Here is a 55,380-nt window from a genome sequence, read left to right on the forward strand (position 1 = left end):
GATCCAGTCCAGCCGCTCTGCCTGCTGCCCCCAGAAGGCCGCCGGATCCGCGACCGAGGCCGCATACATCGCATCGTATTTCGCCGCATCAACATGCGCCTTCGAGGCCAGCTCGGCCGAGGGCGGGTAGGTCCTGGCGGTTTCGGAATTCGGTGTCATCTCGTTCATGGCGATCCTCCCCCTTTAACGCTTCGACAGTTGCGGCGCGTTCCGCAACGTCACCACATGAAGAGGCATTAGCGCAAGTGAAAACCTCGATCTATTCTTCTGTAAACAAAGGATTTCAGTGTAAATAATTTTCAGAACACCGTGCCAATCTGTAAAGGTTTTTGCCGGATGTCGAGGGAGAGGCCTGTTTTCAAAGCCGCGGCCCGACGCTGGCAAACTTTGCAAACTCGCCCGAAAAAGAGGCGTTTTGGCAAAGCCTGAAAAACCGGGGGTGTGACAAAAGGATGCGCCCCAAAGGGTTGTACCGCTAACATCCTCACGTTGCACGGCGGGCGCCGAATCCCGGCGTCGCGGCGCTGGCGCGACAGCGGGTGGTCCCGGGGACCGGCTGTGACGGGCTTTCGCGCGGTCAGCTGCCGATCCGCAGGGCCGTGTGGGCGAAGGCCAGCTTTTCGCGGACCGCGGGCGTCAGCACGAAGGGGTAGAGGTCCGGCAGGTCCAGTGCGCGGTTCACGTGGTTCATCGCGATGCTGATGTCCACGGCCAGGGTCAGCAGCCGCTGGGTATCGGCGTCCTCATAGGCATCGTAGTCGGCGGGCGGGCCATCGGGCAGCGACAGGCCGGAGGCGGCGGTGCTGTCCAGAAGGTCCGTCAGGTGCAGCAGGTGGGCGATGGTCTCGGCCCAGTCCTCGTGCGGGTGGGCGGTGGCATAGGCCGTGATATGGGTTTCGCCGGGCGGTTCGGGGGTCTTGTAATGGGTTGTCAGGGCGTCGCCGTAATCGGCGCGCTCGTCGCCAAAGCTCTTGCGGAAGGCCCCGAGGAAGGCCGGGTCGCCGGACAGCCGGAGAAAGAGGAAATGCGCCATCTCGTGCCGGATGTGGCCGATCATGGTGCGGTAAAGCTCGCCGAACTGCGCCTGTCGCTGGGCCAGCACCATGTCCGAGGCCTCTGTCACGTTGAGGGTGATCGTGCCGCCCGCATGGCCCATGATCACGTCGGTCGTGCCGCTGGCGGTCTGCTCGGAGAGCATCCGGAAGGCCGGGCGGGCGCCGGGATCGCCGGGCGTGAACCAGCCCCAGCGCATCAGGTTGGCAAGCACCCAGCGCTTGGCGTGCTCGCTCCGCTCCCACAGCGGCATGTTCTCGGGTTTGCGCAGGTCGGGCACCGTTTCGGTCATCGCGCAGGACCGGCAGAGCGTGCCGCCCTCGGCCGTCCAGTTGCAGCCGATATCGTCGCGGTTGGCGCAGAAGGGCAGATCCTGCTGCATGGTCTGGCTGTCCGGGTCGAAGGTCAGCGGCTGGCCGCAGGTGCAGGCCGTGTTGTGGAAGAAGACGGTCGCGCCGCAGGCGGGGCAGTGGAAGACTTGCATGGATGTTCTCGGGTGGGATGCGCCTTTCAACGCGCTGCCCGGTCTGGCGGTTCCAGGGGCAAGCCGCGCCGGGGCGAAAGAAGACATGGCGGCGGCAGGAATCGCTTGGCACGGGTTAATATTTCCAATATTCGGGAAATATGGAATCTGTAGCATCATCCCAAGCGGTCGCGCAGCTGACCGCGCTGGCCCATCCCCGCCGCCTTGCGGTCTTTCGCCTGCTGATGCGCCGCTATCCCGACGCGGTGCCGGCGGGCGATCTGGCGCAGGCGCTTGAAATGCCGGCCTCCTCCCTGTCGGCCACGCTGGCGCAGCTTCGGCAGGCCGGGCTGATCCGGCAGGACCGGCAGGGCACCTCGCTTCTCTACTCTGCCGATGTGGCGGGGGCGGGCGGCCTCATGACCTACCTTGCCGCGGATTGCTGCCGCGGCCGGGCCGACATCTGTTTTGCCACCCTGGAAAAGGATCCTGCCATGCCTGCCGCATCCCCTCGCAAGCGGACCGTGCTGTTTGTCTGTACCGGCAACTCCGCCCGTTCGATCTTTGCCGAGACCCTGCTGCGCGACATCGCGGGCGACCGGTTCGAGGTTTTCTCTGCCGGAACCCGCCCGCAGAGCGCGCTTAACCCCTTTGCCCTGAAACTGCTGGCGGACAAGGGGCATGACACAACGGTGTTACGCGCCAAGCATATCTCGGAGTTTCATGGCGAGGGCGCACCGCAGTTCGACTTCGTCTTCACCGTCTGCGACCGCGCCGCGAACGAGGAATGCCCGCCCTGGCCGGGCCAGCCGGTGACCGGACACTGGGGCCAGCCCGACCCGGTCAAGGCAGAGGGCACCGAAGCCGAGCGCATGCTGGCCTTCCAGCAGGTCTATGGCGCGCTGAAGAACCGGATCGCGAGCTTTGCCGCGCTGCCGGTGGATACGCTGGACCGCGTTTCTTTGCAGGCGCGGGTCGACGACATTGGAAGGATCGAGGACGCATCCGCATGACAGTCTACGCACTCAACGGCCTTGGCCGCATGGGCAAGCTGGCCCTGAAACCGCTGCTGGAGGCAGGCGAGACCATCGCCTGGATCAACGATGCGGTCGGCGACGCGGCGATGCACGCGCATCTGCTGGAGTTCGACACGGTGCACGGGCGCTGGAATGCGGAGTTTTCGCATGACGCGGACAGCATCACCATCGACGGCACCCGCCTGCCGGTCCACCAGAGCAGGACGCTGGACGCCCTGCCGCTGGAGGGCGTCGACGTGGTGATCGACTGCACCGGCTACTACAAGACAGAGGCCCGGATCGCCCCCTATTTCGAGCGTGGGGTGAAAAAGGTCGTGGTCTCGGCCCCGGTCAAGGACGGCGACGCGGCGAATGTGGTCATGGGCGTCAACGACGACAGCTACGATCCGGCGCGCCACCGCATCGTGACGGCGGCCTCCTGCACGACCAACTGCCTTGCCCCGGTGGTGAAGGTCATCCACGAGGGGCTGGGCATCCGCCATGGCTCGATGACGACGATCCACGACGTGACCAATACGCAGACCATCGTCGACCGCCCGGCAAAGGACCTGCGCCGCGCGCGATCGGCGCTGAACTCGCTGATCCCGACCTCGACCGGATCGGCCACGGCGATCACGCTGATCTATCCCGAGCTGACGGGCCGCCTGAACGGCCATGCGGTGCGGGTGCCGCTGCTGAATGCCTCGCTGACCGACTGCGTCTTCGAGGTCGAGCGGGAGACTAGCGTCGAGGAGGTCAATGCGCTGTTCAAGGCAGCCGCCGAAGGGCCGCTGAAGGGCATCCTTGGCTATGAAGAGCGCCCGCTGGTCTCGACCGACTATGTCAACGACCCGCGCTCGTCGATCGTCGATGCGCCCTCGACCATGGTGATCAACGGCACGCAGGTGAAGATCTACGCATGGTACGACAACGAATGGGGCTATGCGCACCGGCTGGCGGAGGTGGCGCGGATGGTCGGCGCCTCGCTTTAGGCGCGGCTCCCGGGGTGCGCCCCGGGGACCACAGCGGCAAGACCGCCGGAACCGGGGGCGAACAGAAGGCGCCGTGTCGCCCCCTGACGTGAAAGACGTCGCGACAGGACTGCCCCGGGCGCGCGGCGGGCGGGGCAGGATGCCAGGCCGGGCGCGCCAGGGTGCCGCCCATCAGGATGACAGGACAGATGACCCAGACCCGCACCGCCCACCGCCCCGAAGGCCTGTCGGCCTATATCGCCGTGACCGCCGCCTATTGGGCCTTCATGCTGACCGACGGGGCGCTGCGCATGCTGGTGCTTTTGCACTTCCACACGCTGGGTTTCTCGGCGGTGCAGCTGGCCTATCTCTTCCTGCTGTATGAACTGGCGGGCATCGTGACGAACCTTTCGGCGGGCTGGATCGCGGCGCGCTTCGGCCTGACCGCGACGCTTTACGCCGGGCTGTCCCTGCAGATCGTGGCGCTGCTGGCCCTGGCGCAGCTTGATCCCGGCTGGGCGCTCGGGGCCTCTGTCGTCTATGTCATGGTGGTGCAGGGCCTGTCGGGGGTGGCCAAGGACCTGTCGAAGATGTCCGCCAAGTCGGCGGTGAAGCTGCTGGCGCCCAGGGGGCAGGGCGGGCTGTTCCGCTGGGTGGCGGCGCTGACCGGCTCGAAGAACGCGGTAAAGGGCTGCGGCTTCCTGCTGGGCGCCGCGCTGCTGGCCCTGGCGGGTTTCGTGCCCGCGATCCTCGGCATGGCCGCCGTGCTGGCTGTTGTGCTGGCGGCAGTGGCGCTGCGCATGCCCCCGGGGCTGCCGGGCGGCAGCAAGGGGGTCAAGTTCGCCTCGGTCTTTTCCACCGACCGCAACGTCAACTGGCTGTCCTTCGCGCGGGTCTTCCTGTTCGGCGCCCGGGATGTCTGGTTCGTGGTGGGCATCCCGGTCTATTTCTACGCCGTCCTCTCCGACGGGTCGGAGGCGGGCAACCGTGCCGCCTTCTTCACCATCGGCAGCTTCATGGCGGTCTGGACGATCCTCTACGGCGCCGTGCAGGCCTGGGCGCCCAGGGCGCTGGGGGCGGCAAGCCGCCCCGAGGCCGAGATCGCCGCCGCCGCGCGCGGCTGGGCGCTGTCGCTGATGGTCGTGCCGGTGCTGCTGGCCGCGCTGGTCGCACTGGCCGGAGATCCGGCGCCCTGGCTGACCGCGACGATCATCGCCGGGCTGCTGCTCTTCGGCGCGCTCTTCGCGGTGAACTCGGCGCTGCACAGCTACCTGATCCTTGCCTTTTCCAAGGGTGAGCGGGTGACGATGGACGTGGGCTTCTACTACATGGCCAATGCGGCGGGGCGCCTGCTGGGCACGCTGCTGTCGGGGCTCAGCTACCAGATCGGCGGCCTGCCGGCCTGCCTTGCCACCGCCGCCGTCCTGCTGGCGCTCAGCGCCTTCGGGGCGGGCCGTCTGCGGACCTGACCGGCGGCGATGGCGGGGGGCGGTGGCGCCACCGGCCGGGGTGGGCGGCAGGCGCGCCGGGCGGCAAGCCGACCGGCGCGCAGACGGCCCGCCCGCAGGCGCCGTGGCAGGCTCAGGTCACCGCCTTGCGCGCCCGGTACTCGGGCTGGTCCCACAGCGCACCGTCCATCACCTCTGCCAGCACCTCGGCGGCGCGGTCGATCTCGGCCTCGCCGATGTACAGCGGGGTCACGCCGAAGCGCAGGATGTCGGGCGCGCGGAAGTCGCCGACGACGCCGCGCGCGATCAGCGCCTGCATGATGGCATAGCCCTCGGGGTGGCGGAACGACACCTGCGAGCCGCGCTGGTCATGCGCCCGCGGGGTGGCCAGCGTCAGCGCGGGGCAGGCGGCCTCGACCGCCGCGATGAAGCGGTCGGCCAGCGCCAGCGACCGGGTCCGCAGCGCCGTCATGTCCACCCCCTCCCAGACATCGAGCGCGGCGTCGAGCGCGGCCATCTGCAGGACCGGCGGCGTACCGACCCGCATCCGCGCCACGCCCTCGCCGGGGCGATAGCCCTGCTCGAAGGCGAAGGGCGCATCGTGACCCAGCCACCCGGCCAGGGCCGGTTCAACGTGGTCCGCGTGACGGGCCGCGACAGAGATGAAGGCGGGCGCGCCGGGACCGGCGTTGAGGTACTTGTAGGTGCAGCCCACCGCGAAATCGGCGTTCCCGCCGGTCACGTCGACCGGGAAGGCACCGGCGGAATGCGCGAGATCCCAGATCGCAAGGGCGCCCCGGGCATGGGCGGTGGCGGTCAGCCGCGCCATGTCGTGGCGCCGCCCGGTGCGGTAGTCGACCTCGGTCACCAGAACGACCGCGGTCTCTTCGGTGATCGCATCCTCAAGCGCCTCGGGGTCCGCCAGTTGCAGGCGATAGTCCGGCCCAAGCAGCTTGATCAGCCCTTCGGCCATGTAGAGGTCGGTCGGGAAATTGCCGGTGTCCGACAGGATCACCTTTCGCCCGGGGTTCAGGGCCACGGCGGCCGCCAGCGCCTGAAACACCTTGATGGACAGGGTGTCGCCGATCACCGTATGCCCCGGCCGGGCGCCGATCAGCCGCCCGATCCGGTCCCCCAGCGCGCGCGGCTGGTCCATCCAGCCGCAGGCGTTCCAGCCGCCGATCAGATGCGGACCCCACTGCTCTGTCACCGTCCGGGCAACGCGCTCGGGCACGGCGCGGGGCAGGGGCCCCAGCGAGTTGCCGTCGAGATAGACCAGCCCCTGCGGGATGTCGAAAAGCCTGCGTGTGGTGGTGAAGTCGGTCATGGGGCCTGTATCCTGTTTGCGCCGCGCCATGGGGCGGCGGGGGTGCGGGCGACCATAGACCGACAGGTGCCGGGCGTCCAAGGGGCCGTTGGCCTTGTGGTCGGGGCGCGCAGAGGCAGAGGGGCGGCGGCCCCGGGCCGCCCCGTGCGACATCGGCAGCCGTTGCGCGCGGCGCCGCCGCAGGTCACCCTTGCGCCGCAATGCGGGGAGAATGCTGATGAAATGGCTCGACATGCCGCCGGTCTGGCTGGCGGCTTTCCTGTCGCTGGCCTGGGTCCAGAAGACCGTCCTGCCCGTCGGCTCCTTCGGCCCGGTCTGGGCGGACCTGCTGGGCGGGCTTCTGGTCGGGGGCGGGCTGCTTCTGGTGGCGCTTGCGGTGACCGAGATGCGCCGCCAGCGCACCACGGTCATCCCGCACCGAGAGGCCGACCGGCTGGTCACAACGGGCATCTTCAGCCGCACGCGGAACCCGATCTACCTTGGCGATTCGATGATCCTTGCGGGGATGGTGCTGTACTGGGACGCGGTGCTGGCGCTGCCCCTGATCCCGATCTTCGTCTGGGTGGTGGAGCGTCGATTTATCGCGCAGGAAGAGGCGCGGCTACGGCGAAAGTTTGTTGCCCAGTACACACGGTATGCGCAACAAACGCGACGATGGCTTTAACTTTCCGTCGCGGTATGGTCTAGAGCGGCGCGACGGTTGTGCACCCCCTTGGGGGATTGTACATCCTATGTGCGTGCTGCGATGCAGAAAGCGCGAGACGCAGGAATTCCTGAACGAGGGGGATGAAACACGTGAGAATCGGGACACCAACAGAGGTCGAGGCCGGTGAGAACCGGGTGGCGATGACGCCCGACTCGGCCCGGCAATTGCAGAAGCTGGGCCACGACTGTCTGATTCAGGCCGGGGCTGGCACGAAGGCCGGCTTCTCAGATGCAGATTACGCGGCAGCCGGGGTAGAGGTCGTCGCCGATGCCGACACCCTGTGGGCAAAGTCCGACATCATCGCCAAGGTGCGCATTCCCACGGATGAGGAACTGGGCCGCCTGAGCGCGGACAAGACGCTGATCACCTTCTTCAATCCCGGCGGCAACGAGGCGGGTCTGGAAAAGGCCAAGGCCTCGGGCGCGTCGGTCATCGCGATGGAAATGGTGCCGCGCATCAGCCGCGCGCAGAAGATGGACGCGCTGTCGTCCATGGCCAATATCGCGGGCTACCGCGCGGTGATCGAGGCGGGCAACAACTTCGGCCGCTTCTTCACCGGCCAGATCACGGCGGCGGGCAAGGTGCCCCCGGCCAAGGTTCTGGTGGTCGGCGCCGGTGTGGCGGGCCTTGCCGCCATCGGCACCTCGACCAGCCTCGGCGCGATCACCTACGCCTTCGACGTGCGCCCCGAAGTGGCCGAACAGGTCGAGTCGATGGGCGCCGAATTCGTCTACCTCGACTTCGAGGAAGAGCAGACCGACGGCGCCGCCACCGGTGGCTATGCCTCTGTGTCCTCGCCTGAATTCCGCGAAGCGCAGCTGGCCAAGTTCCGTGAACTCGCCCCCGAGATCGACGTGGTCATCACCACCGCGCTGATCCCCAACCGCGACGCGCCCAAGCTGTGGCTCGAGGACATGGTCAAGGCGATGAAGCCGGGATCGGTCATCGTCGACCTCGCGGCAGAACGCGGCGGCAACGTCGAGGGCACCGTCAAGGACGAGAAGGTCGTGACCGAGAACGGCGTGACCATCATCGGCTACACCGACTTCCCGAGCCGCATGGCGACGCAGTCCTCGACGCTTTACGCGACCAACATCCGTCACATGATGACCGATCTGACGCCCGACAAGGACGGCCAGGTCAACCACAACATGGACGACGACGTGATCCGCGGCGCGACCGTGACCCACAAGGGAGAGATCACCTGGCCGCCCCCGCCGCCCAAGGTGAAGGCCATCGCGGCCCAGAAGCCGAAGGAAAAGGCCAAGGAGCTGACGCCCGAGGAAAAGCGCGCCAACGAGGTTGCCGCCTTCAAGGCGCAGACCAGGCAGCAGGTGACCCTGCTGGCGGTGGGCGGTGGCCTGCTGCTGCTTGTGGGCCTTGTGGCGCCTGCCAGCTTCATGCAGCACTTCATCGTCTTCGTGCTGTCGGTCTTCGTGGGCTTCCAGGTGATCTGGAACGTCTCGCACTCGCTTCACACGCCGCTGATGGCCGTCACCAATGCCATCTCGTCGATCATCATCCTTGGCGCGCTCATGCAGATCGGTTCGGGGAGCTTCCTCGTGATCCTGCTGGCGGCCCTGTCGGTCTTCATGGCCGGGATCAACATCTTCGGCGGCTTCCTCGTGACACGGCGCATGCTCGCCATGTTCCAGAAGTCGTAAGGGAGGGGACAGACACATGGATTTCGGTTTCACGACAGCGGCCTACGTGGTCGCAGCCGTCCTCTTCATCCTGTCGCTGGGTGGCCTTTCGGGGCAGGAAAGCGCCAAGCGGGCCGTCTGGTACGGCATCGTCGGCATGGGCCTTGCGGTCTTTGCCACGCTGATCGGCCCGGGCTCTGGCTTCTGGCTGCTCTCGCTGATCCTGATCGCGGCGGGCGGGGCCATCGGCTTCGTCGTCGCCAAGCGTGTCCAGATGACCGAGATGCCGCAGCTTGTGGCGGCCATGCACTCGCTTGTCGGCCTCGCGGCGGTCTTCGTGGGCTTCAACGCGCATTTCGAACTGGGCCGCGTGCTGGCCATGGACGAAACCGCGCGCAAGTCGCTTGAAGGCTTCGCGGCGCTGATCGCCAAGAAGGACTCGGTCGAGGTCAACATCCTGCGGGTCGAGCTGTTCCTGGGCATCTTCATCGGCGCCATCACCTTCACCGGCTCGGTCATTGCCTTCGGCAAGCTGGCGGGCAAGGTGACCTCGGCGGCCACGAAACTGCCGGGCGGCCATCTGCTGAACGCGGGCGCGGCGGGTCTCTCGGTTCTGTGCCTGTTCTGGTACATGGGCAGCGGCGGCTTCTTCCCGCTGTTCCTCATGACGCTGGCGGCGCTGTTTATCGGCTACCACCTGATCATGGGCATCGGCGGCGCCGACATGCCGGTCGTGGTCTCGATGCTGAACAGCTATTCCGGCTGGGCGGCGGCGGCCATCGGCTTCAGCCTGGGCAACGACCTTCTGATCGTGGTCGGCGCGCTGGTCGGCTCTTCGGGTGCGATCCTGTCCTACATCATGTGCAAGGCGATGAACCGGTCGTTTGTCAGCGTGATCCTCGGCGGCTTCGGCGGCGCGGCGGGTCCGGCGGCGGAGATCGAGGGCGAACAGGTCGCCATCGACGTCGACGGCGTGGCGCAGGCGCTGGAAGAGGCGGACAGCGTCATCATCGTTCCGGGCTACGGCATGGCGGTGGCACAGGCACAGCAGAACGTCGCCGAACTGACGCGCAAGCTGCGCGGGCAGGGCAAAGAGGTGCGTTTTGCCATTCACCCGGTCGCGGGCCGTCTGCCGGGGCACATGAACGTGCTGCTGGCCGAGGCCAAGGTGCCCTACGACATCGTGCTGGAGATGGACGAGATCAACGAGGACTTCCCGGAGACGGACGTCGTCATCGTCATCGGCTCGAACGACATCGTGAACCCCGCCGCGCAGGACGATCCCAACAGCCCCATCGCCGGCATGCCGGTGCTGGAGGTCTGGAAGGCCAAGACCGTCTTCGTGTCCAAGCGTGGGCAGGGCACCGGCTACTCGGGCATCGAGAACCCGCTGTTCTTCAAGGACAACACGCGGATGTACTACGGCGATGCCAAGCAGTCGATCGGCGACCTGCTGACCAAGCTGGGCTGAGGCCTGCGGGGCGGGGCAAGACCGCCGCCCCCCTGAAAGACCCGAGCGGTCCGCCCCCAGTGGGCGGGCCGTTTTTCTTTGCGCCCGTCCCGCAGGGGGCGCGCGGGCAGGGCGCGGGACACCCGCCCCGGCGCCCGCCCGGGGCCGACTTTGCAAACTGTACGCTTTGCAGGATTTGCGCAATTGCCGGGCAAGCCGCTTGCGGCAATGCAGCAAGTCGGGCACAAACACTGAAACGCTTGAACAGAGGACGGGGGCTCCCATGAACCTGACAATGAACCGCAACGTGCTGGCCGAGGCCTTCGGCGCCAATGAGGGAACCGCGCTGCGCGTGAAGCAGGTTGCGCTTTTCGTGGCGGGCATCGCCTTCCTGGCCGTGATGGCCAAGATCAAGGTGCCGGTCCCCGGCTCGCCGGTCGCGATGGGCATGGGCACCTTCGCCGTGCTGACCGTCGGCGCCGCCTATGGCGCGCGTCTCGGGCTGGCGACGATCATGGGCTACATGATCCTCGGCATGCTGGGCTTTGACATCTTCCAAAGCTCGACCGCCGACCTGAACGGCATCGAGTACATGATGGGCGGCACCGGCGGCTACCTGCTGGGCTACGTCATCGCCGTGGGCCTGATGGGCGTGCTGGCGCGCCGGGGCTGGGACCGGTCGGCCCCCAAGATGGCGGGCGCGATGCTGCTGGGCAACGTGGTACTCTACATCCCGGGCCTGATCTGGCTGGGCATGCTTTACGGCTTTGACAAGCCGATCCTGGCATGGGGCCTGACGCCCTTCCTGCTGGGTGACTTCGTCAAGCTGGCGCTGGCGGCGCTGATCCTGCCCGCCGCGTGGAAGCTGATCGGCCGCGCGCGCGGCTGACGCTACCGATACCCGTTACGGACGGCGCCGGGCGAAAGCTGCGGCGCCGTTTTTCGTTCAGGTTGGCTGTTCGGGCCAGTCGTTCTGAACCAGTTGCGCGGGCCGGCTGCGCCGCTCGGCGGTTCAGGCCAGCTCTGTGGTGATATGTGCGCCCGCCTCCAGCGTCCGGTGCACGGGGCAGCGGTCGGCGATCTCCAGCAGGCGCGCGCGCTGGTCGTCCGTCAGCGGCCCCTCCAGCGTGATCCGCCGGGTGAACCGGTCGATGCGCGTGTCCTGCGCGGTGCCCGCATCCTGCGCATGCACCTTGTCGTGGCGGACATCGACGCTGACGCCCTCCAGCGGCCAGCCCTTGCGGCGGGCATACATCCGGATCGTCATCGAGGTGCAGGCCCCCAGACCCGCCGAAAGGAAGCCGTAGGGTGAAGGCCCGCGATCCGTGCCGCCGTAGGCTTCGGGCTCATCGGCGACCATGTGGTGATGCGGCCCGTTCTGCACGTCCTGCAAAAAGCCGCCCGGGTCGGCCTCTGTCACCCGGGTCACGCCCTCGGGGGCGCCCACGGGCGGGGCGGGGCGGCGTAGGTCCAGATAGCGCCCGGACCATGCGGCGATCACCCCGGCGGCATATTCGGCGTCCTCGGCAGCGCTGACGAGGTGATCGGCATCGCCAAGCGTGACGAAGCTTTTCGGGTGGCGGGCGGTGGTGAAGATCCGGGTTGCGTTCGAGATGTCCACAACGCTGTCGCGCGGCGCGTGCAGGATCAGCAGGGCGCGTTTCAGGTGAGCGATGTCCTCGGCAAGGGCCTGCCCCTGCACATCCCGGACGAAATCCCGCCCGATGGTGACCGGGCGCCCGCCCAGATCGACCTCTGCGGCGCCGTCGCGCTCGATCGTCTCCAGCGCCTCGGAAAAGTTTCGGGTGGCATGGTCGGGGTCGAAGGGCGCGCCGATGGTGACCACCGCCCTGGCCGAGGCGATGTGGCGCGCCGCCCGCAGCATGGCCGCGCCGCCCAGCGAATGCCCGATCAGCAGCCCCGGCGGCATGTCGCGGGCCGTCAGGTATTCCGCCGCCGCACCCAGATCCGCGACGTTCGAGCGGAAGGTGGTATTGGCGAATTCGCCCCCCGAATGGCCCAGCCCGGTGAAGTCGAAGCGCAGCACCGCAAAGCCCATGGCCGCCAACCGGGCCGAGATGCGCCGCGCCGCCGCGATATCCTTGCCGCAGGTGAAGCAATGGGCGAACAGCGCCGTGGCCAGATGCGGCCCCTCGGGCAGGTCGAGCCGGGCGGCAAGGCGGTCGCCGGAATGTCCGGTGAAGGTGACACGTTCGGTGGGCATGGCGGGGTCCTTCGGATGCGGGCCTTCACACTGTCTTTGCTGGCGGCATGTCACAAGCGTGCGAAGCAGGGCGTCACGCGATGGTGAGGCAGATGGACCGGCTGTTGAAGAACGTTACAGCCCTGACCGCGACTGGCCTTCTGGCCGGGGTCGGGCGCGGCATCCGGGATAGCCCGGAGCACCGGGGCGTGCCGGGTGACCTCAGGCTTGCCGATATGCGCAGGGCCGTCCCCAGTGACATCTCCCCTCTGGTCTCGGCGCGAGGCGCCCTCGTCAGTGCGCGAGCTGGTACAGAACCGTTTGCAGGCGGTCGGTGTTGTACAGCGCCACGAAGAGCATCGTCACCGCAAGCGCCCGCGAGACAAGGCGGATATCCATGCCGCGATACAGGCCGACGACGAAGCGAACGGGCACCAGCGGCGCCGAAAGCAGGCCCATCGCACCGGTCTTCAGCCAGCGCGCCGACGTGATACGGCGATCCTGTGGACCTGTCTGCTCCACCCGGATGCGGTATTGCGCCAGCCGGTCGGTTGTGGCGGGGCGGTCCTGATCCTCCGCCGGTGCCGGGTCGGGGGCCAGCATGGCGCGCAGGCTGTCGGGCAGCTCCGCGTCCTCTGCGGGGTCCGGTGCGGACGGGGCGCGGCGCGGCGAGACGTAGCTTTGCAGGCGGATGAAATCCTCGCGGTCGATCAGGACGTCGGGCGCGTACCATTCGAGGATATCCGCCTCGGAGGTCTTCAGCGCCAGCAGCACCGTATCGGAGAGGATGCGCGCCGCCATTTCGTCCTCGGGCGGGCCGCCATCCGCCGCGATGACCTCTATCAGCACGCGGGGGCCGTAGTCGCTGTCTTCCTGCGGGGTGACGACGATGCCGAAATCCCGGCCGATGACCGCACTTTTGCCAGAATCGATCCGGGGGCGGCACCCGGGCTCCTGACGGGCAAGGCTGATGGTCGCGGCCTTCAGGTAGGGGGCCGGATCAAGGTCCGAAGCGTCTGGCAGAATGAGCCCGGCATAGGGATGCTCGATTGTGATCATGCGACCTCCTCGCGGCGGAACGCGCCGCTTTGCCGAGGGTATGCCCGCCGAACTTGGTTTCTTCGGGGCAAAATCGCGCAATTTTGCGTGTAATCGTCATCCGGTTCGACCGCATTGGTTAACCAAACGTGAAACGGCGCGCCGGGGAGGGCGCGCCGCTTGGGATACCGGATGGCGATATGGGCTCAGCGGCCCATCTGCTCCGCCGCATAGGCGATGGCGCGCTGGTAGTTGCCGCTGTCGTTCCAGGCGGACAGAACCTTGAAGTTGCGCGTGCCGGGGCCGAAGGGCTGCCCGGCCTGCCAGCCGTGCTGGCGCAGCATGTTGGCGGCAGAGGCCAGCGCGTCGGTGGCATTGTAGGGATCGGCGCGGCCGTCGCCATTGGCGTCGACGCCGTAGCGCATCCAGTTTCCGGCGAGGAACTGCATGTGGCCCAGCTCCCCGGAGGGGCCGCCCTGGGTGCCGGCGTTGATCACGCCCCGATCCACCAGTTGCAGGGCAGCGACCGCATGCGGTTCGAACCGGGGATGGCGGCGGCAGTAAGAGGCCAGCGTGACCGCGCCCGACACGATATTGGTCTTGCCGGTATAGCCGCCCCAGGAGGTTTCGAGCCCCCAGATCACCGCAAGGATGCTGCCCGGGACGCCATAGCGCTGTTCGATCGAGTTGAAGAGCCCGGCGTTGCGCTCCATCCGCGAGCGGGCGGTGTTCACGAAGGACTGGGCAGAGCCGCCGGTGCGTTTGGCAAGGAACTGCGCCGGGTCGCCGTAGGACACGCCGGTCTGGCTGGAGGGCTGGGACTCGAAGCGCCAGGTGATGCCGGACAGCTGCGTGCCCGCCAGCGCCTGAAGGCCGCGCTGGCCGACGCCGCTGGCGGCGGCTTGCTGGCCGAAGGCCTGTTTGTAGCCGTTGAAGGCGCCTTGGCTGGTGATGCAACTCGCGGCCCAGGCAGGGGCGGCGGTGACCAGGGACAGGCAGACGGCGGATAGAATACGACGCATCGGTAACTCCGGATTGACTTGTTGCTCAAAGGGTAGCGGGCCAAATCGCAACGTCCAATAGCAATGTTGCGCGGCGCCGGTGGCCCCGGCGTCACCCTGCCGATGGACTGTGCCGCGGGATGGGTGGGGCGGGGCCGCCGTGTGCCTTTTAGCGGATCGGCAGGCGGCGGGGCCGCCTTGCGCCACCGAGGCCCCCGCGCCGACCTTTCGGCATCGGACCGGGGTGTCGGGACGCAAAAAGGGCGCCCGCGCGGGACGCCCTTTTCCGTTTTCTTGCCGGGCCTGTGGATCAGCAGCTGTAGTACAGGCTGTATTCCACCGGGTGCGGCGTGTGCTCGTAGGCGACGACCTCTTCCATCTTGAGATCGAGATAGCCTTCGATCTGGCTTTTGGTGAAGACGTCCCCGGCCAGCAGGAACTCGTGGTCGGCCTTGAGCGCGTCGACGGCTTCGCGCAGCGAACCGCAGACCGTCGGGATGCCGTCCAGCTCTTCCGGCGGCAGGTCGTAGAGGTTCTTGTCCATCGCCTCGCCCGGGTCGATCTTGTTCTTGATGCCGTCCAGGCCGGCCATCAGAAGCGCCGAGAAGCACAGGTAGGGGTTCGCCGCCGGATCGGGGAAGCGGGCCTCGACGCGCTTGGCCTTGGGGCTTTCCGTCCACGGAATACGCACGCAGCCCGACCGGTTGCGGGCCGAGTAGGCGCGCAGGACCGGGGCTTCGAAGCCGGGGATCAGGCGCTTGTAGCTGTTGGTGGACGGGTTGGTGAAGGCGTTCAGCGCCTTGGCGTGGGTCAGGATGCCGCCGATGAAGTACAGCGCTTCCTGGCTGAGGTCGGCGTATTTGTCGCCCGCGAAGAGCGGCTTGCCGTCCTTCCAGATCGACATATTCACGTGCATCCCCGAGCCGTTGTCGCCCTTGATCGGCTTCGGCATGAAGGTGGCCGAGCGGCCATAGGCATGCGCGACGTTGTGGATGATGTACTTGAACTTCTGCAGCTCGTCCGCCTGCTTGGTCAGCGAACCGAAGATCAGGCCCAGCTCGTGCTGCGAGGTCGCCACTTCGTGGTGGTGCTTGTCGACCTTCATGCCGATGCGCTTCATCGTCGACAGCATCTCGGAGCGGATGTCCTGACCGTCGTCACGCGGGTTCACCGGGAAGTAACCGCCCTTGAAGGTCGGACGGTGGCCGAGGTTGCCCATTTCGAAATCGGCGTCGGTGTTCCATGCCGCGTGGTCGGCATCGACCTCGAAGGAGACCTTGTTCGGCGCGACCGAATACTTGACGTCGTCGAAGATGAAGAATTCCGCTTCGGGGCCGAAGTAAGAGGCGTCACCGATGCCCGAGGCCTTCAGGTAGGCTTCTGCCTTCTCGGCAGTGCCGCGCGGGTCGCGCTCATAGGCTTCGCCGGTGTCCGGTTCGACGACCGAGCAGTGTAGGCACAGGGTCTTTTCGGCATAGAAGGGGTCGATGTAGGCCGAGTCGGTGTCGGGCATCAGTTTCATGTCCGAGGCTTCGATCGACTTCCAGCCGGCGATCGACGAGCCGTCGAACATCAGGCCTTCCTCGAGGAAATCCTCGTCGACCAGATCCGCAACCATCGTCACGTGCTGAAGCGCACCGCGCGGGTCGGTAAAGCGGATATCGACATAGGCGATGTCCTCGTCCTTGATCATGGCCAGAACAGCGTCTTTGCTCATTCCTTCGTCCTCTTTTGTCAGAAAATTGGTGTTTTCGCAGGAAACCGTGGTTTCGCGGGTGTTTTTGGGGGGTTACAGGGCGTCCGAGCCGGTCTCGCCGGTGCGGATGCGGATGGCCTGCTCGACTCCGCTCACGAAGATCTTGCCGTCGCCGATCTTGTCGGTCTTGGCAGCGGCAATGATCGCCTCGATGGCGCTATCGACCTGATCGTCGTCCAGCACGATCTCGATCTTCACCTTCGGCAGGAAATCCACCACGTATTCGGCGCCGCGATACAGCTCGGTATGGCCCTTCTGACGGCCGAAGCCTTTCACCTCGACCACCGACAGGCCCTGGATGCCGGCCTCTTGCAGCGCCTCTTTGACCTCATCCAGCTTGAACGGCTTGATGATTGCTTCGACCTTCTTCATGAATGGCCCCTCCTCGGTGTCTCTAAGTTGTCTCTGGCAGACCATTTCCCCATCGCCACCACAATCCGATAGGGTGTAACCTGCCGCCCAGCCGAGAGTGAAAAATCCGGCGCGACTAAACAATAGGCAGATCGCCCAAAATGCGGGCAAAATTGAATCGACGGGGCGAACCGATGACCGAGGTTCTGACGGCAGCCGGGATGCGGGCGGTGGAACATGCCGCGATGGAAAGCGGGCGGGTGACCGGACTGGAGCTGATGGAGCGGGCCGGGCAGGGGGTCGTCGAGGCGATTCTGGAGCACTGGCCCGACGGGCGCCGCGCGCTGGTACTGTGCGGACCGGGCAACAACGGCGGTGACGGTTTCGTGGTCGCCCGGCTGCTGGCGGGCCTTGGCTGGCAGGTCGAGGTGCTGCTTCTGGGGGACGCGGATCGGCTGCCGCCGGATGCCAAGGTCAATTGCGACCGCTGGCGCCGGATGGGCCCCGTGTCCGGCCTGACGGATGCGCGCATGGAGGGCTACGCCGGGGACAATCCGGGCGTGGATGTGGCCGTCGACGCGATCTTCGGGATCGGGCTGACCCGCCCTTTCCAAAGCCTGGGCCGGACGCAGAGGGCACTCAACCTGTGGGCTGCGGCCTCGCCGCGCGACAGCCGCTTTCCCGGTGTGGTGTCCATCGACGTGCCAAGCGGCATGGATGCCGACACCGGAGAATACCCGGGATGCGGGCAGGAGAACCCGCTCGATTCCTGCATCCTGGCCAATATGACGGTGACCTTCCATCGTCCGAAGGCCGGACACCTGGCGGGCCATGGTCCTGCCGCCTGCGGGAAACTGATCGTCAAGGATATTGGGCTCTAACGGGCGCCAGAGACACGGAGCGCGCATGGACGTCAGATCCCTTACCCGCGAAACGCTGCCGGACCTGTCGAAGCGGGCCGATCAGCACAAATACGACCATGGCCATGCGCTGGTGCTGGCGGGCCCCCCGGGTGCGGGTGGCGCGGCGCGGCTGGCGGCCCGGGCGGCGTTGCGGATCGGTGCCGGGCTGGTGACGCTGGGCTGCCCGCTGCGGGCGGTGGCGGAGAACGCCATGCAGCTGAACGCCATCATGCTGCGCGGGCTGGATGGCGCCGCCGGTCTGGCCGAGGTGCTGGAGGACAAGCGCCTGAACGCGCTCTGTCTCGGGCCGGGGCTGGGCACGGGCGGCTCGACCGGCGAACTGGTGAAGATCGCGCTTTCGGCGCGGCGGGCCACGGTGCTGGATGCCGACGCCCTGTCGCGGTTCCAGCGCAGCCCCGACGCGTTGTTCGAGATGCTGCACGCGGACTGTGTCCTGACCCCGCACGGGGGCGAGTTTGCCCGGCTTTTCCCGGATATCTCAAGGGATTTGCAGGCGGGTGGGGTCACGAAGATCGCGGCTTGCCGGGCGGCGGCGCGCCGCGCGGGCTGCGCGGTGTTGTTCAAGGGCGCCGAGACGGTGATCGCCGCGCCGGAGGGGCCTCTCTGGCTCAGCGATGCGGGATCGGACCGCGCGGCGCCCTGGCTGGCCACCGCCGGCGCGGGAGATGTGCTGGCGGGCATGATCTGCGGTCTTCTGGCGCGTGGGCTAAGCGCGACGCAGGCGGCAGGGGCCGCCGCCTGGGTGCATGTCGAAGCGGCGCGCAGCTTTGGCCCCGGGCTGATTGCCGAGGACCTGCCGGAACAGATCCCGGCGGTCTTCCGCTCCCTCAGTCTGTGACGTGCCGGGCTGACAACATCGGGCCCGGCATCCTTGTTTCACCGGCCCTGCCATGGCGCGATGGGTGTCGGGCGAAGGGCCGGGCGGCCTGTCAGGCCGGAACAGCGGCGGCAGAGGCCAGTTCCAGCCCGTCGGCATAGAGGATATGGGCCGCGTCGAAGACCAGTTCCACGGTCTCGACCTCGATCACCCCGAGAAGGCGAATGAACTCGCCGTCGACGAGCCGCTCCACCGGGATCAGCGCCTGCGAGGCCCCGAACAGCATCGGTGCCCGCCAGTCGCGGACCAGGATTTCCTGGCTGGCGGAAAGCGTGATGTCCTGATCTGGCCGGGCATTTCCCAGCGAACCGGCGCGGATGCTGACCGCCCGCATTCTGCGCAATCGGCGCCGCACCTGCCTGACCACGGCCATGCCGCTGTCGCGGGTGATCACGCGATCCCCGGGATTGATGAATTCGACCGGCAAGGCGCCCTCGAGCGTCAGCACCACGGTGCCGGCGACAAGCGCGTTCAAAGCCTGATCGGACTCGATATGGCGCGCGGGAAGAGCCCCGTCGTCACGCCGGACCGTTTTCGGTTCCATTGGCGTCGTCCTGTATCTGTCTGCCTCGATTTTTGACACAGCATATGACAACGCCGGGTAAATGTCCTGTGGTTTCTGAGCTGATTTTTCCTCTCGCACCGGGCCTGAGGCTTTGCTAGACAGCGCTTCACGTGCGGGTGTGGCGAAATTGGTAGACGCACCAGATTTAGGTTCTGGCGCCGCAAGGCGTGGGGGTTCAAGTCCCTCCACCCGCACCATTTTGATCTCAAAGGAAAATTTTCTGGGCTGGAAACGCTGCGCACCGATCGGGCGGCCGAGTTTGGCACTTTGCTAGCACTGTCCTGTTTCGTTTTCGCTCTGTTCGCGTGCCGTCTGCGCCCTTCAGGCAACTGCTTTCTGGTTCGCCTGGGCGGTATGTTTCTTAGCCATCGAGAGCGTCTTGTGGCCGGTCACGGCCTGGATGTCGCGCATATCGACGCCCGCGTCGGCCAGCTGTGTCGCGGCGGTGTACCGCCGCCCATGCGGCACGAAACGGCTTGTTCAGGACAGGACGCCGATGGCTTCCCGGATGGCCTCAACCTTCTTTTGTACCTGACGTCTGCCCATATGCAGCCTGCGGTCAGTTCTCAGTGACATCCAGCAGGGTTGTCCTTCAGCAGCGCGACATAGTGGCGGTTCAGGCGACCCTCCGCCTTGATGTCAAAGGCGCTTTCCTTGCTCTGTTCGACGGTCGAGATGCCTGCGAGGGGCAGAAAGACGCCGAAGCTGTCTTCGGATTGATCCCGAGTTCCCGGCTCAGCGCCGCGGTCGAAGCTTGCGATCGCTGTATTGCTGCTCTGACGGCGTGCGTGCCCTCTCGGCAGATTTGCCTTGCAAATCGCCTGCCGGGTGACAGTGCGTGGCGCAGCCGTGACGAACTTGTCCCAAAGTGCTTCCTTCCATCCCTGCGAGTGGATCACACCATCAAACCGTAGGATCAAACACCGAATTGGAGCAAAAAGCCCACTTGTGAGGTTGGTAGCGGGCAGGCCGAAAGCTAGCCTGCGCCGCCGTCTTTGTCAGTATACGAGGGTGTCCAGCACCTGCTTGAGCCCCAGCGACAATAGCTGGTGCTCAGCGGCGACGACACGCACGGCCGCACCGTGGTCGCGGACGAAGGCCTGTTCCTCGGGCCGCCAGGTCGGCATCCACCAGGGCTTGCCCGCGGCCTGTGCCAGCGCGGCGAGCCGGGCGATGTCGGCCCGGTCCCCATCGACGAAGCCATAAGTTGTGCGGCCCCGGGTCAGCGCCAGGTCGAAGGGGCCGACGAAGATCCCGTCGACCAGCGGGCTGGCCAGCAGCGCTTCGGCGTCGTCGAAGGCCTCGGCCGTCTCGATCATCGGCAGACAGAGAACCTCGCGGTTCTGGCGGGCGAAGTAGTCGTCGTCTGGCGCCTTGAAGCGCGCGGACCGACCGGCGGCGTAGCTGCGGGTCCCAAGGGGCGGGAACTTGCAGGCGGCCAGGGCGGCCTCCGCCTCGGCCAGACGACCTACGTGGGGCAGGATCACCGCGTCGACGCCCAGGTCTACGGCGCGCTGCACCCAGACCGGCTCTGGCGCTTCGATCTTGGCGCAGACCGCAAGGCCCAGGCCGCGCGCCGCGACCACCAGCGCCTCGCGCCGGTCGGCGTCGTAGCCATTGTGTTCGATGTCCAGAACCACCCTGCGGAAGCCGGCATCGGCGGCTATTTCCAGCAGGTCCAGGTTTGGTGTGCTCATCCAGAAAGCGAAGGAATTCATCATCATGCCATCACGTGGTGGGTGTTGGAGGGCAGGGTGGTGCGCACCCGGTCGAGATAGTCGAAGTCCAGTTCGGCAAAGGTGACGCCGGTCTGGGCCGAGGCCCGGGCGATGACGGCGCCCCAGGGGTCGATCACCATGGAGTTGCCATAGCAGGCGCGCTCGCCCGCCGGTTCCGCGTGAGCACCGACCTGGGCCGGGGCAAGCACGTAGGACTGCGTCTCGATCGCGCGAGTGCGCAGCATGCATTCCCAGTGGTCCTTGCCGGTTTCCATGTTGAAGGCTGCGGGCAGGACGATCAGGTCACAGCCGTCGCGCATGTGGGCCAGGAACAGCTCGGCGAAACGCAGATCATAGCAGATGGCACAGCCCGCGCGGCGGCCCGCCACGCTGTAGCCGGTGACGGTGTCACCCCGGTCAATCACGTCGGATTCGCGGAAGACATGGCCCGAGGGCGTTTCGACGTCGAAGAGGTGGATCTTGCGATAGCGCGCGATCTCGGTGCCGTCGGGGCCGAAGGTGACGCTGGTGTTGTAGTAGCGCCCGCCTGCGGCCTCCAGCAAGGAGCCGGCGTGGAAGGTGGTGCGGTAGCTGCGCGCCAGCGACTGCATGGCGCGGTAGGCCTCGCCGTCGGGCAGGATCTCGGCTGCGGCCCACTGGGCCTCCCTGCTGCCGCCGAGGAAGGTGGCGTATTCGGGCGCCACCACCAGGTCGACCTCGCCCGGGGTGATATGGGTGCGGAACAGCGCCTCGATGGTGTCGAGATTGCGCAGCTTGTCGTCCCGCGAGTTCATCTGAAGCATCGCGATCTTCATGGGAATCCTTGTCTCTGAGTGGGGCCTTCGCCCCTGTTTCCTGCTATGCCCCGGGGTCACCGCGACCGGGGGACCGGCGGCCCCCTTTGGCCAAGGCCCTGAAAAGCGGTGAAAACTTTTCGTTTGACCCGAGGTCGATTCCCATATTGTATTATGTGGCAATAAAAAACAATGCAGAGACATCCTGACAGGGAGTGACAGAATGAGACTTGGAAACCGCATCGGCGCTTCGGCCCTTGGCCTCATGGCAGCTCTGGCCGCAGGCGGGGCCGCAGCGCAGACCCTGAACGTCCAGCTCTCCTCGGACATCCGCAGTTCCCGTCCCGGCGTGAACCGAGACGCGCTGTCAGACATGGTGGCGCTGAACGTGGCCGAGGGGCTGTTCGCCATCGGTGAGCGGGGCGACATCGTGCCGATGTTGGCCGAGAGCTGGACCGTGTCCGACGATGGCACGGTCTACAGCTTCGCCCTGCGCGAGGGCCGCATCTTCCACAACGGCGCGCCGGTCACCGCCGATCTGGTGAAGCAGAGCTGGGAAGCCATGCTCGCGGCCCCCGACTTCAACTGCACGGGCTTCTTCGACGGCAGCCGGGGCGCGGCCGTCACCTCGATCGAGGCACCGGACGCGAAGACGGTGGTGATCACCCTGGCAGAGCCGGACGCGATGTTCCTGAAGTATGCGGCACAGTCGCAATGCGGCGGCATGGCGGTGACTCACCCCGACAGTTTCACCGCCGAGGGCGACTGGGATCATCCGATAGGCACCGGGCCCTTCGTCTTCGCCGACTGGCGGCGCGGCCAGAATGTCACGCTGGAGAAATTCGCGGACTACCAGCCTCTTGATGGGGAGGCCGACGGCCTCGCCGGGCACAAGGAAGCCATGGTCGAGACCGTCAACCTGGTGGTGACACCGGACCGTGCCACCGCCGTCGCCGCCCTGCGCGGCGGCGACCTGGACGTGGTGCCCTACCTGTCGACCGCCGAGGCGGCCGAACTGCAGGAAGAAGACGGTTTCGTGGTGAAATCCGCCCCCCACGGCGGCATGATCACCCTGCTGATGCAGACCGAGGACCCGGTGCTGTCTTCGACCGAGTTGCGCCAGGCGGTGGCCAGGGCGCTGGACATCCCGCAGCTGGTGGATGTGGCGACCAACGGACTGGGCACGCCCAATGCCTCGCTGGTGCCGATCAGCTCTCTCTACCACAGCGCGGTGCACGACCGGGGCGTGGACTATGCCCCGGGCGAGGTGCCCGCGCTGCTGGAGGCCGCGGGCTATGACGGGCAGGAGCTGGTGATCCAGACCAACCGCCGCAACCCGATCAACGAAAATGTTGCGGTGCTGGCCCAGGCGATGCTGCAGATGGCCGGCATCAACGCCCGGATCGAGGTTCTGGAATGGGCCACCCAGCTGGATCGCTTCCGCTCCGGCAGCTTCCAGATGTCGGCCTTCAACTACTCCAACCGCGCCGACCCGGTTCTGGCCTACAGCGCCGTCGTCGACAGCAAGGAGGACCGCGGCAGTGCCATCTGGGACGACCCCCGCGCCATCGAGCTGGTGGACGAGACGCTCCAGACCCCCGACGGTGAGGCGCGCCAGGCGCTCTTCGACGAGCTGCATGAGCTTTACCTCGAACAGATGCCCTTCGTGATGCTGGCCAACAACCTGACCGTTTCGGTGAACGCCGGCTACGTGCAGGGCTACAGCACCTGGAACGGCTTTGCGCGCCTCTGGGGCGTCAGCGTCGAGAAGTAACTGACTGATCCGACAGGACCTCCGGGGACCAAAATGACCAGATTTGTACTGTCGCGGCTCGTCTCCGCGATACCCACCCTTTTCCTCGTATCGCTGGCGGTGTTCACGCTGATCCGGCTGATCCCCGGGGATCCCGTAAGCCTGATGCTCGGCGACAATGTCGACGATGCGGCTTACGCGGCCATGAGCCAAGAACTGGGGCTGGACCGCCCGATCGCGGTCCAGTTCCTGATGTGGCTGCAAGGGGCGTTCCAGGGCGACCTGGGCCGCTCCATCACCACCGGCGAGGCGGTGTTGCCGCTGGTGCTGCAACGCTTTGCCATCACCGCGCAGCTGGTGCTGGTGGCAGTCGGGCTGGCCACCGTGCTGGCCGTGCCGCTCGGCATGCTGGCGGCCTGGCGGCAGAACTCGGCCTTCGACCTGGGTGTGGTCGTGGGCGCCACGGCGCTGATGTCGATCCCGACCTTCTGGATGGGGCTGATGTTGCTGCTGCTCTTCGGCCTGAACCTCGGCTGGTTGCCGGTGCTGGGCTATGTCTCGCCCTTCGAGGACTTCGGGGCAGGGGTGCTTTACCTCGTGATGCCGGTCGCCGTCCTGGTGCTGCATGAATGCGGGATCCTGGTGCGGATGTCGCGGGCCTCGACGCTTGACGTGCTGCGGCTGGACTATGTGACCCACGCCCGCGCCAAGGGTCTGACCGAGGGGCAGGTGCTGCGCCGGCACGTCTTCCGCAATGCCTTCGGGCCGACCTGGACCCTGCTGGGGCTGATCCTGGGCAATCTGCTGGGCGGCGTGGCCGTCGTCGAGACGGTCTTCACCATCCCGGGCCTGGGCCGGCTGATCGTGGAGTCGATCTATGGCCGGGACTACCCGGTGCTGCAGGGTTGCCTGCTGTTTGTTGCCGTCACCTACGTCGTCGTGAACCTGATCGTCGACCTTTGCTATCCGCTCTTCGATCCGAGGGTGAAGACCACATGAACCTTGGCCGTACCAACAAGTATTTCGGCGGTCTGCTGATCGCCTTCTTCCTTCTTTCCGCCCTGCTTGGCTGGCTCTGGACGCCTTATGATCCGCTGGCGCTGGACCTGCGCGCGCGCCTTCAGGCGCCCAGTGCGGGGCATTGGCTGGGCACCGACGAATACGGGCGTGACGTGCTGTCCCGCCTAATGGCGGCGGCGCGGACCTCGGTCACCATTTCGGCGCTGACCGTCAGTTTCGCGGTGACCTTCGGCATCGTGCTGGGCGCGCTTTCGGGCTATGCGCGCGGCTGGATCGACCGCGCCGTCATGCTGCTGACCGACACGCTGCTGGCCTTTCCCTCGATCCTGCTGGCGCTGGCGCTGCTGTCGATCCTCGGCGCCAACATCTGGGGCGTGATCCTGGCCCTGGGGCTGGCCTACATGCCCACCGTGACCCGCGTGGTGCGCGGCGCGGTCATGTCCCTGCGGGAGCAGGAGTTCATCGAGGCCTCGCGCCTGATGGGCCATCCTGTCGGCTATACCCTGCGGGCCCACGTGATCCCCAACTGCCTGGCGCCGGTGATCGTCATCGCGACGTCGATGTTCGGCTCGGTCCTGCTGACGGAAAGCGCGCTGTCCTTCCTTGGCCTGGGCGTGCCGCCGCCGGCGCCCACCTGGGGGAACATGCTGGCCGGCGCACGCCCCTACATGTCCCAGGCGTCCTGGCTGGGGATTTTCCCGGGGCTCTGCATCGCGCTGACCCTGCTCGGCATCAACCTCTTCGGGGACTACGTCCGCGACCGTTTCGACCCGCGCATGAAAGGCCTGTGATGACCGATCAAGACACATTTCTGAGCGTCGAGGCGCTTGAACTGGGGATCGCCAGCCTGCCCGAGAACCGCATCGTGCGTGGCGTCAGCTTCGACATCCGCCCGGGTGAGATGGTGGGACTTGTCGGGGAATCCGGCTCGGGCAAGACCATGCTGGGCCGCGCCATCATCGGCTTGCAGCCCGGCGGCATCGTCGGGCGCGGCGGCACCATCCGCCTGCGCGGTCGGGACATCGCGCAGATGTCCCCGCGGGAGCGACGCAAGATGCGGGGGGAGGACGTGGCCATCGTCTTTCAGGAACCGATGACCTCGCTCAACCCGTCGATGACCATCGGGCGGCAGCTGGACGAACCGCTGCGGAGCCACACGAAGCTTGGCACGGCGGGGCGGCGCGCCCGCATTCTGCAAATGATGGAGCGCGTGGGCATCCCGTCGCCCGCCGACCGGTTGAACGACTACCCGCACGAGTTCTCGGGCGGGATGCGGCAACGGATCATGCTGGCCTCGGCCATGCTGCTGAAACCCGCGCTTCTGATTGCGGATGAACCGACGACGGCGCTGGATGCGCTGGTACAGCGCGAGGTGCTGGAACTGATGGTGGAGATGACGCGCGAAAACGGCACGGCGCTGATCCTGATCAGTCACGACCTTCCCATGGTCGCCCGCTACTGCGAACGGGTCATGGTGATGCGGCAGGGCGAACTGGTGGAGCAGGGCGAGACGCGCCGGATCCTGGCGCAGCCGGCCCATGACTACACCCGCAAGCTACTGGCGGCGATGCCCGAACGCGGGCCCCTGCGCAGCTTCGGGGAAGACGAGACGCCGCTGGTGGAACTGCGCGACCTGAAGGTCGAGTATGTCTCTCGCGGGGCGCTGCTGTCGCGGGCCAACCGCAAGCTGGCCCTGAAAGGCGCCAGCCTGACGGTGCGGCGGGGCGAGGTGGTCGCGGTGGTCGGCGCCTCGGGTTCCGGCAAGACGACACTGGGTCGCGCGCTGGCGCACCTGATCCCCTACAGTGGCGGCGAGATCCTGTTTCGTGGCAAGCCGGTCGCCCGGGGCAGCGAGGGGTGGATGGATTTCCGCCTGAACTGCCAGATGATCTTCCAGGACCCCTTCGGCTCTCTCGATCCGCGCTTCACCATCCGGCGTGCGCTGGCCGAGGCCCTCTATCACATGGACATCGGCGCGCAGGAAAAGGACGAGCGGATCCGCCGTATCGTGGCGGAGGTGGGGCTGGAGGAGGAGCACCTGGACCGCCTGCCGCACGAGATGTCGGGCGGCCAGCGGCAACGCGTGGCCATCGCCCGCGCCATCATATCCGAGCCCGATTTCGTTATCGCGGACGAGGCGGTATCCGCGCTCGACGTGACGGTACGGGCGCAGGTGCTGGACCTGCTGGCGGACCTGCAGCAACGCCACGGCTTCTCCTGCCTCTTCATCAGCCACGACCTGGGCGTGGTCGAACAGCTGGCAGACCGTGTGGTCGTCATGCGGGACGGCGAGATCGTGGAGGAGGGGCCGCGCAACCGGATCTTCGACGCGCCCGAGAGCGACTATACCCGCGCGCTGCTCTCGGCGATCCCGACCCTGAAACGCCGTGGCGAGGGCGTGGAACTCAGCTGGCGGTTCGCCGCGCAGGAGGCGGGCACATGAGTGGACAGCATAGACTGCTGAAATGCGCGCCCGAGGCCCATGGCACCGATCCGGAGGTGCTGCTGCGCTTGCTGGATCGGATCGCCGCCGAGGGGTTGGAGGTGCATAGCCTGCTGGTGTGGCATGACGGCGCCCTGATCCAGGAGGCCTATTGGGACCCTTACGGCCCCGACCGGCTGCACATGATGCACTCGGTCACCAAGAGCTTTACCGCCATGGCCGTCGGGCTGGCCTGGGACGACGGTCTGCTGAACCTGGACGCCCCGGTGATCGACTTCTTCCCTGAGCATCGCGCGGTGGCGCCCGAGGGGATCGAGGCGATGACCCTGCGCCACCTGCTGACCATGACCAGTGGCCACGAGCACGGCATCTCGGGCGGGGCCTGGCGCAAGCTGGAAACGAGCTGGGTCGCGGATTTCCTGCGTCGGCCGCTGGTGCATGCGCCCGGTGAGGTCTTCGTCTATGACAGCGCCTGCAGCTACGTCCTGTCGGCCATCGTGCAGAAGGTGACCGGGCAGACCTGCCACGATCTGCTGCGGCGGCGGGTCTTCGATCCTCTGGGCCTGACAGCCGGTATCCGCTGGGACCTCAGCCCGGAAGGGATCAACAGCGGTGGCAACGGGCTGTGGTGTACCAGTCGCGACCTGCTGTCGCTGGGCATCCTGCACCTGCAGGACGGATGCTGGCAGGGACGGCAGATCCTGTCGCGCGACTGGGTTCGGGCGGCCACGGGCATGCAGCTGCGCGACGTGTCGCTGGGCGTGCTGACCGGCGAGGCCTACCTGGGCCCCGGTGAAAGCCACGACGGGGCAGAGGCCGAACGCCGCGAGGGCTACGGGTTCCAGTGGTGGCGCGGACCGAATGACAGCTACTCGGCCAACGGGCTGTTCGGACAAAACTGTTTTGTCTTTCCCAACGAACGCGCCGTGATCGCGGTGACCGCCGGGATGGAGGACGAGGACAGTCGGCTGAAGCGCATGATCCAGGAGGATCTGCGCCCCGCCCTCGGCCAGTGGCGCGGGGCGGAACTTACGCCGCGGATTGCCGGGCTGGACCTGATGCCGGCGCCGCCGGGCAACCCGGGCGCCGCACCCGAGGGCTGGCAGGGGCTCTATCTGGTGCAGGAGAATGACCAGCGGGTCACCGGCATCCGGCTGGCGCAGGACGGCCTGACATTGCGCCTCGGGATCGAGGATGCGCGCGGTCGGCACGACCTGTGCGCCGGGCTGGGCCATCGGCAGGAGGGGATGACGACCCTCAGCGGCGCCGCCCTGCATCACGCCTACGAGTTCGACGCGCCCGGCGCCCGGGTCGCCGCCTGGGCCGCCTGGTCGGTGCCCGATGCCGAGGGCTGGAGCTGCCTGACCCTCGACTGTGCCTTCGTGGAGACGGCCTTTCGCGATACGCTGCGCCTCTGGCTTCGCAGCGGCGAGATGCGGCTGGAGCGGGAGGTGAACGTCAATTCCTCGATCCGCCGACTGCCTCTGCTGCGTGCTACCCGCGTGACCCGGGACTGTTCCCAACCGGAGGAAACCCCGACATGAGCGGCCCCTTGCACCTGGCCCGCATGACCCAGGCCGAGGCCGCGCGGCGGCTGGCCGACAACCCCGTGATCCTGTTGCCCCTCGGCTCGCAGGAAGGGCAGGGGCCGCATGTGCCCATGGGCGACTATCGCCTGTCCGAAGCGCTGGCCGAACGGATCGCCTGCCGCAGCGGGGCGCTGGTGGCCCCGGCGCTGCCCTTCGGCTACGCGGATTTCTTCCGCGACTACCCGGGCGGAATGCAGATCCGGGCGGATACCTTCACCGCGCTGTTGACCGACATGCTGACCAGCTTTCTCGATCACGGGCTGACCCGGCTGCTGATCCTCAACGGCCATACCACCAACGCGCCCCTGATTGCGCAGGTCACGCGGACCCTGCGACGAGAGCGGGGGGCGGTGGTGGCCTCGGTCGATCTCTGGCCCTCGGTTCCCGCCGCGCTGCTGAAGGATCACTTCGGCGAGGCCCCGGTGAAGGGCCATGGCGGCGAGCCGATCACCTCGGTTGCCCTGCACCTGCTGCCGGGCGAGGCGCGGGCGCTGGACATGCCCCCGCAGGACCGGCGCGGGCAGCTTCTTGACCTGCCGCTGCGCGGTGTCTCGGGCGCGGATTTCGAGGGGCTGCGGGTGAACCTGCCGGTCACCGCGGCAGAGATCGCGCCCGACGGCCTGCTGGGCGGTGATGCCAGCCGGGCCACGGCAGAGGCGGGCGCCGCGATCACCGAGGACCTTGTGACCCGCCTCGCGGCCCTGGTCGAACATCTCCAGGCCGCTCCGGCTGCGGGAAAGGACCCCGCATGAGCCGCTACCGTATCGACCCGATGCCCGCCCCGGCGGATCCGTCCCTGCTGACGGCGCTGGAGAAGATCGAAACCGCCACACTGGGCCATGTGCGCCTGACGGGCATGGTGGATAGGGGCATCCGTGCCCTCGACCCGCGTCAGCCCGCCCGCGCCGGTGTCGCGGTGACGCTGGCGCTGCCGGCCATGTGTTCGACCCTGATGCACCATGCCGTCAGCCTGCTGCGCCCCGGCGACATGCTGATCGTCGACCGGCTGGGCGATGACCGTTTTGCCTGCCTGGGCGGCGCGGTGGCGCGGGCGGCGAAGATGGCCGGCGCGGCGGGGGTGGTCATCGACGGCCCCGTGACCGACCTGGCCGAGATCCTGGCAGAGGGCCTGCCGGTCTGGTCGCGCGGCCCCGCGCAGCTGACCACCCGGCGGCTGGAGCTGGGCGGCACGCTGAACCGACCCGTCAGCTGTGGTGGCGTGCCCGTGCTGGCGGGCGACATCGTGCTGGGCGATGCCTCCGGCGTGGTGGTGATGCCCGCCGACGAGGCCGCCGCCGAAGCAGAGGCCGGGCTGGCGCGCGAGGGCCGGGTGGCCCGCACCATGGACCGTCTCGCGGCGGGCGAACGACTTGGCGATATTACCGGGGTCAACGCCCGGATCGCCGACCTGACAGACCCGAAGGACCCGAAGAAATGACCCAGGACCTGCCGGTGGCGCCGTTGGTGCCAATGCCCGCCTCCGTGACGGATGTGCTGACCGTGACCGCGCCCCGTGCGCCTTTGATCCCGCTGGTGCTGGACAGCCCGCACAGCGGCACCGATCTGCCCGCCGATTTCCAGCCGGCGGTCGACCCGGACATGGTGCGGATTTCGGCCGACACCCATGTCGACGACATCTTCTCCGCCGCCCCCGACCACGGCGCGCCACTGCTGGCGGCGCTGTTCCCGCGCAGTTTCCTCGACCCCAACCGGTCGCTGTCGGACATGGACGAGCGGATGGTCGCCGGCCCCTGGCCGCATCCCACGCGTGACAGCAACACCGCCCGGCGCGGCATGGGTCTGATCTGGCGCAAGGCCTGGGGCGAGACGCCGATGTACGACGCGCCGCTGACGGTGGCCGAGGCCGAGGCGCGCATCCGCCGTTACTGGCTGCCCTACCACGACGCGCTGCGCCAATTGCTCGACGGGGCCTTTGCCCAGTACCGCCGGGTCTGGCACATCAACTGCCACTCGATGACCGACGCGGGCCATGCCATGTCCTCGGACGGGCCGGGCACGAGCCGCGCCGACATCTGCATCGGTGACATGCTGGGCACCTCGGCGGGGCCCGAGTTCACCGCGCTCCTGCGCGAGATCCTGGAAGGCGAGGGGTTCAGAGTGGCCATGAATAGGCCCTTCAAGGGCGCCGAGCTGACCGAGGCCTATGCCAACCCCGCAATCGGTCGCCATTCCGTTCAGTTCGAGATCAACCGCCGCCTGTACATGGATGAGGAGACCCGCGACCGCAGTGCCGACTACCCGGCCTTCAAGGCCGCGATGACCCGCATGGTGGGCTGCGTGGCCGACTACGTGAAAGCGGAGGTGTCCTGATGGCCCGGATGAATTTCTACCGCCTGCCGGCCAGCGCCATGTTCGCCGCCCGCTGCGATCCGCGGTTCCATTACTGTACCTACGTCCCCGAAAGCTACGACCCTGAGGCGAGCCGGACCTACCCGCTGGCGGTGCTGATCCACCACAGCAAGCGCGATGCCCAGGCGCTGCGGGATCGTTTCACCGCCTTCGCCGAGGCGCACCAGTGCGCGCTTCTGGCGCCGCTTTTTCCCTGCGGGATAAACGGCGAGGACGACTTCAACAATTACAAGCTGATGCGCCATGCCGGTATCGCCTATGACGAGGTCCTGCTGGGCATGATCGAGGAAGTGGGCCAGGTCTTCCGCCTGCAGACCGAGCAGGTTCTGATGTATGGGTTCTCGGGCGGCGGGCAGTTCGCACATCGCTTCCTGCTGCGGCACCCGGACCGTCTGCGCGGCATCTCCATCGCGGCGCCGGGTACGGTGACCCTGCCGGGGGACCCGCGCGGTTGGTGGGTCGGCACCGGCGACATGGAGGCGTCAACGGGCGCGCCTTTCGACCCCGGGGCGGTCGCGCGGGTCCCGGTACAGCTGCTGGTCGGGGCAGAGGACACCGCCGGGGGCATGACGATCCGCCGGGGCTCGGACTTCTGGTGCGAGGATGGCGCAAACGATGCCGGCGCGACGCGGGTCGCGCGGTTGACGGCCCTGGAAACGGCGCTGCGCGGGATCGGCGCCGCACCGGAACGGCAGGATCTGCCGGGCGTCGGCCATGAGGCCGAGGCGATGGAGCCGCCGGTCCGCGCGTTCTTCGGCCGTCTGCTGGCCGACTAGTCCAGCCTTGCCGGTTCGCCCGGCACACGGCTAAGGTGGCGGTCGAGGATCTGCGCGGCGGCCTCTGTGTCGCCGGCCTCGATCGCATCGAGGATCGCCAGGTGATCGCGGGCCGCCTTGCGGATGCGGTCGGCGCTCAGCTCGGTGAACTCCACCACTTCTGTCATCCGGCGCAGGCTGTTCTGCCGAACGATCGCCTCGGACAGGAAGCGGTTGTGCGCCCAGCCCACCACCGTGGCGTGGAAGTTGGCGTTGGCTTCGAACCATTCCGCGCCGGTGATCCGGTTCACGGGCGTGTCATGAAGACGCTGCTGCTGCGCGCGCAGCTCGGCCAGTTGCCCCAGGTCGGGCCGGAACCCGGGATCCCGGACCGCGCCGCATTCGACGATGACCCGAAATCCGTAGCTGGCATTGATCGCCTCGGGGTTGTCCAGCGTTTCGGCAAAGCGCCACCCGTGGCCGGTACGCCGCTCGGCGAGCCCGGCGTTGGCGAACCGCATTAGGACCAGGCGGATCATCCCGCGCGTCACGCCGAAATGGTCGGCCAGTTCTGCCTCCGACACCTCCGGGGTGATCTCGCCAGAGGCGCGCGCTGTCATCACCCGCTCGTAGAGGGTTTCGGTTTCCGACTTGGGCAGCAGATCGGAAAGGTTGTCGTTCTTCGCCGGCAGACCCTGGAAGCGGAAACCGATGTTCGGGATCTTGGTGAAGAGGCCCCGTTCCTCCAGATGGATGAGGACACGGCGAACCGGAGTCCTCGAGGTTCCCAGCAATTTCGCCAGCGGCGTCTCCGAGACGTGCTCTCCTTCTTTCCAGTGCCCGTCTTGCGCAAGGGTAAGGATCTTGTGGGCGATCTCGGCCTGGAGATTGCTCAGGCCTTCAGCTGATTTGATCGAAGTGGCGCTCATGTCTGCGTCTCGGAGTCATATGATTTCACGTCACCTTGGATGGTGAGCGGAGAGGTGGCCGAAGGGCTGCCCAGTCATACGACATGTTTCGCGGTAGGAGAACCTGAGCTCGATCATCTGACTTCAAACGACGGGACCGACTTTCGCTGGTAGGATACGAGCCGGGATGTGCCACGATAACGGCCGCGTGAGGAGCGCAATCATGTAACCCAGAGACCCGGTTCCGCCATTTCGGCGGGGAAGGCGCCCGGGAGCGTGCGAGGGCCGGATGAGCCCGTATCGTTGGTTGCGATAGCATGGCCATCCTTGGCAAAGGCCGGGAACAGACGCTCAGGTGTCGCACCCCAATCCGTCTTCGAAGATCGACGGTGACCGCCAGCGTCGCCCAAGGCTCCACCCCCGGCTTCCTACACCACGCGCTGGGGGCTATCAGATGGCGCCGCAACCCGTCGCTGGTCGAGACCGCAAGGATCAACGGCGTCGAGCCCTTCGCCCATCTCAACGCCATCGCCGCCGGACATCCGCAAGGTCAACTCGACGATCGGGCTCCTTGGAACGTCACGCCGCCAACCTGAGACCGCAGGCCGCTCGGCCACCGCTCGACGTTGAAAAGATGAGGTGAAATGAGTTCTCCAGGCCCCTTGCGCAGAGGAGCGATATGTAGTTTTTTTATCTAACTTATCCAGAAGGGAAGATATAATGAACTTGGATCTCAAGAAAATTCTGACATTGAAGGGCGGTAAAACCGCTGCAGCTCCGAAAGTCGGCGAGCTGGCTCCTCCGGGAACCGGTTTCTGAGCCTGACCGGAACGAGAATTCCGATCGTGAAAAGAAAAGCGGCCCGCAACTTGGCGGGCCGTTGGTTTGTGGTGCAGATATACCCCGAATGACGCAAGAGTACGAAACCCGATGACGGCCCAAGGCGCGGACATTAGCCATGTGCTGCGTTCAGTCGCGCGTTTGACCACGAGCTGGCCGGGCAGGGCCGTCGGACCGCATGGCGCTGCAAGACTGCTGAATTCGGGCGGATCGCTACCGCCGATCCTGTGGTTTTACAATGCAGAGCTGGAACCGGTCAATTTCCATGCTGCCCTCAGCCCGGAGCAGCCGCTTGTCGCGCTCCGCTCTCTCAACATCATAATGAAGGCGTCCCCCGAGCGCGATGTCATCGGGGCCGAAATGGCGCGGCAGGTGGCGGAGGCTCTGACGGACCTTCTTCCCGAGGAGATCGCTCTTGTCGGCGGCAATTGTCAGGGGGCGCCGTATTCATTCCACTGCGCGAACCGCCTGTTGGAGCTGGGCCACAGGATAAGGTCCGTGGCTGCTATTGATACCATCCCCGACTGCGCAGTACCCGTGCCTGCCTTGCTCAATTTCGGCGCCGAGTCACCGGAGTGGAACCCGTTTCACGACGATTTCTCCCTCACCCATGAACGGGTGGCGAGGCTTTTTCCCGTCTATAGGCAATCCAGTCTGCCTTGCGCGCACGGGCAATACTTCAGGCCGGAGAATATCCCCTATCTGATCGCCAACATCGAGAGCGTTATAGGGGCCCGTATTCTCGCCGAAGAGCTTCAGTGACCTCTGCCGGGGTTGCATGTGAAAACAGAAGGGACGGATGAACTTCGGCGTGGATAAGCTGCCCGATTAGGCTGCATAGCTCGACGGCTTTCAGGGAATCGCCGCCGAGGTCGAAGAAATCACTGTCCTGCGACACCTCGGCATCGGGAAAGAATGTCTTGAACGCGCGTTCGACGCATATGCTCAGATCAGAGGACATGGCACAGGTCCTGAGTGGTTTCGACCATTCGGCCCAATTGCGCCTTTGCGGGCTTGAGGCCGGATGTCTTCGGGATGGCCGGCAGGAGGGCGATCTTGTCCGGCCTTGTCAGCGGTGACAATTGTGCCCTCAATCGGGTCTTGAAGTTGGGCAGGCGGCTTGGGTCGGCTTCGATCACGGCAATAATCTCGTCTTCGCCATCGACTGCGCCTGGGGCTGCGAGCACGCAACAAAGTGCGGCGCCCGTGATCTTCTGAATCCGCTCTTCCAGGTCGGGCGCGTTGAAGGAAACACCGTTCCGGCACAGGTATTCCTGAACTCTTCCAACGACATACAGATAGCCTTCGTCATCGAGATAGCCGCGATCGCCGGGTTGCGCGCTATTCTCACCAACCCGCGTAACGATATGGCCGACCGCGTTGATCGGCAGCGGACGATTGTCGTCGTCGACAATGCTGACCTGATGATGGGGAAGCGGTTTTCCGACCGAGTGTGGATGGCTGTCAATCGCGTCCCCCTCAAGGCGGGAAATGATGCCCGTTTGGGTCGAGGAATAGGTGACGCAGAGCCTGGCGGACAAGAGGGCCTTGGCCTCGGTCAGCGCCGGGCCAAGCAAGGGGCCGCCGATGCACTGCATTTTCACCAGCCGATGATAGCGAGGGCCGGTGCCGGCCAATCCCTGCGACTTTATGTGCTGGGTCAGCCCGCGGACCAGGACCGGCGGAAGCGTCACTTCTTCCGCATCCTCATGCAGCAGCGCAGCATCGAGCTCGGCATAGCTGAAGAACACCGGGACGGGGATGATCTTTCGCCCGTAGATCGCGTTGCGATACCAGACAAAACGCGTTCCCGGAAAACTCAGATTGAGGCAGGACACCGCGTTTCCCCAGTCGCCGCGTTCTCCGCCCCGGGCCATCCGTTCAACGGCGGTGAAGACGTCGTCCTGCGAGGAGGGGTACAGTTTTGGCACCCCGGTTGTGCCGGAGCTCATGATGAAATCCGCGGGACCGTATTGCTCGGGCACTCCGGGTCGCGCTTGCGGAGTCTCTGGCGCCCCGGTGTCGCGCGGGAAACTCTGTATCCCGTCGTGTCGCGCCAGCGTCCTGAAGTCCGAGAATACATGGCTGGCCCCCGCGCGCGCGGCCCGTTCCTGGATTTCCGACAGGGGGCTTCTGAAATCGAGCACCAGTGGCGATGCCCCCAAGGCCCAAAGCGCGAAGATCGCGGCGAAGGTGTCGATCTGGTCGGTATTCGCCAGAGCCACCACCTGATTTGCGGCGACGCCCAGGTCTGCGAAGGCCGCCCTCAGCGTGTGCAGACGCGCGCTGAATGCCGAATAGGTGACGGTCCTGGCCCCGGTTTCGAAAAGGATGGCGTCGGGGGCCGCGTCGGCCCGCTTCAGAAAGGCCGCGCCGATGGTGTCAGCTGCGTACATCGGACATCGCCCTTTGCGCATCGTCGAACAGCTGCTGTCCCAGCGGCGTCAAACGCGCATGGCGCTGAATTTCCGTGGCGCAATCGTGATAGACGGTCGCGGCTTGGCTGCTCTGGCGGTGCAGCTCGTCGGCCTCTGCCCCGCAATAGCCGCTGTCGATAATGCACCGAGCGGCTTGGACCATGCGCGCCGAGACCCACGCCGCATGGAAAATCCCCTCCATGGGACGTGGAGTGGACCGGAGCGGAGAGCTGTACAGCTCGCTATCGTCATTCAAGATGACGGGGTCATCGAGGTGATGGAGAAACAGCTTCGCATGCGAGCTTTCGTGAACCAGCGTCATCAAGGTTGCGGGCAGATCGTCGATCTTGTCCGCGTTCATCAGGATGGAACCGAAAGCGGCAAAGACCGTGGCGCCGCCAAAGCCGCTTTTTTTCGGGTCCCGGTTCGTGGCCAGGTAGATCTGCGACACGAGGAGATCGAATTCCCTTGCCCAGTCGGGGGCGAATTCCTGCATGATCTCTCTTGCCCGATTGATCATGGCTTTCGCTTGGTCTGTCTGCCCGGAACCGGGCGCAACCAGATCGTCCGTAAGCCCGGTGTCATCGCGATAGGCGCGGCGAAGGACCTCAGAGGCGGGGGGCGACAGGGCGTCATCCGACAGGCCAAGCACCCGCAGCCCGGCTTGCGGCGCCTGATCCGGAAGTTGAAGGAACAGCAAACAGGCGCGTTCAAAGCCCGGTTCATCCTGTGACAAAGCGGCGTTCAGGATGGCGTCATGCGCGGCGAAAACACAGCTGTCAGGAAGCCCGCGATTGGCGAAGATATCCGCCAGCTTTTTCTCGGCCCGCGCCTTGTTGTCTTTGTTGTCCCAAACCTCAAGCAGCAGGTGGCGCAATGAGGTTTCCAATCGAGGGATTAACCGGTTAATTGTTTCCCGAAGCTCTTCGGCATTCGGCAATAAGGTCGCTGCAACGTCGCGTTCCATGAAACTCCCAGGCAAGTGATTTGGTACTGAAACGAACCGGAGTTTTGCAGCGCTATGCCGCTCGGCCAATCCGCATCCGTTGTCGGTTCTCCGTTTCCGTACCAATCCGTTCCGGTTGGATGTATGCGTGGTCGGCTGTTCTGTTTCAAGCGTTGTTTGGCGTTTCGCTTGGGTTTTGAAGGCGATACCGCGTGCCGAAGATCGCCCGCGCATTCCCGTCCATGGCTTCGATGGCAAGGCCTGATGTTGTTCCGTCTGAGGTCAGCGCCATTGAGACGGATTTGGGGCTGTCATAGCGAAGATGCGGTCATCGGGCCGAGCCGCCATCACTATTGCGGTGATTTGCAGCGCGGAAGAGATGGCCATGCCCTATCTTGTCGGGCGTGATGTCTGGATGGAGAGTAGAGCCATCTGCCGGATTGAGGATGCCGGCAATGTGGGCCGGTGTTTCAAGGCCCGTGAATGAACGGCACGCAGGTTGGTCCGGTACGGAAGCGCGGGGCTACAGCGCATCGGGCCCGCGAGCCACGCGCTCCGGGGGGCCTTGATTGGGGTTCGACTGACGTTCTGTGACATCGCTGTGCCGAAGGCTGGTGGCGCGCTTGGCCCGGCCGCCGATCCCGATGATGCGCGGCCCGAATTGCATCCTGCGAGCGTCCCTTGCCGCCGCCCGAAGACGGGTATCCCTGCCCGGGCCGACCCGAACTTGCCGTTGCGTCGCTTTCGCGTCCCCCGCCCGCGCCGGACGCGCGGACGGGGGGCGGGCGTCAGCGGCCCCGGATGCGTGGGTCGAGCGCGTCGCGCAACCCGTCGCCGAGGTAGTTTACCGAGAGCACCGTCAGCGAGATGGCGATGCCCGGCAGCATGACCCGTTCCGGGAAGCGTTCCATCCGCTGCACCGCGTCCGCCAGCATCTTGCCCCATGTCGGGAAGTCCGAGGGGAAGCCCACGCCCAGGAAGCTCAGGGCGCTTTCGGTGATGATCGCCGTGGCCAGTCCCAGCGCCGCCGAGACCATGATCGGCGAAAGCACGTTGGGCAGCAGGTGCCGCCGGATGATCTTGCCGTTCGACGACCCGATGGAGCGTGCGGCAAGCACGAACTCGCGCTCCTTGATGGCCAGCACGTCGCCGCGCACGATCCGCGCCGTGGGCATCCACGAGGTGATCGCGATGATCGTCACGATCAGGATGAACATGCCGCCCTCGGGGCCGAAGTTGGCCCGCAGCGGTTGCCGGAACAGTGTCACCGCAAGCAGCAGCAGCGGCAGGATCGGCAGCGCGAGGAACAGGTCGGTGGTGCGCATCAGCAGCCCGTCGAGGCGCTTGAAGTAGCCCGCCATGACGCCGATGGCGGTGCCGATGATCAGGCTCAGCAGCATCGCCGCCCAGCCCACCGCCATCGAGGCGCGTCCCCCCGCCAGCATCTGCGCGAGGTTGTCGCGGCCCAGCTGGTCCGACCCCAGGGGCTTGGCCCAGGAGACCTTGGCCGAGCCGTCCCACAGCGTGGTGTAGATCGGCCGCAGGTCCTTGTTGCGGATGTCCAGCTTTTGCGGATCGACCGTCCAGATATAGGGGCCGACCAGCACCGCCAGCGTGATGAAGGTCAGGAAGCCCAGCCCGAACATCGCGCCCTTGTGCTTGCGGAACTGGTCCCAGACGTCCTTCCCGCGCGAGCGGGGCGGCTGTGTCGGGCCCTTGTCCTGCAGCGCCGCGATGGGGGTGGCGGCCTCTGCGCCTTCGGCGAGGATCACATCGTCCTGCGGAGAGTCAGTCATAGCGGATCCTCGGGTCGAGAATGCCGTAAAGGATATCGGCGATCAGGTTGAACATCACGATAAGCACCGCGAAGATGAAGGTCAGCGTCATGACCATGGGCAGGTCGTTGGCGAAAAGCGCGGTCAGCAGAAGCTGCCCGATGCCGTTCACCTTGAAGACGCTTTCGGTGATGATGGCGCCACCGAAGATCGACGGGATCCCCAGCGCGATGACGGTCACCACCGGGATCATCGAGTTGCGAAGGACGTGGACCATGACGGTGACGGCCTCTGACAGGCCCTTGGCCCGGGCGGTGCGCACGTAGTCCTGATTGAGGTTGTCCAGCATCGAGGCGCGCATGTAGCGCGACAGCTGCGCGGTGATCTGAAGCGCCAGCACCATGACCGGCATGATCATCTGTTGCAGCTGGACCTTGAAGGTGGCCCAGTCGACGACCCGGTGCGTGGTATCGTAGATCGAGGGGAACCAGCCAAGCTGCACGGAAAAGATCACGATCAGCAGGGGGCCGGTGAAGAAGGGCGGGATCGAGAAGCCGATCATCGTCACGAAGGTGCCCGCCTGATCGAAGACCGAATACTGGCGATAGGCCGAGTAGATGCCGACCGGGATCGCGATCAGGATGGCGACGATATAGGCCACACCCACCACCCAGAGGGTCTGCGGGATGCGCTGCAGGATGATGTCCATGACCGGGCTGCGGGTCTGCCACGAGATCACCCGCAGCTTGCCTTCTGAGAAGGTGGTGCCCAGCCAGTGGTCGATCAGCACCTGCGGCTCGATCCAGAAGACCTGGACCAGCCATTTCCAGTATTGCACCAGCGGCGGTTCTCCGAGGCCGAGGGCCTGCCGCATCTTCTCCTTGACCTCGGGCGGCACGGTCAGGGGGACCTGCGCCATGGGGTCGCCGGGGGCGAGCTGCAGCAGCATGAAGATGACGAAGCTGATGAAGATCAGCGTCGGGATCGAGAGCAAGAGTCGTCGGATCGCGTATGTGAGCAAGGGTTACTCCCCTGTCTGGCTTTGTCGGTGGCGGTGGATGCACGTCCCCTGCGGCCCCAGGGACCGAAGCGGGGGGCATGGCGCGGGAAAGGCGGGGGGTGCGACAGGGGCGAGGCGGGCCACCTGCGCCGCAGCAAGGGCGGCGCGACCACGGGTCGCCGGATCTGTCAACGCGCGGAAACGCGGGCGATGCTGCCGGGGTGCCGGGGCAACCGGTGGCCGCATGGCGCCATTCAGGAACCCGCAGCCGTCGTGCCGGAAGGGTCTTTCTGGCTGCCGGAGGTCCGTCGTCATCGCGGGGCGGGCCTTTCTGCCGGGGCGGCGGCGATGTCGGGGCAGGCCGGGGCGGCGCCCGGCCTGCACGAGGGCGCGCGACAGGCGCGCGCCCGGTTCCGGGGCTTACTCGGTGCGATACCAGTCAGCCACGTTCCACAGCTCCGAATCCCAGACGTTCAGATCGACGCCGCCAAGGGTGTTCGAATGCGCCGACAGGCGGCCACGGTGCACCAGCGGGATCATGCCGCCGCGCTCGAAGGCCATCTTCGACAGCTCGCGGCCGATGCGCTGACGCTCTGCCGGGTCGGCGGTCTTGGTCAGCTCGGTGTGCAGCGCGTCGTATTCCTCGTCGCAGAAGCGGCTGATGTTCTCGCCCTGCCACTGGGTTTCGGGGCGCGGAGCCTTGTCGCACAGGCCGTTGCCAAGGTAGGCCTGCGGGTCGGTGCCGTTGAAGGTGTTGGCGTACATCTCGACGTCGGCATAGAACTTCTGGAAGGTGTCGGGCGAACCCGGGTCACCGCCGAAGAAGACCGACGAGTCGACATTGCGCAGCTCGACCTCGAAGCCGATCTGCTCCCACCAGTCCTTGATCAGCGCCTGGAAGTCCTGGCGCACGGCATTGGTGGAGGTCTGGTAGAGCATCCGCAGCTCGACGCCGTCCTTCTCGCGGATGCCGTCGCCGTTGCTGTCGACCCAGCCGGCCTCTTCCAGCATCGCCTTGGCGCCCTCGATATCCTGGACATCGCAGCCCTCGGCATCGGTCCAGGCAAAGGCCTCGGGCGCGGGCACCCAAGAGCAGGTCACGCGACCGGCCTGACCATAGCCCACCTCGACCAGCAGGTTGCGGTCGATGGCCATGGACATGGCCTTGTAGACCGCCGGGTCCGACAGATAGGGGTGCGGGCGCACGACCGAGCGCTCATCCGGCCCGAGGTTCGGGTCGGGGTTGGTGTTGTTCAGCATGATGCGTTCCATCAGCGGACCAAAGCCCGCCACGGCGACGCCTTTCCCGCCGGCTTCCATCTCGGCAATGACGTCGGGCGCCAGCTGAAGGTTCCATGCGTAGTCGAACTCGCCGGTTTCCATCACGGCGGTGCCCGCCGCGGCCGCGTCGCCGCCGCCCTTGAAGTTGACGGTCGCGAAGGCCGGCTTGTTCGGGTCGCGGTAATTGGGGTTCGCCGACAGCGAGATCACGTCGTTGGGCTTGAACTCGTCCACGACGAAGGGGCCGGTGCCGATGGGGCCAAAGTTCTCATCGGTGCAGGTCGAGGCGGCGGCGCCGACGCAGTTCTCGAACTGGGCCTTTTGCAGGATCGGGCTTTCGTTGCCCACGAAGGCGGAATAGGGCACCGGCTGCGGTTCGTCGAAGGTGACCACGACGGTCAGCTCATCCGGGGTTTCGACGCTGGCGATCCCCTCGAACTTGGTCAGCTGCGCGCAGCCGCCTTCGGGATGGGTGCAGTATTCGTAGGTGAATTTCACGTCCTCGGACGTAAAGGGCGTGCCGTCGGACCACACGAGGCCCTCGGTCAGCTTCCAGGTGATCTGGGTCAGGTCTTCGGTGACGCCGCCGTTGTTGACGGTGGGGATCTCGTCCACCAGCCAGGGCACCAGCTCGCCGGAGGCGTTGTAGCGGGCCAGCGGCTCGACGATGATCGACGATGCTTCGGTATCCTTGGTGCCGCCCGACAGGAAGGGGTTCAGGATCGACGGCGCCTGCCAGTAGATGATCCGCACTTCGCCGTCAGAGCCGCGCTCGGCCATGGCGGCTGGTGCGAAGGCCACGGCAGCGGCAGCCCCCAGCATCAGGGTCTTGAGTTTCATGTCACTCTCCTAGTTGGCGGGACGGGCCTTCGTGGGCCGTCCACGTTCTCGCATTGGTGGGGAACAGTGATGCATCCCGAATTCCGGCACGCAATGGCCGGGGGTTTGAAATGACATCCAACGCTCTCTCACTGGGTCCATCGAAACAGATGATGCGCAAAATGCAAGCATTGCCTAAAGGAAGTGCACCGCCACCCTTTACAGGCGGCTTTGGCAGGCCGTAGCCTTCTGTGTCAGACAGACAGAGGACCGCCATGCTGGACGCCGCCCCACACCCGATTGCCCGCATCGAAAACCTGCGGGTGGAGTTCCAGACCAAGTCCGGTCCGGTGGTGGGGGTCGAGGATGTCTCATTCGAGATCGGCCCCGGAGAGACCGTCTGCGTGGTCGGCGAATCGGGATCGGGCAAGTCGGTCTCGTCGCTGTCGCTGATGCGGCTGATCGAATACGGCGGCGGCGAGATCGCCGGGGGCCGCCTGCTGTTCGACCGCAAGGAGGGGGGCGAGATCGACCTCGCCGCCACCGACCAGTCGCTGATGCGCACGATCCGCGGCAACGAGATCGGCATGATCTTCCAGGAACCGATGACCGCGCTGAACCCGGTCTTCACCGTGGAACGCCAGCTGACCGAGGGCCTGCGCGTGCATCGCGGCCTGTCCCGGAAAGAGGCCGCCGCCGTGGCGCTGGACCTGATGAAGCAGGTCCGCATCCCCGAGGCCGAGCGGCGGCTGAAGCAGTACCCGCACGAGCTGTCGGGCGGCATGCGCCAGCGCGTGGTGATCGCCATGGCGCTGGCCTGCAAGCCGCGCCTGCTGATCGCCGACGAACCCACCACCGCGCTGGACGTGACGATCCAGGCGGAGATCCTCGCCCTGATGGACCGGCTCAAGCGCGAGACCGGGACGGCGGTGATGTTCATCACCCACGACATGGCGGTGGTCGCCCAGATGGCCGACCGCGTCGTGGTCATGTTCCGCGGCAACAAGGTCGAGGAGGGCACCGTCGAAGAGATCTTCGAGCGCCCGCAGCATCCCTATACCAAGGCGTTGCTGGCCGCCGTGCCCAAGCTGGGCGAGATGTCGGGCACCGATCTGCCCGCGCCGATGCGGCTGGTCGGGCAGGCGGGTCCGCCGCCGCAACCGATCCCCGGCACGCAGGAGCCGCTGCTGAAGGTCGAGAACCTGACCACGCGCTTTGCCGTCCGGGGCGGGCTCTTCCGGCGCACCGTCGCCAATGTGCACGCGGTCGAGGATGTGTCCTTCACGCTGAACAAGGGGCAGACCCTCAGCCTTGTGGGCGAAAGCGGCTGCGGCAAGTCCACGGCGGGGCGCTCGATCCTGCGTCTGGTCGAGCCGATGGCGGGCACCATCGATCTGGACGGCACCGATGTCATGGCGCTGTCGCCCTCGGGCCTGCGCGACATGCGGCGCGAGATGCAGATGATCTTTCAGGACCCCTTCGCCTCGCTGAACCCGCAACTGCCGCTTGCCGATCAGGTGGCCGAACCGATCCACAACTACGGCGTGGCCCGGGGCTCTGCGGTGATGGACAGGGTCGCCAGCCTATTCGACCGGGTCGAACTGCCGCGCAGCTTCATGCGCCGCTTCCCGCACGAGCTGTCGGGCGGCCAGCGCCAGCGCATCGCCATTGCCCGCGCGCTGGCGCTGAACCCCAAGCTGATCGTCGCGGACGAGGCGGTTTCGGCGCTGGACGTCTCGGTTCAGGCGCAGGTCATCAACCTGATGATGGAACTGCAGGCAGAGCTGGGCCTTGGCTATGTCTTCATCAGCCACGACATGGCGGTGGTCGAGCGGGTCAGCCACCACGTGGGCGTGATGTACCTTGGCCGCATCGTCGAGCTGGGGCCGCGCCGCGCCGTCTTCGAGAACCCGCAGCATCCCTATACCCGCGCCCTGATGAAGGCGGTGCCCATTGCCGATCCGCGCCGCCGCAAGTCCGAGAAGGACCTGAACTTCAAGCCGATTCCCTCGCCGATCCACCGGGTTGGGCATGAGCCCGGGCCGTCGGTCTACCGCGAGGTCTCTCCGGGACACAGGGTGCTGACCTCCGACAGCGGGTACTGATCGGCGCCGCAGGAGGGTCGGCATCCGCACGGCCTCGGCTGGCGGCGGTGCGTCTTGGTGTGTCTCGACCGACGGCGCGCTCCCCGACCGGACGCGCCCTGTGCGTGGCGACAGGGACGGGGACATGGCCTCTCTCTGCCCAGAGGGCGGGCACTGCCCCGGTTCTGACCGGGCGGCGGGCCCTGCCGAACCCGGCCACGCGGTGCCAGCCCGCCTCTGGCCCGCCCGCTGCCTCGGGGGACCACTGCCGAGCCATGGCTGCCGGGCGCGCCGAGGACAGGCCGGACCGCCACCCGGTTGCCCGCCCGCGGGACACGCACGGCCCCTGCCGCGCTGCCGCATGTGCCGGGGCTTTCCTTCCGCTCCGCGCCGGGGCAGGGTCTGTGCATGACACAGACCCTTTCCCCCCGCGAGATCCTCGACCGTCTCGTCGCCTTCCCCACGGTCAGCCGCGACACCAACCTGCCGCTGATCGACTGGGTGCAGGGCTACCTTGCCGCCCATGGCATCGAGGCCGGGCGCCACGTCAAACCCGACGAGCCCGGCAAGGCCGCGCTTTACGCCCATGTCGGACCGCCAGAGCCGGGGGGCGTCCTGCTCTCGGGCCATACCGACGTGGTGCCGGTGGACGGGCAGAGCTGGACCGCCGACCCCTTCACGGTGACAGAGCGCGACGGCCGCCTCTACGGGCGCGGAACGGCGGATATGAAGGGCTTCGACGCGCTGGCCATCTGGGCGGCGGTCGAGGCGCAGAAGCGCGGCATCACGCGGCCGCTGCAGCTGGCGCTGTCCTACGACGAGGAAATCGGCTGCGCCGGGGCGCCGCCGCTGATCGAGGCCATGCAGCACCTGCCAAGGGCCTCGGATGCGATCATCGGCGAACCGACGATGCTGAAGCCGGTCGCGGGTCACAAGGGGGGCGTGACCTGGTGGGTGCATGTGCATGGTTTCGAGGTCCATTCCTCGATGCTGCACACCGGCGTCAACGCGATCATGTACGCCGCCAAACTGATCGACTGGGCCAACGGTCTGAACGCCTCGCTCATGGCGGCAGAGCCGCAGGGCCTCGCCGCGCTCTTCGACCCGCCCTATACCAATGCCCATGTCGGACAGGTCCGGGGCGGCACGGCGCATAATATCACCGCGAAGGACTGCGAATTCGGCTTCGGCTTTCGCGTGGTGCCCGGCGAGGACCTCGACACCTGGCGGCGGCTCTTCGCCGGGCGCGTGGCAGAGGTGCAGGCCGAAATGCAGGCCGTCCGCCCGGAGACATGGATCGAGGTCGAGGAACGCTTTGCCCTGCCGCCTCTGGCCCCGCGCAGGGACAACCCCGCCGAGGAACTGGTCCGCCGCCTGACCGGCGAGAACGGCCAGAGCTTTGTCAGCTACGGAACCGAGGCCAGCCATTTCCAGGCGGCGGGCTACAACGCCGTGGTCTGCGGCCCGGGCTCCATCGGGGTGGCGCATCAGGGCGACGAATACATCTCGACCGCGCAATTCGCCGAAGGCCGCACCTTCATGGAACGCCTGCTGCAATCCCTGGCCTGAGCACCGGCCCGCAAGTCCGCGGCATCCCGGACATCCACCCGGCCCGGGCTTCTTTGGTCCGACAAATACCTCGGGGGGCGCCCGCAGGGCGCGGGGGCAGAGCCCCCTCCCACCGGTCCCATCGTCTCGACGGCCCGTCCGGCGTCCCCGCACCCGGCGCTCTGCCGCGCCGCTCCGTCGACCGGCCGGTCGACGGAGGTCCGGGCGTAGACCGCGGTGCGGAAGACCCGTCGCCGGTGCGCCCATCCGTCGGGCCGCCTCACCCGGAAAACCCATGTCCCGCGCATCCACAGGCTTGCAGAGGCCGCCGCCATTCCTATGCTCTGCAACAGGACCGGCCCCGCAGGGCCGCCACAACAGGAAGGCCGCGCCCGGCGCCTGCCGCCGCCCGGGGCCGAAGGAGAGAGCATGCCCGTCAAGAACCGCTTCGCTGAACTGCACGCCGAGATCACCGGCTGGCGCCGCGACCTGCACGAGAACCCCGAGATCCTGTTCGAGACCCATCGCACCTCTGCCCTGGTGGCCGAGAAGCTGAAGGAATTCGGCTGCGACGAGATCGTCACCGGGCTGGGCCGCACCGGCGTTGTCGGGGTCATCAAGGGCCGCCAGACCGGGTCCGGCAGGGTGGTGGGCCTGCGCGCCGACATGGACGCCCTGCCGATCCACGAGGCGACGGGGCTGGACTATGCCTCGAAGACACCCGGGGCCATGCATGCCTGCGGCCACGACGGCCACACCGCCATGCTGCTGGGCGCCGCCAAGTACCTGGCCGAGACGCGCAACTTCGACGGCACCGTGGTGGTGATCTTTCAGCCCGCCGAAGAGGGTGGCGGCGGTGGCCGCGAGATGTGCGAGGACGGCATGATGGAGCGGTTCGGCATCCAGGAGGTCTATGGCATGCACAACTGGCCGGGCCAGCCGGTCGGCAGCTTCGCGATCCGTCCCGGCGCCTTCTTCGCCGCCACCGACCAGTTCGTGATCGATGTGACGGGCAGGGGCGGCCATGGAGCCAAGCCGCACCAGACCGTGGACCCGGTGGTGATCTCGGCCCAGATCGTGACGGCGCTGCAAAGCATCTCGTCGCGCAATGCCGATCCCGCCGACCCCATCGTGGTCTCGGTCACCGCGATCGAAAGCTCGTCCAAGGCCTTCAACGTGATCCCGGCGCGGGTGCAGCTGAAGGGCACGGTGCGCACCATGTCGAAGGAGAACCGCAAGTTGGGCGAAGAGCGCCTGAAGGCGCTGGCCACCGCGACCGCCGAGGGTTTCGGCGGCACCGCAGAGGTCACATGGCTGCCGGGCTATCCGTCGATGGTGAACTCCGAGGCGCAGACCGCCTTCGCCGCCGATGTCGCCGAGGCGGTCTCTGGCGCCTGCGACCGCGCGGCGGATATCACCATGGGCGGCGAGGATTTCGCCTATATGCTGGAGGAACGGCCCGGCGCCTATATCCTCGTGGGCAACGGCCCCTCGGCGGATGTGCACAACCCGGAATACAACTTCAACGACGAGGCGATCCCGGCGGGCTGTTCGTGGTGGGCCGAAATCGCCGAACGCCGCATGCCGCTGGCCTGACGGGGCCGCATGGGGCCGGATGGGGCGCCCGACCCAGCCAGGGGGCTCGGGTCGGGCGCTCCGGCCTGCGGGCGCGGGAAAGGGGGCTCTGCCCCCGCCTTCGGCTCCCCCGAGGTATTGGGGAGACCAGAGAAGCAGGGGGCGGTCCGGGAACTGCCCCCGATGTGTTTTCAGGGGGCGCTTTCGACGGTCTGGCGGAGCCGCGACCGGGGAGGGGGCGCTGCCCCCGCCGCTGCGCGGCCCCCCGGGATATTTTCCGACAGAAGAAGACGGGGGCTGCGCGGCGCCGATCCCGCGTCCTTGTGTCAGCGGCCTTGGTTGCGTTTTTGCCGCCCGCGCGCCTGCCCGCCCTTGACCATCTTGCCGAAGGCCTTCTGGCGCGAGCGGGTCTGCGAGAGGCTTTCCGAGTTGTAGCGGTCTTCGAGCATCAGCTTTTGCCAGCGCTTCAGGCGGTCCGGGTCGATGTGGCCCGCATCGAGCGCCGCGCGGATGGCGCAGCCCGGTTCGGTGTCATGGGCGCAGTCGTTGAAGCGGCACTGCGCGGCGATCTCGGTGATGTCGTCGAAGACCTCGCCGATGCCGTCCTGGGCGTCGGCCAGTTGCAGCTCGCGCATGCCGGGGGTGTCGATCAGCCAGCCGCCGGCGCGGGTGCGCACGAGGCTACGGAAGGTTGTCGTATGGCGCCCCTTGGCATCGTCCTCGCGGATGCCCGCCGTGGCCGCTGCCTGTTCGGTCAGGGCATTGCGCAGGGTTGTCTTGCCCACGCCGGAGGAGCCGACCAGCGCCAGCGTCCGGCCCGGCCCGCACCATGCGGTCAGGCGGCCCGCGTCCTCCATGTCCTTGGCGTTCAGCGCCAGCGCCGTCACCAGCGGCGAGAGCTTTTCGGCCTGGCGGCGGTAGTCGTCGGCGTCTTCCACCAGGTCGGCCTTGGTCAGCACCACCAGGGGCAGGCATCCGGCGCTGGCGATCAGGGCGAGGTAGCGTTCGAGCCGCGCGAGGTTGAAATCGGCGTTGCAGCTGGTCACCACCGCGATGGTGTCGATATTGGCGGCGATGCGCTGGCGCTCGACCGTATGCCCGGCGGCCTTGCGCGTCAGGTCGGTGGCCGGGTCCAGCCGGCGCAGGGCGCTGGTGCCGTCGCTCAGCACCCAGTCGCCCACCGCATAGGCGCCGGCGCGCTCCGAGGGGATCAGCATGGCGTCGCCCGTGGACCCGAGGGCGCGCAGGCGGTCGCGGTGGACTTCGGCCACGCGCATCGGTTTCAGGGTCTCTTCACCGGCGGTCAGCTGGCGTGCGAAGGCTTCCGACCATCCGAGGTCGGCAAGTGTCGTGTCAGTCAATGGAAACGGTCCCGTACAGGCATCACATCAGGCGCCGCGCAGGGGCGACGCCGGTGTCTTGCTCGGGCAACGCGGCCTCAGGCGCGCGCGGCCCGGAAGGGGGATGCAATCTCCATCATGCCTCCGGCCATCGGGGTTTTACTGGGGTGCCAGACTACGCCCGCCGCGCCGCGTGCGCAAGGGTGCCGCTGGTCTTTCCGCGGGCCACTTGCTAATCGGCACCCGGGGCCAGCCGGGAAGGAGCCGCGATGACCGTCAACATCATGTGCATCAAATGGGGCACGCTCTTCGGGCCGGAATACGTGAACCGCCTCTATTCCGGCGTGCGCCGCCACCTGTCGCGCCCGGTGCGCTTTCTCTGCATGACCGAGGACGCGGCGGGCCTGCACCCGGATGTCGAGGTGCTGCCGCTGCCGGTCGAGCCCTTCGCCGGGCCGATGGGCGAGGCGCTGAAGGTGGCGAACCGGCAGGGCGCCATGCGCAAGACCTCGCTTTTCCGGCCCGGCCTGGTGCCGGATCTGGAGGGGCCGGTGCTGGGTTTCGACCTTGATGTCGTGATCACCGGCGGGCTGGACGAGATCCACGACCTTGCCCCCGGCACCGTCGCCATGCGTCACGACTGGACCGAAAAGCGCAAGGGGCGGCCCACGGGGCACGGTTCGGTCTTTCGCTTCGATCCGGCGCGGCACGGGTTTCTTTACGACGACCTTGCGGCCAACCCCTATGCCGAGGTCGAAGAGGCGCGCGGGTCCGAGCAGCGCTATACCTCGCACAAGGCGATGGATCGCGGGGTTTTCACCTATATCCCAGAGCCCTGGGTGGTGTCCTTCAAGTATGACTGCAACCCGTTTCCGCTGAATTACCTGCGCCCGCCGCAGTTGCCTGAAGACGCCCGCGTGGTCTGCTTTCACGGCCACCCGAAGATGGACGAGGCGATCGAGGGCTATTCCGGCTCGGTCATTCGCCGCTCGAAACCCTGCGGCTGGCTGCGCGACCACTGGATCGACCGCGCCCGCGCCGATCTGGGCGCAGACTGGGCCTGACGGTCGCGCAGCGCGCGGCAGGCGCCGGGGCCATCCCCGGGCGCCTGTGGTTCTATGGCTTGGCGGCGCGCACGATCAGCAGGTCGTTCGGGGGATCGCGCACCATGTCGGCGGCGAAGGAGCCGAGCCCGCTGAAGGACAGCGGCCGCGTGGTTGCCCCGATGGCCAGCAGGTCCGGGCCGAAGGACAGGATCTCCTGCTGCACCGCCGCGCCGAGCGGGCCGTGGATCAGCGGGACCTCGGGATGTGGCGCGTCAAAGCTCTGGACCCAGTCCGCGGCCTGGTCGCGGGTTTCGGCTTCGACCGCGCGGGCATAGTCCGACCCCTTGCCGCCGGTCAGGCCCTCGAAAGGAGCGGACCAGACGTGGAAGATGCGGCAGGTCGCATCCGCGGCGATGGTCTTGGCCGTTTCCACCGCGCGGGCGCAGGTGGCGGAGAAGGCCACCGGGGCAAGCACCCGGCGGTAGTCGCTCAGCACCGGGTCGACGACCATCAGCACCGGTGTCAGCGAGCGCGAGACGACGCTTTCCACGGTGGTGGCGCGCAGCCCGTCGAGGACGCCGCGCTGCCGGTGCCGCCCCATGACCACCAGGTCGAGATCCGGTGAATTGACCTCTTGGATCAGCAGCGCAAGCGGATCGCCGGTTTCGACCCTTATGTCATAGGTGACGCCGGTGCCGAGTTTCCCGGCAATCGCTTCAAGCCGATGACGCGCCTTGGCGCCGATCTCTTGCGCGAAATCCGAGGCATAGGACTCGTCGACGACGGTGAGCAGGGTCAGCGGCGTGTCAAGCCTGCGCGCAAGGTCGAAGGCTCTTTCAACGGCCCGGTCAGAGCGGTCAGACAGATCGGTGGCGACAAGCAGGGGCATGGAAAACCTTTTATTGGTGACAACGGGCGGGTTTATCCCGGTTGAAGGTAGGCAGTCCCCCTGAGAGGGTCAAACCCTTTGGGGTGGAATTGCCCCGGCGCAGGGTCGGCGCGTTCCGGGTGGCCCCCGGACCGCGACGGGGCAGAGGCGCCCGTGCCGGGGCCGCCCGCCCGGGCCCGATGCAAACGGTCGCGACCAGCGGTCCTGCCAGCGGCAGGCGCGGGCCGACAGAGGCGGCGGCGCCACGCCAAGGCCGCGCGCGCACTCTTGCCCCCGGACCGCCTCGCACGGTAAGAGCGGGACAACAGAGAGACGAACGAAAGGGCAGATCCATGGCACGTCGCGTTGTGGTCACAGGGCTTGGACTGGTCACCCCGCTGGCCTGCGGGGTCGAGGAAACATGGTCGCGCCTGCTGGACGGGCAGTCCGGGGCGGGCACCATCACCAAGTTCGACGCCAGCCATCTGGCCACGACCTATGCCTGCGAGGTGCCCTATGGCGACGGCACCGACGGCACCTTCAACCCCGATCTCTACATGGACAAGAAGGAACAGCGGAAGATCGACGAGTTCATCCGCTTCGGCATGGCCGCCGCCGCGCAGGCGGTCGAGGATGCGGGCTGGGCGCCCGAGGACGAAGAGGCGCAGTTGCGCACCGGCGTCATGGTGGGCTCGGGCATCGGCGGTCTGTCGTCGATCGCCGACACCGCGCTCTTGATCCGCGACAAGGGCCCGCGCCGCGTCTCGCCCTTCTTCATCCCCGGCGCGCTGATCAACCTGATCTCGGGCAATATCTCGATCAAATACGGCTTCAAGGGCCCGAACCACGCGGTGGTCACCGCCTGTTCGACCGGCGCCCATGCCATCGGCGACGCGGCCCGGCTGATCAAATACGGCGACGCCGACGTGATGGTCGCGGGCGGCGCCGAGGCGGCGATCTGCGAAATCGGCATCGCGGGCTTCAATGCCTGCAAGGCGCTCTCGACCAAGCGCGCCGACGATCCCAAGGCCGCAAGCCGCCCCTATGACGCCGACCGCGATGGTTTCGTCATGGGCGAGGGCGCGGGCGTTGTCGTGCTGGAGGAATACGAGCACGCCAAGGCGCGCGGCGCCAAGATCTACGCCGAAGTCTGCGGCTACGGGCTGACCGGCGACGCCTACCACATCACCGCCCCCTCCGAGAGCGGCGAGGGCGGCGAACGCTCGATGAAGGCGGCGCTGCGCGATGCGGGCCTGCAGCCGGGCGATCTGGACTACATCAACGCGCATGGCACCTCGACCATGGCCGACACCATCGAATTGGGCGCGGTCGAGCGGCTCTTGGGCGATGCCGCCTCGAAGGTCACCATGTCCTCGACCAAATCCGCCACCGGGCACCTTCTGGGGGCTGCCGGCGCGATCGAGGCGATCTTCTCGATCCTCGCGATCCGCGATCAGGTCGCGCCGCCGACGATCAACCTGGACAATCCGGCGGTCGAGACGCCCATCGACCTGGCGCCCAACGCCAAGCGTGCCCGCGAGGTGCGCTATGCCCTGTCGAATTCCTTCGGCTTCGGCGGCACCAATGCCAGCGTGATCTTCGGCAAGGCCGACTGAGCAGGAGACTGACCCGATGTGGCGCAATGTTGCCTCGAACGCGCTGACCTTTCTGGTCGTCGCGGTCTTCCTCTTTGGCGGGCTGCTGCTCTGGGCGCAAAACGAATACTCCGCCGAAGGTCCGCTTCAGGCGCCGATCTGCCTTGAGGTGCCGCGCGGCACCAATATGAGCCGCGTGTCGGAGAACCTGTCCGGGCAGGGCGCGGTCAGCAGCGCCATGCTGTTCCGGCTGGGCGCCGATTACACCGACCGCACGCAGCAGCTGAAGGCCGGGTCCTTCCTGGTGCCCGAGGGCGCCTCGATGGCCGAGATCGTCGATATCGTCACCCGCGGCGGCGCCTCGACCTGCGGGACAGAGGTGGTCTACCGCATCGGCATCACCCGCGCGGTGGTCGAGGTCCGCGAGATCGACCCGCAGACCGGCCGCTACGAGCAGCGCGCCGAGTTCACGCCGGGCGAGGGTGAGGCCCCCGAGGTCTATGCCTCCGTGCGCGAGGCGGGCGACACCCGCTACCGCGTGGCGCTGGCCGAGGGCGTGACCAGCTGGCAGGTCATCGAGGAACTCAAGCAGGTCGATATCCTCGAAGGCGAGGTCGCGGTGCCCGAAGAGGGCGCGCTGGCGCCGGACAGCTACGAGATCACCCCCGGCGACACCCGCGCCAGCGTGATCGAGCGGATGCGCCAGGCCCAGGAGCTGATCCTTGCCGAGGCCTGGGCGGATCGTGCCGACGGCCTGCCGCTGGAAAGCCCCGAAGAGGCGCTGATCCTCGCCTCGATCATCGAGAAGGAAACCGGCAATGCGCAGGAACGCTTTGACGTGGCCGCCGTCTTCGTGAACCGGCTGGAGCAGGGCATGCGCCTTCAGACCGACCCGACGGTGATCTACGGCATCACCAAGGGCCAGGGTCCGCTGGGCCGGGGCCTGCGTCAATCGGAACTGCGCGGCGCGACGCCGTGGAACACCTATGTGATCGACGGGCTGCCGCCGACCCCCATCGCCAACCCGGGCCGCGCCAGCATCGAGGCGGCGCTGAACCCCTCGGGCGCCGACTACCGCTACTTCGTGGCAAAGACGCTCGATCCCGTGGACGGCCACAATTTCGCGGTGACGCTCGACGAGCACAACCGCAACGTCGCCGCCTACCGGGCGCTGGAGCGGGAGCGCGACAACTGATACGGGCGGGGCGATTTCTTCCAAAGAAATCGCCCCGAATTCTTTAGAAGAATTCGGCCCGCGCGCGCTCAGTCCTCTGCGATGGCCCGCTGCGCCTTCTTCGTCAGCCCGCCGAAGACCAGCGCGTAAGAGCTCTCGATCCGCTCGCGCAATTCGTCCTCGGGCACCGCGTCCCAGTCGACCTGCACCCAGGAGCGGTGGAAATAGGGCGCCTTGACCGCCCGTTCCATGCCGATCAGCGCCTCGGCATCCGCAATGGAGGGCGTCTTGACCGACACCCCGCCGCCCTGCGCGCCGATGCAGGCGAACATCTTGCCGCCGACCTTCCACGCATCGTGCCCGCCGCCCCAGGGGTCGGACCATTCGGCGCCCTTCAGCGCCCGGCAGATCGTGTTGACGGTCTCGCGGCTCATGGAGCCAAGGGTGCGCCGGGGCCGCCGGCAATGCAAGGGCCAGGTGGCGCTTGGCGGGCGCCGCGAAACCTGCTAAGGCCTAGGGCCATGAAGATCACCGCAACTCTCATTTGCATCATCTGCTGACCACGGTCGGGGCCCCCGACCATGGCGGGCCGGTCTTCTATTCCCTCTGACGGATGAAGTTGCTAAGCCCGCCGCGACCAACGCGAAGGACCGGGCCTATGGACATCACGCTCACCAATACCCGCACCCGGCGGAAGGAGACCTTCACGCCCATCGACCCCGGGAATGTGCGTCTCTATCTCTGCGGTCCCACGGTCTACGACCGCGCCCACCTTGGCAACGCGCGGCCCGTGCTGGTCTTCGACGTGCTTTACCGGCTGTTGCGGTATGTCTACGGCGCCGACCATGTGACCTACGTCCGCAACTTCACCGACGTGGACGACAAGATCAATGCCACCGCGCTGGCGCGCAAGGAGGCCGGGGCCGAGGGCACTCTGGAAGCGCTGGTGCAGGAACGGTCGGACGAGACCATCGGCTGGTATCACGCGGACATGGACGCGCTTGGCGCGCTCAGGCCCGATCACGAGCCGCGCGCGACCGGCTATATCGCCGAGATGGTCGCCATGATCGAGGACCTGATCGCGCGCGGCCATGCCTACGAGGCCGAGGGGCATGTGCTCTTCGCGGTCGAGAGCTACGCGGCCTATGGCAAGCTCTCGGGCCGGTCGGTCGACGACATGATCGCCGGCGCGCGGGTCGAGGTGGCGCCCTACAAGAAGAACCCGATGGACTTCGTGCTGTGGAAGCCCTCCTCGGACGAGCTGCCGGGCTGGGCGTCGCCCTGGGGCCGGGGTCGCCCGGGCTGGCACATCGAGTGCTCGGCCATGAGCCACGCGCTTCTGGGCGAAAGCTTCGACATCCACGGCGGCGGCAACGACCTGATGTTCCCGCACCACGAGAACGAGATCGCGCAAAGCTGCTGCGCCCACCCCGAGGGCGACTTCGCCCGGTTCTGGCTGCACAACGAGATGCTGCAGGTCGAGGGCAAGAAGATGTCCAAGTCGCTGGGCAATTTCTTCACCGTCCGCGACCTCTTGGATCAGGGCGTGCCGGGCGAGGTCATCCGCTTCGTCATGCTGTCGACGCATTACCGCAAGCCGATGGACTGGACGGCGGAGAAGGCGCGCGAGGCAGAGGCCGTGCTGCGCAAATGGCGTGGCCTTGTCGCGGGCGTCGAGGCGGGCGCGGTGCCAGCGGCGGTCCTTCATGCACTGTCGGAAGATCTGAACACGGCCGGAGCGATTGCCGAGTTGCACCGTCTGGCCGCCTCCGGCGACGCCGCCGCGCTGAAGGCAGGTGCGGCGATGCTCGGCCTGCTGGAGGAGGCCTTGGGCGGCTGGGCGGAGGTTTCGGTGGACCTTTCCGCCATGGCTTCCCGACTTGCCGAGGCCCGCGCGGAGGCCATGCAGAGCAAGGACTTCTCCGAGGTGGATCGGCTGAAGCAGGGCTTCATCGCCGCCGGGCTTGAGGTGCGCATGTCCAAGGAAGGCGTGGAACTGGTCCCGGGCGCGGGCTTCAACCCCTCGAAACTGGAGGGCTTGGTGTGACGCTTCTTGTCGAGCAGCCTGCCCGGCCGCAGGCCGGGCAGCCCCCGTCCGCCCCGTCCCGCCAAAGGCGGGCCGACGTTAAACGGCGCACCTCCGGTGCGACGGGCGGGGGCTTTACCCCCACCCGCGGACGGGAACTGCCCTTTGCGCTTGTTGGCACCCATAGTGATATGCATGGCAGCCTCCTTGCCGACAAACTGCCCATCGCGCCTGTCGGCCTCCTCGCCAACGAAACCGCACCTTGCCGAGGCCGGGCGCGCCGCCTGCGCGCCCGCCGCGCCGCCCGCCAGCAGGGAACCGCCGCATGACCCGCGAACGTCTTTACCTTTACGACACGACGCTGCGCGACGGGCAGCAGACGCAGGGCGTGCAGTTCTCCACCGCCGAAAAGCTGCGGATCGCCGAGGCGCTCGACCGGCTGGGCGTCGACCATATCGAGGGCGGCTGGCCCGGGGCGAACCCCACCGACAGCGCCTTCTTCGAGGAGGTCGGCCAGACCCGCGCCACGCTGACCGCCTTCGGCATGACCAAGCGGGCAGGGCGTTCCGCCGAGAACGACGATGTGCTTGCGGCGGTGATGAACGCGGGCACCGCCTCGGTCTGCCTTGTCGGCAAGACGCATGATTTCCACGTCACCACCGCGCTCGGCATCACGCTGGAGGAGAACGTCGAGAACATCCGCGCCTCTGTCGCGCATCTGGTGGCGCAGGGGCGCGAGGCGCTGCTGGACGCCGAGCATTTCTTCGACGGCTACAAGGCGAACCCCGCCTACGCGCTGGACTGTCTGAAGGCCGCGCAGGCCGCTGGCGCCCGCTGGATCGTGCTCTGCGACACCAATGGCGGGACATTGCCGCATGAGATCGGGCAGATCGTGGGGGCGGTGA

51 protein-coding genes and 1 tRNA gene (1 of these 52 only partly in view) are annotated in these 55,380 nt (G+C 67.0%); 29 read left to right on the forward strand and 23 right to left on the reverse strand.

Going from position 1 to position 55,380, the window contains the following annotated elements; genetic code table 11:
• Positions 1–168: acetyl-coenzyme A synthetase N-terminal domain-containing protein (locus tag ACN5KJ_RS09535; protein ID WP_418593925.1), on the reverse strand; the 168-nt coding region annotated here is incomplete at its 3' end.
• 409 nt (positions 169–577) lie between these two features.
• The gene (locus tag ACN5KJ_RS09540) at positions 578–1,537 is read right to left on the reverse strand and encodes a zinc-binding metallopeptidase family protein (RefSeq protein ID WP_418593587.1); all 960 of its coding nucleotides are present in this window, start codon (positions 1,535–1,537) and stop codon (positions 578–580) included.
• A 140-nt stretch (positions 1,538–1,677) separates the two neighbouring features.
• Here ACN5KJ_RS09540 and ACN5KJ_RS09545 point away from each other — a divergent pair, with 140 nt between their 5' ends.
• From ACN5KJ_RS09545 to arsJ, 3 genes are all read left to right on the forward strand, one after another.
• A complete protein-coding gene (locus ACN5KJ_RS09545) occupies positions 1,678–2,529 on the forward strand; it encodes a metalloregulator ArsR/SmtB family transcription factor (RefSeq protein WP_418593589.1) in 852 nt (283 codons plus the stop codon).
• Positions 2,526–3,524 (forward strand): ArsJ-associated glyceraldehyde-3-phosphate dehydrogenase, encoded by a 999-nt coding sequence (locus ACN5KJ_RS09550; RefSeq protein WP_418593591.1) that lies wholly within the window; start codon positions 2,526–2,528, stop codon positions 3,522–3,524. Before ACN5KJ_RS09545 ends, ACN5KJ_RS09550 begins: the two co-directional genes overlap by 4 nt.
• Before the next feature lie 188 nt (positions 3,525–3,712).
• Positions 3,713–4,972 carry an organoarsenical effux MFS transporter ArsJ gene (gene arsJ / locus ACN5KJ_RS09555; RefSeq protein WP_418593593.1) on the forward strand — a complete coding sequence of 420 codons (1,260 nt, stop codon included), beginning with the start codon at positions 3,713–3,715 and terminating at the stop codon, positions 4,970–4,972.
• A gap of 112 nt (positions 4,973–5,084) precedes the next feature.
• Here arsJ and kynU read toward each other — a convergent pair whose 3' ends face one another.
• Positions 5,085–6,278, reverse strand: a complete 1,194-nt coding sequence (gene kynU / locus ACN5KJ_RS09560) for a kynureninase (RefSeq protein ID WP_418593595.1) — start codon at positions 6,276–6,278, stop codon at positions 5,085–5,087.
• Between the two features lie 217 nt (positions 6,279–6,495).
• On the opposite strand from kynU, the gene ACN5KJ_RS09565 reads away from it, so the two are divergent.
• The 4 genes from ACN5KJ_RS09565 to ACN5KJ_RS09580 all read left to right on the forward strand — a co-directional run bounded on the left by ACN5KJ_RS09565 (position 6,496) and on the right by ACN5KJ_RS09580 (position 10,966).
• Positions 6,496–6,942 (forward strand): methyltransferase family protein, encoded by a 447-nt coding sequence (locus ACN5KJ_RS09565; RefSeq protein WP_418593597.1) that lies wholly within the window; start codon positions 6,496–6,498, stop codon positions 6,940–6,942.
• A 131-nt stretch (positions 6,943–7,073) separates the two neighbouring features.
• Complete coding sequence (locus ACN5KJ_RS09570; protein WP_418593927.1) at positions 7,074–8,648, forward strand: Re/Si-specific NAD(P)(+) transhydrogenase subunit alpha; 1,575 nt, start codon at positions 7,074–7,076, stop codon at positions 8,646–8,648.
• Between the two features lie 16 nt (positions 8,649–8,664).
• Positions 8,665–10,098: an NAD(P)(+) transhydrogenase (Re/Si-specific) subunit beta gene (locus ACN5KJ_RS09575; RefSeq protein ID WP_347165270.1), complete on the forward strand. Its 1,434-nt coding sequence runs from the start codon at positions 8,665–8,667 to the stop codon at positions 10,096–10,098.
• A gap of 262 nt (positions 10,099–10,360) precedes the next feature.
• Positions 10,361–10,966 carry a biotin transporter BioY gene (locus tag ACN5KJ_RS09580; RefSeq protein WP_347165269.1) on the forward strand — a complete coding sequence of 202 codons (606 nt, stop codon included), beginning with the start codon at positions 10,361–10,363 and terminating at the stop codon, positions 10,964–10,966.
• Between the two features lie 123 nt (positions 10,967–11,089).
• Here the strand turns inward: ACN5KJ_RS09580 and ACN5KJ_RS09585 are convergent, their stop codons facing one another.
• The 5 genes from ACN5KJ_RS09585 to ACN5KJ_RS09605 all read right to left on the reverse strand — a co-directional run bounded on the left by ACN5KJ_RS09585 (position 11,090) and on the right by ACN5KJ_RS09605 (position 16,447).
• Entirely contained in the window at positions 11,090–12,301 is a 1,212-nt protein-coding gene (locus ACN5KJ_RS09585; protein WP_418593600.1) for an alpha/beta fold hydrolase, read from the reverse strand.
• Positions 12,302–12,574: 273 nt separating this feature from the next.
• Positions 12,575–13,339 carry a hypothetical protein gene (locus ACN5KJ_RS09590; RefSeq protein WP_418593601.1) on the reverse strand — a complete coding sequence of 255 codons (765 nt, stop codon included), beginning with the start codon at positions 13,337–13,339 and terminating at the stop codon, positions 12,575–12,577.
• 185 nt (positions 13,340–13,524) lie between these two features.
• On the reverse strand, positions 13,525–14,340 hold the full coding sequence (locus tag ACN5KJ_RS09595; RefSeq protein WP_418593603.1) for a lytic murein transglycosylase: 816 nt from the start codon (positions 14,338–14,340) through the stop codon (positions 13,525–13,527).
• 289 nt (positions 14,341–14,629) lie between these two features.
• Positions 14,630–16,036, reverse strand: a complete 1,407-nt coding sequence (glnA, locus tag ACN5KJ_RS09600) for a type I glutamate--ammonia ligase (protein ID WP_418593605.1) — start codon at positions 16,034–16,036, stop codon at positions 14,630–14,632.
• Between the two features lie 72 nt (positions 16,037–16,108).
• Positions 16,109–16,447, reverse strand: a complete 339-nt coding sequence (locus tag ACN5KJ_RS09605; protein WP_206566789.1) for a P-II family nitrogen regulator — start codon at positions 16,445–16,447, stop codon at positions 16,109–16,111.
• Between the two features lie 173 nt (positions 16,448–16,620).
• Here ACN5KJ_RS09605 and ACN5KJ_RS09610 point away from each other — a divergent pair, with 173 nt between their 5' ends.
• Together ACN5KJ_RS09610 and ACN5KJ_RS09615 are read left to right on the forward strand one after the other, a co-directional pair.
• Positions 16,621–17,307, forward strand: a complete 687-nt coding sequence (locus ACN5KJ_RS09610; RefSeq protein ID WP_418593607.1) for an NAD(P)H-hydrate epimerase — start codon at positions 16,621–16,623, stop codon at positions 17,305–17,307.
• 25 nt (positions 17,308–17,332) lie between these two features.
• A complete protein-coding gene (locus ACN5KJ_RS09615; RefSeq protein WP_418593609.1) occupies positions 17,333–18,187 on the forward strand; it encodes an NAD(P)H-hydrate dehydratase in 855 nt (284 codons plus the stop codon).
• Between the two features lie 91 nt (positions 18,188–18,278).
• On the opposite strand, the gene ACN5KJ_RS09620 is transcribed toward ACN5KJ_RS09615, so the two are convergent.
• Positions 18,279–18,770, reverse strand: a complete 492-nt coding sequence (locus tag ACN5KJ_RS09620; RefSeq protein ID WP_418593610.1) for a Hint domain-containing protein — start codon at positions 18,768–18,770, stop codon at positions 18,279–18,281.
• Between the two features lie 133 nt (positions 18,771–18,903).
• Here ACN5KJ_RS09620 and ACN5KJ_RS09625 point away from each other — a divergent pair.
• A tRNA-Leu gene (locus ACN5KJ_RS09625) sits at positions 18,904–18,988 on the forward strand.
• 124 nt (positions 18,989–19,112) lie between these two features.
• Here the strand turns inward: ACN5KJ_RS09625 and ACN5KJ_RS09630 are convergent.
• The 4 genes from ACN5KJ_RS09630 to ACN5KJ_RS09645 all read right to left on the reverse strand — a co-directional run bounded on the left by ACN5KJ_RS09630 (position 19,113) and on the right by ACN5KJ_RS09645 (position 21,324).
• Positions 19,113–19,259: a tyrosine-type recombinase/integrase gene (locus ACN5KJ_RS09630; RefSeq protein ID WP_418593612.1), complete on the reverse strand. Its 147-nt coding sequence runs from the start codon at positions 19,257–19,259 to the stop codon at positions 19,113–19,115.
• Between the two features lie 98 nt (positions 19,260–19,357).
• Complete coding sequence (locus ACN5KJ_RS09635) at positions 19,358–19,690, reverse strand: hypothetical protein (protein ID WP_418593934.1); 333 nt, start codon at positions 19,688–19,690, stop codon at positions 19,358–19,360.
• A 99-nt stretch (positions 19,691–19,789) separates the two neighbouring features.
• Positions 19,790–20,488 (reverse strand): aldolase/citrate lyase family protein, encoded by a 699-nt coding sequence (locus ACN5KJ_RS09640; protein WP_418593613.1) that lies wholly within the window; start codon positions 20,486–20,488, stop codon positions 19,790–19,792.
• Between the two features lie 23 nt (positions 20,489–20,511).
• Positions 20,512–21,324: a carbon-nitrogen hydrolase family protein gene (locus ACN5KJ_RS09645; protein ID WP_347165257.1), complete on the reverse strand. Its 813-nt coding sequence runs from the start codon at positions 21,322–21,324 to the stop codon at positions 20,512–20,514.
• A 202-nt stretch (positions 21,325–21,526) separates the two neighbouring features.
• On the opposite strand from ACN5KJ_RS09645, the gene ACN5KJ_RS09650 reads away from it, so the two are divergent.
• Genes ACN5KJ_RS09650 through ACN5KJ_RS09690 form a run of 9 tightly spaced genes read left to right on the forward strand, consistent with a single transcriptional unit; the run spans position 21,527 to position 31,254 of the window.
• Positions 21,527–23,077, forward strand: a complete 1,551-nt coding sequence (locus tag ACN5KJ_RS09650) for an ABC transporter substrate-binding protein (protein WP_418593616.1) — start codon at positions 21,527–21,529, stop codon at positions 23,075–23,077.
• A 33-nt stretch (positions 23,078–23,110) separates the two neighbouring features.
• Positions 23,111–24,055, forward strand: coding sequence for an ABC transporter permease (locus tag ACN5KJ_RS09655; RefSeq protein WP_418593618.1), 945 nt, complete (start codon positions 23,111–23,113; stop codon positions 24,053–24,055).
• A complete protein-coding gene (locus ACN5KJ_RS09660) occupies positions 24,052–24,867 on the forward strand; it encodes an ABC transporter permease (RefSeq protein ID WP_418593620.1) in 816 nt (271 codons plus the stop codon). The genes ACN5KJ_RS09655 and ACN5KJ_RS09660 overlap by 4 nt, the downstream gene beginning before the upstream one ends.
• Positions 24,867–26,519 carry a dipeptide ABC transporter ATP-binding protein gene (locus ACN5KJ_RS09665; RefSeq protein WP_418593622.1) on the forward strand — a complete coding sequence of 551 codons (1,653 nt, stop codon included), beginning with the start codon at positions 24,867–24,869 and terminating at the stop codon, positions 26,517–26,519. Before ACN5KJ_RS09660 ends, ACN5KJ_RS09665 begins: the two co-directional genes overlap by 1 nt.
• Complete coding sequence (locus ACN5KJ_RS09670) at positions 26,516–28,063, forward strand: serine hydrolase domain-containing protein (RefSeq protein ID WP_418593623.1); 1,548 nt, start codon at positions 26,516–26,518, stop codon at positions 28,061–28,063. Before ACN5KJ_RS09665 ends, ACN5KJ_RS09670 begins: the two co-directional genes overlap by 4 nt.
• A complete protein-coding gene (locus tag ACN5KJ_RS09675) occupies positions 28,060–28,860 on the forward strand; it encodes a creatininase family protein (protein WP_418593625.1) in 801 nt (266 codons plus the stop codon). The genes ACN5KJ_RS09670 and ACN5KJ_RS09675 overlap by 4 nt, the downstream gene beginning before the upstream one ends.
• The gene (locus tag ACN5KJ_RS09680; protein WP_418593627.1) at positions 28,857–29,546 is read left to right on the forward strand and encodes an RraA family protein; all 690 of its coding nucleotides are present in this window, start codon (positions 28,857–28,859) and stop codon (positions 29,544–29,546) included. The genes ACN5KJ_RS09675 and ACN5KJ_RS09680 overlap by 4 nt, the downstream gene beginning before the upstream one ends.
• Complete coding sequence (locus ACN5KJ_RS09685; RefSeq protein ID WP_418593629.1) at positions 29,543–30,439, forward strand: N-formylglutamate amidohydrolase; 897 nt, start codon at positions 29,543–29,545, stop codon at positions 30,437–30,439. The genes ACN5KJ_RS09680 and ACN5KJ_RS09685 overlap by 4 nt, the downstream gene beginning before the upstream one ends.
• Complete coding sequence (locus tag ACN5KJ_RS09690; RefSeq protein ID WP_418593631.1) at positions 30,439–31,254, forward strand: alpha/beta hydrolase; 816 nt, start codon at positions 30,439–30,441, stop codon at positions 31,252–31,254. The genes ACN5KJ_RS09685 and ACN5KJ_RS09690 overlap by 1 nt, the downstream gene beginning before the upstream one ends.
• Here the strand turns inward: ACN5KJ_RS09690 and ACN5KJ_RS09695 are convergent.
• A complete protein-coding gene (locus ACN5KJ_RS09695; protein ID WP_418593632.1) occupies positions 31,251–32,162 on the reverse strand; it encodes an FCD domain-containing protein in 912 nt (303 codons plus the stop codon). The two genes, ACN5KJ_RS09690 and ACN5KJ_RS09695, sit on opposite strands and share 4 nt — an antisense overlap.
• A 368-nt stretch (positions 32,163–32,530) precedes the next feature.
• On the opposite strand from ACN5KJ_RS09695, the gene ACN5KJ_RS09700 reads away from it, so the two are divergent.
• Positions 32,531–32,737, forward strand: a complete 207-nt coding sequence (locus ACN5KJ_RS09700; RefSeq protein ID WP_418593633.1) for a transposase domain-containing protein — start codon at positions 32,531–32,533, stop codon at positions 32,735–32,737.
• Between the two features lie 334 nt (positions 32,738–33,071).
• Positions 33,072–33,743 carry a hypothetical protein gene (locus ACN5KJ_RS09705; protein WP_347165243.1) on the forward strand — a complete coding sequence of 224 codons (672 nt, stop codon included), beginning with the start codon at positions 33,072–33,074 and terminating at the stop codon, positions 33,741–33,743.
• On the opposite strand, the gene ACN5KJ_RS09710 is transcribed toward ACN5KJ_RS09705, so the two are convergent.
• The 6 genes from ACN5KJ_RS09710 to ACN5KJ_RS09735 form a co-directional block, all read right to left on the reverse strand.
• The gene (locus ACN5KJ_RS09710; protein ID WP_418593635.1) at positions 33,706–33,942 is read right to left on the reverse strand and encodes an acyl carrier protein; all 237 of its coding nucleotides are present in this window, start codon (positions 33,940–33,942) and stop codon (positions 33,706–33,708) included. The genes ACN5KJ_RS09705 and ACN5KJ_RS09710 overlap by 38 nt on opposite strands.
• A complete protein-coding gene (locus ACN5KJ_RS09715) occupies positions 33,932–35,377 on the reverse strand; it encodes a class I adenylate-forming enzyme family protein (protein ID WP_418593636.1) in 1,446 nt (481 codons plus the stop codon). Before ACN5KJ_RS09715 ends, ACN5KJ_RS09710 begins: the two co-directional genes overlap by 11 nt.
• Complete coding sequence (locus ACN5KJ_RS09720) at positions 35,364–36,365, reverse strand: aKG-HExxH-type peptide beta-hydroxylase (protein ID WP_418593638.1); 1,002 nt, start codon at positions 36,363–36,365, stop codon at positions 35,364–35,366. Before ACN5KJ_RS09720 ends, ACN5KJ_RS09715 begins: the two co-directional genes overlap by 14 nt.
• Before the next feature lie 767 nt (positions 36,366–37,132).
• Positions 37,133–38,140 (reverse strand): ABC transporter permease, encoded by a 1,008-nt coding sequence (locus tag ACN5KJ_RS09725; protein WP_418593639.1) that lies wholly within the window; start codon positions 38,138–38,140, stop codon positions 37,133–37,135.
• Positions 38,133–39,140 carry an ABC transporter permease subunit gene (locus tag ACN5KJ_RS09730; RefSeq protein WP_206563401.1) on the reverse strand — a complete coding sequence of 336 codons (1,008 nt, stop codon included), beginning with the start codon at positions 39,138–39,140 and terminating at the stop codon, positions 38,133–38,135. Before ACN5KJ_RS09730 ends, ACN5KJ_RS09725 begins: the two co-directional genes overlap by 8 nt.
• 399 nt (positions 39,141–39,539) lie before the next feature.
• Positions 39,540–41,240 (reverse strand): peptide ABC transporter substrate-binding protein, encoded by a 1,701-nt coding sequence (locus ACN5KJ_RS09735; protein WP_418593641.1) that lies wholly within the window; start codon positions 41,238–41,240, stop codon positions 39,540–39,542.
• 254 nt (positions 41,241–41,494) lie between these two features.
• On the opposite strand from ACN5KJ_RS09735, the gene ACN5KJ_RS09740 reads away from it, so the two are divergent.
• The 3 genes from ACN5KJ_RS09740 to ACN5KJ_RS09750 all read left to right on the forward strand — a co-directional run bounded on the left by ACN5KJ_RS09740 (position 41,495) and on the right by ACN5KJ_RS09750 (position 46,447).
• Positions 41,495–43,324: an ABC transporter ATP-binding protein gene (locus ACN5KJ_RS09740; protein ID WP_418593643.1), complete on the forward strand. Its 1,830-nt coding sequence runs from the start codon at positions 41,495–41,497 to the stop codon at positions 43,322–43,324.
• A gap of 387 nt (positions 43,325–43,711) precedes the next feature.
• Positions 43,712–44,872, forward strand: a complete 1,161-nt coding sequence (gene argE / locus ACN5KJ_RS09745; protein ID WP_418593645.1) for an acetylornithine deacetylase — start codon at positions 43,712–43,714, stop codon at positions 44,870–44,872.
• Positions 44,873–45,280: 408 nt separating this feature from the next.
• A complete protein-coding gene (locus ACN5KJ_RS09750; protein WP_418593646.1) occupies positions 45,281–46,447 on the forward strand; it encodes a M20 aminoacylase family protein in 1,167 nt (388 codons plus the stop codon).
• A gap of 305 nt (positions 46,448–46,752) precedes the next feature.
• On the opposite strand, the gene rsgA is transcribed toward ACN5KJ_RS09750, so the two are convergent.
• Positions 46,753–47,787 carry a ribosome small subunit-dependent GTPase A gene (rsgA, locus tag ACN5KJ_RS09755; protein WP_418593647.1) on the reverse strand — a complete coding sequence of 345 codons (1,035 nt, stop codon included), beginning with the start codon at positions 47,785–47,787 and terminating at the stop codon, positions 46,753–46,755.
• A 248-nt stretch (positions 47,788–48,035) separates the two neighbouring features.
• Between rsgA and ACN5KJ_RS09760 the strand changes: the two genes are divergently transcribed.
• Positions 48,036–48,830, forward strand: a complete 795-nt coding sequence (locus tag ACN5KJ_RS09760) for a glycosyl transferase (protein WP_418593649.1) — start codon at positions 48,036–48,038, stop codon at positions 48,828–48,830.
• A 52-nt stretch (positions 48,831–48,882) separates the two neighbouring features.
• On the opposite strand, the gene ACN5KJ_RS09765 is transcribed toward ACN5KJ_RS09760, so the two are convergent.
• A complete protein-coding gene (locus ACN5KJ_RS09765) occupies positions 48,883–49,701 on the reverse strand; it encodes a universal stress protein (protein WP_418593650.1) in 819 nt (272 codons plus the stop codon).
• 332 nt (positions 49,702–50,033) lie between these two features.
• On the opposite strand from ACN5KJ_RS09765, the gene fabF reads away from it, so the two are divergent.
• Together fabF and mltG are read left to right on the forward strand one after the other, a co-directional pair.
• A complete protein-coding gene (gene fabF / locus ACN5KJ_RS09770) occupies positions 50,034–51,296 on the forward strand; it encodes a beta-ketoacyl-ACP synthase II (protein WP_418593652.1) in 1,263 nt (420 codons plus the stop codon).
• Between the two features lie 16 nt (positions 51,297–51,312).
• Complete coding sequence (mltG, locus tag ACN5KJ_RS09775; protein ID WP_418593653.1) at positions 51,313–52,470, forward strand: endolytic transglycosylase MltG; 1,158 nt, start codon at positions 51,313–51,315, stop codon at positions 52,468–52,470.
• 68 nt (positions 52,471–52,538) lie between these two features.
• On the opposite strand, the gene ACN5KJ_RS09780 is transcribed toward mltG, so the two are convergent.
• Positions 52,539–52,883, reverse strand: a complete 345-nt coding sequence (locus ACN5KJ_RS09780) for an MmcQ/YjbR family DNA-binding protein (RefSeq protein WP_418593654.1) — start codon at positions 52,881–52,883, stop codon at positions 52,539–52,541.
• Positions 52,884–53,107: 224 nt separating this feature from the next.
• Here ACN5KJ_RS09780 and cysS point away from each other — a divergent pair, with 224 nt between their 5' ends.
• Both cysS and cimA read left to right on the forward strand, forming a co-directional pair.
• Positions 53,108–54,496 (forward strand): cysteine--tRNA ligase, encoded by a 1,389-nt coding sequence (gene cysS / locus ACN5KJ_RS09785; protein ID WP_418593655.1) that lies wholly within the window; start codon positions 53,108–53,110, stop codon positions 54,494–54,496.
• Between the two features lie 304 nt (positions 54,497–54,800).
• Positions 54,801–55,380, forward strand: partial view of a citramalate synthase gene (gene cimA / locus ACN5KJ_RS09790; protein ID WP_418593657.1) — the 5' portion only. The gene runs 1,034 nt beyond the window's last position; 580 of the gene's 1,614 nt are visible here — the first part of the coding sequence; its start codon is at positions 54,801–54,803; its stop codon lies off the right edge, out of view.

This window comes from Ponticoccus sp. (in: a-proteobacteria) (assembly GCF_048381735.1).

What these genes read in the sequence shown, in the direction of transcription:
- ACN5KJ_RS09540 (WP_418593587.1), bottom strand. Translation starts at nt 1,537, where the DNA reads ATGCAAGTCTTCCACTGCCCCGCCTGCGGCGCGACCGTCTTCTTCCAC.
- ACN5KJ_RS09545 (WP_418593589.1), top strand. Translation starts at nt 1,678, where the DNA reads ATGGAATCTGTAGCATCATCCCAAGCGGTCGCGCAGCTGACCGCGCTG.
- ACN5KJ_RS09550 (WP_418593591.1), top strand. Translation starts at nt 2,526, where the DNA reads ATGACAGTCTACGCACTCAACGGCCTTGGCCGCATGGGCAAGCTGGCC.
- arsJ (WP_418593593.1), top strand. Translation starts at nt 3,713, where the DNA reads ATGACCCAGACCCGCACCGCCCACCGCCCCGAAGGCCTGTCGGCCTAT.
- kynU (WP_418593595.1), bottom strand. Translation starts at nt 6,278, where the DNA reads ATGACCGACTTCACCACCACACGCAGGCTTTTCGACATCCCGCAGGGG.
- ACN5KJ_RS09565 (WP_418593597.1), top strand. Translation starts at nt 6,496, where the DNA reads ATGAAATGGCTCGACATGCCGCCGGTCTGGCTGGCGGCTTTCCTGTCG.
- ACN5KJ_RS09575 (WP_347165270.1), top strand. Translation starts at nt 8,665, where the DNA reads ATGGATTTCGGTTTCACGACAGCGGCCTACGTGGTCGCAGCCGTCCTC.
- ACN5KJ_RS09580 (WP_347165269.1), top strand. Translation starts at nt 10,361, where the DNA reads ATGAACCTGACAATGAACCGCAACGTGCTGGCCGAGGCCTTCGGCGCC.
- ACN5KJ_RS09585 (WP_418593600.1), bottom strand. Translation starts at nt 12,301, where the DNA reads ATGCCCACCGAACGTGTCACCTTCACCGGACATTCCGGCGACCGCCTT.
- ACN5KJ_RS09590 (WP_418593601.1), bottom strand. Translation starts at nt 13,339, where the DNA reads ATGATCACAATCGAGCATCCCTATGCCGGGCTCATTCTGCCAGACGCT.
- ACN5KJ_RS09595 (WP_418593603.1), bottom strand. Translation starts at nt 14,340, where the DNA reads ATGCGTCGTATTCTATCCGCCGTCTGCCTGTCCCTGGTCACCGCCGCC.
- glnA (WP_418593605.1), bottom strand. Translation starts at nt 16,036, where the DNA reads ATGAGCAAAGACGCTGTTCTGGCCATGATCAAGGACGAGGACATCGCC.
- ACN5KJ_RS09605 (WP_206566789.1), bottom strand. Translation starts at nt 16,447, where the DNA reads ATGAAGAAGGTCGAAGCAATCATCAAGCCGTTCAAGCTGGATGAGGTC.
- ACN5KJ_RS09610 (WP_418593607.1), top strand. Translation starts at nt 16,621, where the DNA reads ATGACCGAGGTTCTGACGGCAGCCGGGATGCGGGCGGTGGAACATGCC.
- ACN5KJ_RS09615 (WP_418593609.1), top strand. Translation starts at nt 17,333, where the DNA reads ATGGACGTCAGATCCCTTACCCGCGAAACGCTGCCGGACCTGTCGAAG.
- ACN5KJ_RS09620 (WP_418593610.1), bottom strand. Translation starts at nt 18,770, where the DNA reads ATGGAACCGAAAACGGTCCGGCGTGACGACGGGGCTCTTCCCGCGCGC.
- ACN5KJ_RS09640 (WP_418593613.1), bottom strand. Translation starts at nt 20,488, where the DNA reads ATGAGCACACCAAACCTGGACCTGCTGGAAATAGCCGCCGATGCCGGC.
- ACN5KJ_RS09645 (WP_347165257.1), bottom strand. Translation starts at nt 21,324, where the DNA reads ATGAAGATCGCGATGCTTCAGATGAACTCGCGGGACGACAAGCTGCGC.
- ACN5KJ_RS09650 (WP_418593616.1), top strand. Translation starts at nt 21,527, where the DNA reads ATGAGACTTGGAAACCGCATCGGCGCTTCGGCCCTTGGCCTCATGGCA.
- ACN5KJ_RS09655 (WP_418593618.1), top strand. Translation starts at nt 23,111, where the DNA reads ATGACCAGATTTGTACTGTCGCGGCTCGTCTCCGCGATACCCACCCTT.
- ACN5KJ_RS09660 (WP_418593620.1), top strand. Translation starts at nt 24,052, where the DNA reads ATGAACCTTGGCCGTACCAACAAGTATTTCGGCGGTCTGCTGATCGCC.
- ACN5KJ_RS09665 (WP_418593622.1), top strand. Translation starts at nt 24,867, where the DNA reads ATGACCGATCAAGACACATTTCTGAGCGTCGAGGCGCTTGAACTGGGG.
- ACN5KJ_RS09670 (WP_418593623.1), top strand. Translation starts at nt 26,516, where the DNA reads ATGAGTGGACAGCATAGACTGCTGAAATGCGCGCCCGAGGCCCATGGC.
- ACN5KJ_RS09675 (WP_418593625.1), top strand. Translation starts at nt 28,060, where the DNA reads ATGAGCGGCCCCTTGCACCTGGCCCGCATGACCCAGGCCGAGGCCGCG.
- ACN5KJ_RS09680 (WP_418593627.1), top strand. Translation starts at nt 28,857, where the DNA reads ATGAGCCGCTACCGTATCGACCCGATGCCCGCCCCGGCGGATCCGTCC.
- ACN5KJ_RS09685 (WP_418593629.1), top strand. Translation starts at nt 29,543, where the DNA reads ATGACCCAGGACCTGCCGGTGGCGCCGTTGGTGCCAATGCCCGCCTCC.
- ACN5KJ_RS09690 (WP_418593631.1), top strand. Translation starts at nt 30,439, where the DNA reads ATGGCCCGGATGAATTTCTACCGCCTGCCGGCCAGCGCCATGTTCGCC.
- ACN5KJ_RS09695 (WP_418593632.1), bottom strand. Translation starts at nt 32,162, where the DNA reads ATGAGCGCCACTTCGATCAAATCAGCTGAAGGCCTGAGCAATCTCCAG.
- ACN5KJ_RS09705 (WP_347165243.1), top strand. Translation starts at nt 33,072, where the DNA reads ATGACGGCCCAAGGCGCGGACATTAGCCATGTGCTGCGTTCAGTCGCG.
- ACN5KJ_RS09710 (WP_418593635.1), bottom strand. Translation starts at nt 33,942, where the DNA reads ATGTCCTCTGATCTGAGCATATGCGTCGAACGCGCGTTCAAGACATTC.
- ACN5KJ_RS09715 (WP_418593636.1), bottom strand. Translation starts at nt 35,377, where the DNA reads ATGTACGCAGCTGACACCATCGGCGCGGCCTTTCTGAAGCGGGCCGAC.
- ACN5KJ_RS09720 (WP_418593638.1), bottom strand. Translation starts at nt 36,365, where the DNA reads ATGGAACGCGACGTTGCAGCGACCTTATTGCCGAATGCCGAAGAGCTT.
- ACN5KJ_RS09725 (WP_418593639.1), bottom strand. Translation starts at nt 38,140, where the DNA reads ATGACTGACTCTCCGCAGGACGATGTGATCCTCGCCGAAGGCGCAGAG.
- ACN5KJ_RS09735 (WP_418593641.1), bottom strand. Translation starts at nt 41,240, where the DNA reads ATGAAACTCAAGACCCTGATGCTGGGGGCTGCCGCTGCCGTGGCCTTC.
- ACN5KJ_RS09740 (WP_418593643.1), top strand. Translation starts at nt 41,495, where the DNA reads ATGCTGGACGCCGCCCCACACCCGATTGCCCGCATCGAAAACCTGCGG.
- argE (WP_418593645.1), top strand. Translation starts at nt 43,712, where the DNA reads ATGACACAGACCCTTTCCCCCCGCGAGATCCTCGACCGTCTCGTCGCC.
- ACN5KJ_RS09750 (WP_418593646.1), top strand. Translation starts at nt 45,281, where the DNA reads ATGCCCGTCAAGAACCGCTTCGCTGAACTGCACGCCGAGATCACCGGC.
- ACN5KJ_RS09760 (WP_418593649.1), top strand. Translation starts at nt 48,036, where the DNA reads ATGACCGTCAACATCATGTGCATCAAATGGGGCACGCTCTTCGGGCCG.
- ACN5KJ_RS09765 (WP_418593650.1), bottom strand. Translation starts at nt 49,701, where the DNA reads ATGCCCCTGCTTGTCGCCACCGATCTGTCTGACCGCTCTGACCGGGCC.
- fabF (WP_418593652.1), top strand. Translation starts at nt 50,034, where the DNA reads ATGGCACGTCGCGTTGTGGTCACAGGGCTTGGACTGGTCACCCCGCTG.
- mltG (WP_418593653.1), top strand. Translation starts at nt 51,313, where the DNA reads ATGTGGCGCAATGTTGCCTCGAACGCGCTGACCTTTCTGGTCGTCGCG.
- ACN5KJ_RS09780 (WP_418593654.1), bottom strand. Translation starts at nt 52,883, where the DNA reads ATGAGCCGCGAGACCGTCAACACGATCTGCCGGGCGCTGAAGGGCGCC.
- cysS (WP_418593655.1), top strand. Translation starts at nt 53,108, where the DNA reads ATGGACATCACGCTCACCAATACCCGCACCCGGCGGAAGGAGACCTTC.